The 57,671-nt window shown below is 65.4% G+C and carries 44 protein-coding genes (1 of these 44 cut by a window edge); 29 read left to right on the forward strand and 15 right to left on the reverse strand.

The window, feature by feature from the left end; translation table 11 throughout:
• Together AC0Z35_RS26140 and AC0Z35_RS26145 are read right to left on the reverse strand one after the other, a co-directional pair.
• Nucleotides 1-616, reverse strand: partial view of a magnesium and cobalt transport protein CorA gene (locus tag AC0Z35_RS26140; RefSeq protein WP_120156364.1) — the 5' portion only. Its footprint begins 473 nt before the window's first position; only the first 616 of its 1,089 coding nucleotides appear in the window; the start codon lies at nucleotides 614-616; the stop codon falls past the left edge of the window.
• 64 nt (nucleotides 617-680) lie between these two features.
• Nucleotides 681-2,816: an ATP-dependent helicase gene (locus AC0Z35_RS26145; RefSeq protein ID WP_485133206.1), complete on the reverse strand. Its 2,136-nt coding sequence runs from the start codon at nucleotides 2,814-2,816 to the stop codon at nucleotides 681-683.
• 91 nt (nucleotides 2,817-2,907) lie between these two features.
• Here AC0Z35_RS26145 and AC0Z35_RS26150 point away from each other — a divergent pair, with 91 nt between their 5' ends.
• Nucleotides 2,908-3,804, forward strand: a complete 897-nt coding sequence (locus AC0Z35_RS26150) for a DUF72 domain-containing protein (protein WP_485133205.1) — start codon at nucleotides 2,908-2,910, stop codon at nucleotides 3,802-3,804.
• Between the two features lie 10 nt (nucleotides 3,805-3,814).
• Here the strand turns inward: AC0Z35_RS26150 and pdxR are convergent, their stop codons facing one another.
• Nucleotides 3,815-5,308: a MocR-like pyridoxine biosynthesis transcription factor PdxR gene (gene pdxR / locus AC0Z35_RS26155; RefSeq protein WP_370512735.1), complete on the reverse strand. Its 1,494-nt coding sequence runs from the start codon at nucleotides 5,306-5,308 to the stop codon at nucleotides 3,815-3,817.
• Between the two features lie 96 nt (nucleotides 5,309-5,404).
• Between pdxR and AC0Z35_RS26160 the strand changes: the two genes are divergently transcribed.
• From AC0Z35_RS26160 to AC0Z35_RS26170, 3 genes are all read left to right on the forward strand, one after another.
• Nucleotides 5,405-6,667, forward strand: coding sequence for a 4-aminobutyrate--2-oxoglutarate transaminase (locus AC0Z35_RS26160; protein WP_046804103.1), 1,263 nt, complete (start codon nucleotides 5,405-5,407; stop codon nucleotides 6,665-6,667).
• A gap of 171 nt (nucleotides 6,668-6,838) precedes the next feature.
• Nucleotides 6,839-8,308 (forward strand): NAD-dependent succinate-semialdehyde dehydrogenase, encoded by a 1,470-nt coding sequence (locus AC0Z35_RS26165; RefSeq protein WP_219990574.1) that lies wholly within the window; start codon nucleotides 6,839-6,841, stop codon nucleotides 8,306-8,308.
• A 197-nt stretch (nucleotides 8,309-8,505) separates the two neighbouring features.
• The gene (locus tag AC0Z35_RS26170; RefSeq protein ID WP_120156367.1) at nucleotides 8,506-9,363 is read left to right on the forward strand and encodes an inositol monophosphatase family protein; all 858 of its coding nucleotides are present in this window, start codon (nucleotides 8,506-8,508) and stop codon (nucleotides 9,361-9,363) included.
• A gap of 142 nt (nucleotides 9,364-9,505) precedes the next feature.
• Here AC0Z35_RS26170 and AC0Z35_RS26175 read toward each other — a convergent pair whose 3' ends face one another.
• The 7 genes from AC0Z35_RS26175 to AC0Z35_RS26205 all read right to left on the reverse strand — a co-directional run bounded on the left by AC0Z35_RS26175 (nucleotide 9,506) and on the right by AC0Z35_RS26205 (nucleotide 19,109).
• Nucleotides 9,506-10,324 (reverse strand): NAD-dependent protein deacetylase, encoded by an 819-nt coding sequence (locus AC0Z35_RS26175; RefSeq protein ID WP_046804106.1) that lies wholly within the window; start codon nucleotides 10,322-10,324, stop codon nucleotides 9,506-9,508.
• 19 nt (nucleotides 10,325-10,343) lie between these two features.
• Nucleotides 10,344-11,291 (reverse strand): serine O-acetyltransferase EpsC, encoded by a 948-nt coding sequence (epsC, locus tag AC0Z35_RS26180; protein WP_046804107.1) that lies wholly within the window; start codon nucleotides 11,289-11,291, stop codon nucleotides 10,344-10,346.
• Between the two features lie 148 nt (nucleotides 11,292-11,439).
• A complete protein-coding gene (gene galE / locus AC0Z35_RS26185) occupies nucleotides 11,440-12,513 on the reverse strand; it encodes a UDP-glucose 4-epimerase GalE (RefSeq protein WP_120157558.1) in 1,074 nt (357 codons plus the stop codon).
• Between the two features lie 11 nt (nucleotides 12,514-12,524).
• Nucleotides 12,525-14,192 carry a glucose-6-phosphate isomerase gene (gene pgi / locus AC0Z35_RS26190; protein WP_046804108.1) on the reverse strand — a complete coding sequence of 556 codons (1,668 nt, stop codon included), beginning with the start codon at nucleotides 14,190-14,192 and terminating at the stop codon, nucleotides 12,525-12,527.
• Between the two features lie 13 nt (nucleotides 14,193-14,205).
• A complete protein-coding gene (locus AC0Z35_RS26195) occupies nucleotides 14,206-15,609 on the reverse strand; it encodes a phosphomannomutase/phosphoglucomutase (protein WP_046804109.1) in 1,404 nt (467 codons plus the stop codon).
• Between the two features lie 20 nt (nucleotides 15,610-15,629).
• The gene (locus AC0Z35_RS26200; RefSeq protein ID WP_120156369.1) at nucleotides 15,630-17,891 is read right to left on the reverse strand and encodes a GNVR domain-containing protein; all 2,262 of its coding nucleotides are present in this window, start codon (nucleotides 17,889-17,891) and stop codon (nucleotides 15,630-15,632) included.
• Between the two features lie 81 nt (nucleotides 17,892-17,972).
• Nucleotides 17,973-19,109, reverse strand: coding sequence for a polysaccharide biosynthesis/export family protein (locus AC0Z35_RS26205; protein WP_046804111.1), 1,137 nt, complete (start codon nucleotides 19,107-19,109; stop codon nucleotides 17,973-17,975).
• Between the two features lie 244 nt (nucleotides 19,110-19,353).
• On the opposite strand from AC0Z35_RS26205, the gene AC0Z35_RS26210 reads away from it, so the two are divergent.
• The 13 genes from AC0Z35_RS26210 to AC0Z35_RS26270 all read left to right on the forward strand — a co-directional run bounded on the left by AC0Z35_RS26210 (nucleotide 19,354) and on the right by AC0Z35_RS26270 (nucleotide 32,667).
• Nucleotides 19,354-20,763 carry an undecaprenyl-phosphate glucose phosphotransferase gene (locus tag AC0Z35_RS26210; RefSeq protein WP_485133204.1) on the forward strand — a complete coding sequence of 470 codons (1,410 nt, stop codon included), beginning with the start codon at nucleotides 19,354-19,356 and terminating at the stop codon, nucleotides 20,761-20,763.
• Between the two features lie 70 nt (nucleotides 20,764-20,833).
• Nucleotides 20,834-21,286, forward strand: coding sequence for a GDP-mannose mannosyl hydrolase (locus tag AC0Z35_RS26215; RefSeq protein WP_046804195.1), 453 nt, complete (start codon nucleotides 20,834-20,836; stop codon nucleotides 21,284-21,286).
• A 5-nt stretch (nucleotides 21,287-21,291) separates the two neighbouring features.
• A complete protein-coding gene (locus AC0Z35_RS26220; RefSeq protein WP_485133203.1) occupies nucleotides 21,292-22,722 on the forward strand; it encodes a mannose-1-phosphate guanylyltransferase/mannose-6-phosphate isomerase in 1,431 nt (476 codons plus the stop codon).
• Nucleotides 22,709-23,119 carry a VanZ family protein gene (locus AC0Z35_RS26225; RefSeq protein ID WP_314361655.1) on the forward strand — a complete coding sequence of 137 codons (411 nt, stop codon included), beginning with the start codon at nucleotides 22,709-22,711 and terminating at the stop codon, nucleotides 23,117-23,119. Before AC0Z35_RS26220 ends, AC0Z35_RS26225 begins: the two co-directional genes overlap by 14 nt.
• 10 nt (nucleotides 23,120-23,129) lie before the next feature.
• Nucleotides 23,130-24,239 carry a GDP-mannose 4,6-dehydratase gene (gene gmd, locus AC0Z35_RS26230; protein WP_046804114.1) on the forward strand — a complete coding sequence of 370 codons (1,110 nt, stop codon included), beginning with the start codon at nucleotides 23,130-23,132 and terminating at the stop codon, nucleotides 24,237-24,239.
• Between the two features lie 6 nt (nucleotides 24,240-24,245).
• On the forward strand, nucleotides 24,246-25,208 hold the full coding sequence (locus AC0Z35_RS26235; protein ID WP_104144265.1) for a GDP-L-fucose synthase family protein: 963 nt from the start codon (nucleotides 24,246-24,248) through the stop codon (nucleotides 25,206-25,208).
• Between the two features lie 33 nt (nucleotides 25,209-25,241).
• Complete coding sequence (locus tag AC0Z35_RS26240; RefSeq protein ID WP_046804116.1) at nucleotides 25,242-26,558, forward strand: oligosaccharide flippase family protein; 1,317 nt, start codon at nucleotides 25,242-25,244, stop codon at nucleotides 26,556-26,558.
• 22 nt (nucleotides 26,559-26,580) lie between these two features.
• Entirely contained in the window at nucleotides 26,581-27,483 is a 903-nt protein-coding gene (locus AC0Z35_RS26245; RefSeq protein ID WP_046804117.1) for a glycosyltransferase family 2 protein, read from the forward strand.
• A 12-nt stretch (nucleotides 27,484-27,495) separates the two neighbouring features.
• Entirely contained in the window at nucleotides 27,496-28,800 is a 1,305-nt protein-coding gene (locus AC0Z35_RS26250; protein ID WP_046804118.1) for an O-antigen ligase family protein, read from the forward strand.
• Entirely contained in the window at nucleotides 28,793-29,920 is a 1,128-nt protein-coding gene (locus AC0Z35_RS26255) for a glycosyltransferase (protein ID WP_485133202.1), read from the forward strand. Before AC0Z35_RS26250 ends, AC0Z35_RS26255 begins: the two co-directional genes overlap by 8 nt.
• 13 nt (nucleotides 29,921-29,933) lie before the next feature.
• A complete protein-coding gene (locus AC0Z35_RS26260) occupies nucleotides 29,934-30,821 on the forward strand; it encodes a glycosyltransferase family 2 protein (RefSeq protein ID WP_104144263.1) in 888 nt (295 codons plus the stop codon).
• Complete coding sequence (locus AC0Z35_RS26265) at nucleotides 30,818-31,378, forward strand: putative colanic acid biosynthesis acetyltransferase (protein ID WP_046804121.1); 561 nt, start codon at nucleotides 30,818-30,820, stop codon at nucleotides 31,376-31,378. The genes AC0Z35_RS26260 and AC0Z35_RS26265 overlap by 4 nt, the downstream gene beginning before the upstream one ends.
• Nucleotides 31,375-32,667, forward strand: a complete 1,293-nt coding sequence (locus AC0Z35_RS26270) for a WcaI family glycosyltransferase (RefSeq protein WP_485133293.1) — start codon at nucleotides 31,375-31,377, stop codon at nucleotides 32,665-32,667. Before AC0Z35_RS26265 ends, AC0Z35_RS26270 begins: the two co-directional genes overlap by 4 nt.
• Nucleotides 32,668-32,903: 236 nt before the next feature.
• On the opposite strand, the gene AC0Z35_RS26275 is transcribed toward AC0Z35_RS26270, so the two are convergent.
• The 3 genes from AC0Z35_RS26275 to AC0Z35_RS26285 all read right to left on the reverse strand — a co-directional run bounded on the left by AC0Z35_RS26275 (nucleotide 32,904) and on the right by AC0Z35_RS26285 (nucleotide 36,843).
• Complete coding sequence (locus tag AC0Z35_RS26275; RefSeq protein WP_046804123.1) at nucleotides 32,904-33,569, reverse strand: response regulator transcription factor; 666 nt, start codon at nucleotides 33,567-33,569, stop codon at nucleotides 32,904-32,906.
• Between the two features lie 356 nt (nucleotides 33,570-33,925).
• Complete coding sequence (locus AC0Z35_RS26280; protein ID WP_219990579.1) at nucleotides 33,926-34,675, reverse strand: response regulator transcription factor; 750 nt, start codon at nucleotides 34,673-34,675, stop codon at nucleotides 33,926-33,928.
• Nucleotides 34,676-35,238: 563 nt separating this feature from the next.
• Entirely contained in the window at nucleotides 35,239-36,843 is a 1,605-nt protein-coding gene (locus AC0Z35_RS26285; RefSeq protein ID WP_046804125.1) for a glucosamine inositolphosphorylceramide transferase family protein, read from the reverse strand.
• A gap of 389 nt (nucleotides 36,844-37,232) precedes the next feature.
• On the opposite strand from AC0Z35_RS26285, the gene AC0Z35_RS26290 reads away from it, so the two are divergent.
• From AC0Z35_RS26290 to AC0Z35_RS26335, 10 genes are all read left to right on the forward strand, one after another.
• Nucleotides 37,233-37,904 carry a TetR/AcrR family transcriptional regulator gene (locus AC0Z35_RS26290; protein WP_046804126.1) on the forward strand — a complete coding sequence of 224 codons (672 nt, stop codon included), beginning with the start codon at nucleotides 37,233-37,235 and terminating at the stop codon, nucleotides 37,902-37,904.
• 76 nt (nucleotides 37,905-37,980) lie between these two features.
• Complete coding sequence (locus AC0Z35_RS26295) at nucleotides 37,981-40,329, forward strand: acyl-CoA dehydrogenase (RefSeq protein WP_485133201.1); 2,349 nt, start codon at nucleotides 37,981-37,983, stop codon at nucleotides 40,327-40,329.
• A 12-nt stretch (nucleotides 40,330-40,341) separates the two neighbouring features.
• Nucleotides 40,342-41,637 carry an acetyl-CoA C-acetyltransferase gene (locus AC0Z35_RS26300; RefSeq protein ID WP_104144258.1) on the forward strand — a complete coding sequence of 432 codons (1,296 nt, stop codon included), beginning with the start codon at nucleotides 40,342-40,344 and terminating at the stop codon, nucleotides 41,635-41,637.
• On the forward strand, nucleotides 41,634-43,685 hold the full coding sequence (locus AC0Z35_RS26305; RefSeq protein WP_485133200.1) for a 3-hydroxyacyl-CoA dehydrogenase NAD-binding domain-containing protein: 2,052 nt from the start codon (nucleotides 41,634-41,636) through the stop codon (nucleotides 43,683-43,685). Before AC0Z35_RS26300 ends, AC0Z35_RS26305 begins: the two co-directional genes overlap by 4 nt.
• 65 nt (nucleotides 43,686-43,750) lie before the next feature.
• Nucleotides 43,751-45,073, forward strand: coding sequence for an OmpP1/FadL family transporter (locus AC0Z35_RS26310; RefSeq protein WP_104144256.1), 1,323 nt, complete (start codon nucleotides 43,751-43,753; stop codon nucleotides 45,071-45,073).
• Nucleotides 45,074-45,129: 56 nt separating this feature from the next.
• Entirely contained in the window at nucleotides 45,130-47,520 is a 2,391-nt protein-coding gene (locus tag AC0Z35_RS26315; RefSeq protein ID WP_104144255.1) for a 3-hydroxyacyl-CoA dehydrogenase/enoyl-CoA hydratase family protein, read from the forward strand.
• Between the two features lie 10 nt (nucleotides 47,521-47,530).
• Nucleotides 47,531-48,730, forward strand: a complete 1,200-nt coding sequence (locus AC0Z35_RS26320) for an acetyl-CoA C-acyltransferase (RefSeq protein ID WP_485133199.1) — start codon at nucleotides 47,531-47,533, stop codon at nucleotides 48,728-48,730.
• 31 nt (nucleotides 48,731-48,761) lie between these two features.
• Nucleotides 48,762-49,307, forward strand: a complete 546-nt coding sequence (locus AC0Z35_RS26325) for a PaaI family thioesterase (protein WP_046804197.1) — start codon at nucleotides 48,762-48,764, stop codon at nucleotides 49,305-49,307.
• Nucleotides 49,271-49,885 carry a chalcone isomerase family protein gene (locus AC0Z35_RS26330; RefSeq protein WP_052945977.1) on the forward strand — a complete coding sequence of 205 codons (615 nt, stop codon included), beginning with the start codon at nucleotides 49,271-49,273 and terminating at the stop codon, nucleotides 49,883-49,885. Before AC0Z35_RS26325 ends, AC0Z35_RS26330 begins: the two co-directional genes overlap by 37 nt.
• Before the next feature lie 16 nt (nucleotides 49,886-49,901).
• A complete protein-coding gene (locus tag AC0Z35_RS26335; RefSeq protein WP_485133198.1) occupies nucleotides 49,902-51,599 on the forward strand; it encodes an AMP-binding protein in 1,698 nt (565 codons plus the stop codon).
• 249 nt (nucleotides 51,600-51,848) lie between these two features.
• On the opposite strand, the gene AC0Z35_RS26340 is transcribed toward AC0Z35_RS26335, so the two are convergent.
• A complete protein-coding gene (locus AC0Z35_RS26340; protein WP_104144251.1) occupies nucleotides 51,849-53,417 on the reverse strand; it encodes a sulfatase-like hydrolase/transferase in 1,569 nt (522 codons plus the stop codon).
• 9 nt (nucleotides 53,418-53,426) lie between these two features.
• Nucleotides 53,427-54,401 carry a Bug family tripartite tricarboxylate transporter substrate binding protein gene (locus tag AC0Z35_RS26345; protein ID WP_046804135.1) on the reverse strand — a complete coding sequence of 325 codons (975 nt, stop codon included), beginning with the start codon at nucleotides 54,399-54,401 and terminating at the stop codon, nucleotides 53,427-53,429.
• 180 nt (nucleotides 54,402-54,581) lie between these two features.
• Here AC0Z35_RS26345 and AC0Z35_RS26350 point away from each other — a divergent pair, with 180 nt between their 5' ends.
• A complete protein-coding gene (locus AC0Z35_RS26350) occupies nucleotides 54,582-55,106 on the forward strand; it encodes a MarR family winged helix-turn-helix transcriptional regulator (protein ID WP_485133197.1) in 525 nt (174 codons plus the stop codon).
• A 286-nt stretch (nucleotides 55,107-55,392) separates the two neighbouring features.
• Nucleotides 55,393-57,489: a TonB-dependent siderophore receptor gene (locus AC0Z35_RS26355; RefSeq protein ID WP_485133292.1), complete on the forward strand. Its 2,097-nt coding sequence runs from the start codon at nucleotides 55,393-55,395 to the stop codon at nucleotides 57,487-57,489.
• Nucleotides 57,490-57,671: the final 182 nt, after the last annotated feature.

Genomic DNA, 57,671 nt, shown 5'->3' on the forward strand with positions numbered 1-57,671 from the left:
CGGCGCCTTCGACCACGCTTTCGATCTTGCCCGCCGCCGCCACGTAGCGGTCGACCAGCCAGTCCAGCACTTCGGAGGCCACGTAGTCGCTGCCGCGCTTGAGCAGGTCGGGCGACGCTTCCAGGCGTTCGCGCAGCGGGCTGTGCGCCGCCGTGGCGCCGCGCCGCACGGTGACCAGAAAGCCGTCGCCGATCAAGAGCTGGGTTTCGCCGAAGACAGGCCGTTCGGCCTCGACCTCGACGGTGATGGTCACGATAAGAACCATGTTGCCGTAATCGATGATCTTGGGCCGCCGGTGCGGTTCAAGCATCTCTTCCTGGTTCTTGCCACAAGCGCCCAATTCACCGGTGACACGGGCCAGCAATTCGGGCGTGGGGTTGCGCAGGCCGATCCACAGCATGCCGGGCGGTTGGCCGGGGCTTAATCCGCCTGATTGCCCGCCTGATTTGCCGTCTGATGGGCCGCCCAGTTGGTCGCTGTTCTGGCTGCTATACCGGCCGATGTGCTGGCCGACTTCATCGATGGGCACTTCGCGGTCGCGGCGGCCGTTCACATAGGCGATGGACGCCACCACCTCGCCCTTGTGGACGTCGGCGAAATTCTCTTCAGCAGACATGGATACCCTTTGGCAATGCGAGCCCTGCGGCACAACTTATGGCATCGGCTGATGATAGCGCAGGCTATGAGAACAGGTTGCGCACCCGCCGGGTCACGTCGATGGCCGGCGCCTGCGCCTCTTTGGGCGGCGCGCCCGCAGGCAGGTCGCCCAGCGCGGGCGGCCGAGGCAGGTGTTCAAACAGCGGCAGCATGGCGTTGGTGATGTAGCGCGTGCGCGACCCGTATACGTGGCGGTCGCCCATGCCCGTCTGCTGGTGCACGTAAAAGCGCTGCGGCACGATCAGTTGCAGCCGTTCCTTGGCGCGCGTCATGGCCACATACAGCAGGCGCCGCTCTTCTTCGATCTCTTCGGCGGTGCCGGTGCTCATGTCGGACGGGATGCAGCCATCGACCACGTTCAGCACATAGACAGCCTTCCATTCCTGGCCCTTAGCCGAGTGGATGGTGGACAGGATCATGTAGTCCTCGTCGCGCGACGGCGCGCCGGATTCGTCACCGGTGGCGTCGGGCGGGTCCAGGGTCAGCTCGGTCAAAAAGCGTTCGCGCGACGGGTAGCCCGCCGCCAGCCGCACCAGCTGGTCCAGGTCGGTCTTGCGCACCCGCGCGTCGTCGTACAGGCGTTCAAGCTGGCCGGCGTACCAGCGCAGCGCCAGGTCCACGTCGGCGGGCCAACGCAGGCCCGGGTCGCACAGCGCCGCATAGGTGTCGGCGAACGCGCCCCATTCCTGTTGGGCCGCCGCGCCGGGCTTGAACTCGCGCAGCGCGCGCAGCGGTTCGGGGCTGGCCGCCATGGCGTCCATCAGCTTGCCGGCGGTGGCCGGGCCGATGCCGGGCATCAACTGCGCGACGCGAAAACCCGCCATGCGTCCGCGCGGGTTCTCGGCCCAGCGCAACAGCGACAGCAGATCCTTGACGTGCGCGGCTTCCAGAAAGCGCAGCCCGCCGAATTTGACGAAAGGAATGTTGCGCCGGGTCAGTTCCAGTTCCAACGCGGCGCTATGGCTGGCCGTGCGGAATAGCGCCGCTTGCGACTTGAGCGTGGCGCCGCCCTCGCGCTGCGCCAGCACCTGGTCGGCGACCCAGCGCGCCTGCCCGGCCTCGTCGCTGACGGTGACCAGTTCGGGCAGTTGCGACGAGACGCGATCGGTCCAGAGGTCTTTGGCGTAGCGTTCGGTGGCCAGGCCGATCACCGCGTTCGATGCGTTCAGGATGGGCTGGGTCGACCGGTAGTTGCGGTCCAGCGTGATGACGCGGGCGGGTTTGGGAAACTGCGAGGGAAAATCCAGGATGTTGCGCACGGTGGCGGCGCGGAACGAATAGATGGATTGCGCGTCATCGCCCACCACTGTCAGGCCGCGCCCGTCGGGCTTCATGGCCAGCAGAATGGCGGATTGCAGGCGGTTCGTGTCCTGGTATTCGTCGACCAGCACGTGGTCGAAGCGCGCGCCGACATCGGCGGCGATGCCGGGGTCCGTCATCATTTCTGACCAATACAGCAGCAGGTCGTCGTAGTCGAGCACCTGCTGGTCCTGCTTGGCGGCCACATAGCCGCGAAACAGCGTCTTCAATTCCTCTTCCCACTGTGCGCACCAGGGGAATGAGGTTTTCAGCACGTCGGCCACCGGCGTCTGGCTATTGACCACGCGCGAATAAATCGCCAGGCAGGTGCCCTTCAAGGGAAAACGCGATTTGGTGGATGACAAGCCTTGTTCATGCCGCACCATGCCCATCAGGTCTTCGGCGTCGCCGCGATCGTGGATGGTGAAGGCTTCAGACAGGCCGATGCGCAGTGCGCAGTCGCGCAGCAGCCGCGCGCCGATGGCATGGAACGTGCCTGCCCAAGGCAACGACGGCGCCTGTTGCGACCCGCGCAGGTTCATCACGCGTTGCAGCACCGAGCCCACGCGCCGGTCCATTTCCTGTGCCGCGCGGCGCGAGAACGTCAGCAGCAGCATGCGCTGGGGGTCGGCGCCGTTCAGGATCAGGTGGGCCACGCGGTGCGCCAGCGTGTTGGTCTTGCCCGATCCCGCCCCCGCAATCACGAGCAGGGGGCCGTCATCGAACGCCGCGTCTTCGGCCGAGCTTGAGCCCGAACTTGAGCCCGGCCGCACGCCGAATTCGGCGGCTTCGCGCTGGGCAGGGTTCAGATCGGCAAGGGGATCGGGGCGGGTGTTGGCAGTGGGATCGTGGTCGGGCATGGCGGCAAGTAGGCCAAATGACTGGCTATTTATCCAGCTATCATAGCAGCGTCGTCGCCCTGCCCCGCGCCCCATCCGCCACCCTTTTGCCATGCGTATCCTGACCGGCACCGCCTCCTGGACCGACCCCACCCTGCTCGCCTGCGGGCGGTTTTACCCGCCCGACGTGCGCGGCGCCGAAGCGCGGCTGCGCTTTTACGCGTCGCGCTTTTCGATGGCGGAAATCGATTCCAGCTACTACGCGCTGCCGTCGGCCAACAACGCCTATCTGTGGGCGCAGCGCACGCCGGACGACTTCGTCTTCAACATCAAGGCGTTCCGCTTGTTCACCGGCCACCAGACGCCGCTGGCCGCCCTGCCCGGGGACATCGCACGCGAACTGGAAGATTGGCCGGACCCGATCATCTACCACCGCCAGATGCCCGAAGACCTGCGCGATGAAATGTGGCGCCGCTATCAGCTGGCGCTGGAACCACTGCGGATGCCGGGCAAGCTGGGCGCGGTGCATTTTCAATTTCCCCCATGGATCCGGCGCGACGCGCGAGGACGCGCGCATGTGGCCGACTGCGCCGCGCGCATGCAAGAGCATTTGATTTCGGTGGAATTTCGCCATCGCAGCTGGTTCGACAGCCCGGGCGCCATCGCCGACACGCTGGCTTTCGAACGCGATCTGGGCGTGGTGCACACGGTGGTGGACGCGCCGCAGGGCTTTGAAAATACCGTGCCCGCCATCTGGGAAAGCACGCATCCCGATCTGACGCTGCTGCGGCTGCACGGCCGCAATGCCGATGCATGGAACGCCTCGGGCAGCGCGTCGTCGGGCCGCTTTCAATATGAATATAGCGAGCAGGAGCTTGCCGAACTGGTTGAACGCTTCACGCGGCTGGCCACGCAAAGCAGCCAGGCGCATGCCGTTTTCAACACCAACTTCGAAGACCAGGGCATGCGCAACGCGGCGGCATTCGGCGCGGCGCTGCCGCTTTTTTAGGCGGACCCGGTCAAGCCGCCGCGGGCTTGCGGGCGACGTCGGCCAGGCTTTCCAGCAGCACCTCGAACTTGCGCGCAATATCGTTTTCCGGCACGCAGGCATAGCCCAGCAGCAGGCCGGGCCGCCGCCCTTCGGCATTGACGTAATAGCGCGACAGCGCGCGGGTCAGCACGCCCTTGCTGCGCGCCACATCCACCACGCGCAGGTCGTCCATGTCCAGCGGCAAGGTCAGCACCAGATGCAACCCTGCCATGCTGGCGTCACGGTGCAGCCAGTCCGGGCCCAGCCGGCGTTCAATCAGGTTGACCAGCATCGCGCGGCGCCGCCCATACAGCATGCGCATGCGGCGGATGTGCGCGGCGTAATGGCCTTCGGAAATGAACGTGGCCAGCGCCGCGTGCGTCATCAGATGGCCTTCGCGGTAGAGCTCAGCGTGCGCGGCCTGGAACGCGGCGGTCAGCGGCTTGGGCAAGACCAGATAGCCCACGCGCAGGCCCGGGTACAGCGTCTTGCTGAACGTGCCCATATAGATGACGGGCGCATCGGGCTCCAAGCCCAGCAACGAGGCGATGGGGCGGCCCGAGAAGCGGAATTCGCTGTCGTAATCGTCTTCGATGATCCAGCTGCCGCTTTGCCGCGCCACGGCCAGCAATTGCCGGCGGCGCGCCAGCGACATCACTGGCCCCAAGGGATATTGGTGCGATGGCGTGACGAAGATAAAGCGCGGCGGCGTGCCGCCGGGTTCGGGCAGGCGCATGCCCTCTTCGTCCACCGGCAGGTGCACGGTGTGCAGGCCGTTGGCTTGCAAGATGGTGCGCGCGCCCCAGTAGCCGGGGTCTTCGACCCAGGCGGTTTCGCCGGCTTCGCCCAGGATGCGCGTCGTCAGGTCGATGGCCTGGTGCGAGCCTTCGGTGATGATGATCTGGTCGGGGTCGCAGTCAATGGACCGCGTCAGCGCCAGATGCTGGGCCAGCGCTTCGCGCAGCGCCGGCAGGCCGCCGCCGTAGGCATAGGTCAACAGATCGGGCGACGGGTTGCGCCACAAATTGCTGACGATGCGGCCAAATTTCTTGTGGGGGAATTCGGTCAGGTCGGGCACGCCGGGCATGAACGCGCCCCACTGGTAGGGCGAGGCCGACACGCCTTCGACAATGGCCGCGCCGCGTGGTGACAGCGCGGGCCCCGGTTGCGCTTGCGCGGGCTGGCGCAGGCGCCGGCCGCTGGCCAGGTAAGAGTCGGGCACCGACGCGTTGACGAACGTGCCGTTGCCCTGCCGGCTGCGCGTATAGCCTTCGGCTAGCAACTGGCTGTAGACGTGGACCACGGTATTGCGGGCAATGCCCAGCTCTGTTGCCAGGTCGCGCGACGCAGGCAAACGCGAGTCGGCGGCGATGGCGCCATCCAGGATCGCTTCGCGTATGCCACGATACAAGCGCTTGTTCATGGGCTCGCTGGATCCGTCCGCCAGACGCAGCAGCAGCAAGTCACCTACAATGGACCGCAATTGGTTCTACCTGTTTTATCAAAGTGGTTCCCACAAATGGGGCCATCGTAGCATTAAATAAGGTTTTTCCCGCCCACCCTGTTCATCGAGGCTGAGATGAAGAATCAAGACCTGAATACCCGCCGTTCTTTGGCCACGCCGCGCGGCGTTGGCGTCATGTGCGACTTCTACGCAGTGCGCGCCGAGAACGCCACGCTGTGGGACGCCAACGGCAAGGAATACATCGATTTCGCGGGCGGCATCGCGGTGCTCAACACCGGCCACCTGCACCCCAAGGTCAAGGCCGCCGTGGCCGCCCAGCTGGACAACTTCACGCACACGGCCTACCAGATCGTTCCGTACGAAAGCTACATCTCGCTGGCCGAACGCATCAACCGCCTGGCCCCCATCGACGGCCTGAAGAAAACCGCCTTCTTCACCACCGGCGTCGAAGCCGTTGAAAACGCCATCAAGATCGCGCGTTCGGCCACGGGCCGTTCGGGCGTCATCGCGTTCTCGGGTTCGTTCCATGGCCGCACCATGCTGGGCATGGCGCTGACCGGCAAGGTTGCGCCGTACAAGCTGTCGTTCGGCCCGATGCCCGGCGACATCTATCACGTGCCGTTCCCCAACGCCACGCAGTCGATCTCCGTTGCCGATTCGCTCAAGGCGCTGGACCTGCTGTTCAAGTGCGACATCGACCCCAAGCGCGTCGCCGCGATCATCATTGAACCGGTGCAAGGCGAAGGCGGCTTCAACATCACCCCGCCCGAACTGATGAGCGCGCTGCGCAAGCTCTGCGACGAGCACGGCATCCTGCTGATCGCCGACGAAGTGCAAACGGGCTTTGGCCGCACCGGCAAGCTCTACGCCATGGAACACCACTCGGTGCAAGCCGACCTGATCACCATGGCCAAGAGCCTGGGCGGCGGCTTCCCGATCTCGGGCGTGGTCGGCCGTGCCGACGTCATGGACGGCCCGGCAGCGGGCGGCCTGGGCGGCACCTACGCCGGCAACCCGCTGGCCGTGGCTGCGGCCCACGCCGTGCTGGACGTGATTGCCGAAGAAAAGCTGTGCGATCGCGCCAATGTACTGGGCGAAAAGCTGCGCGCCCACCTGGAAGGACTGCGCGCCAAGGTGCCGGCTATTGCCGACGTGCGTGGCCTGGGTTCGATGGTGGCGCTGGAACTGAACGACGCCAACGGCAAGCCGGACGCTGAAGCCGTCAAGCGCGTGCAGGCCCGCGCGCTGGAACAAGGGCTTATCCTGTTGAGCTGCGGCGTTTACGGCAACGTGCTGCGTTTCCTGTACCCGCTGACCATCCCCGACGCGCAGTTCGACCGCGCGCTGGCGATTTTGTCCGACGCACTGGCAGCGTAACGTTCACGGCCTGAACCCTGTTCTTGGGCCACAGGCACGGTGATTGCGGGCGTTGCGGATCTTTCCGCCGCGCCCGCTGCGCTTTACTGTTGCGCATTGCTGTTGCGCTTTACTGTTGCGCTTTTTTCGCTGCCTTGGCCCCGTTGAATCCCAATCAAGGAGACTTCAATAATGACCGCATTGACCCATCCCCTGTCGCGCCCCGATCTGCTGCGCGACGCCTGCTACATCGACGGCAAGTGGGTTGGCGCCGGCAACGGCGCATCGATCCCGGTTGACAACCCGTCCACCGGCAAGACCATCGTGTCCGTGCCCAAGCTGGGCCGCAAGGAAACCGAACAGGCCATCGCCAGCGCGCAGGCCGCCCTGCCCGCCTGGAGCGCCAAGACCGGCAAGGAACGCGCCGCGATCCTGCTGAAGTGGTCGCAGCTGATGATGCAGAACCAGCAGGACCTGGCTGCCATCATGACGTCCGAGCAAGGCAAGCCGGTGACCGAGGCCGCGGGCGAAATCGCCTACGCCGCATCGTTCCTGGAATGGTTTGCCGAAGAAGCCAAGCGCATCGACGGCGACGTGCTGCAAAGCCCGAAGGCCGGCCAACGCCTGTTGGCGCTGAAGCAACCCATTGGCGTCACCGCCGCCATCACGCCGTGGAACTTCCCGGCCGCCATGATCACGCGCAAGGTCGGTCCGGCACTGGCCGCCGGCTGCACGATGGTGGTCAAGCCCGCCCAGCAGACGCCGCTGACGGCGCTGGCGCTGGCCGTGCTGGCCGAAGAAGCGGGCGTTCCGGCGGGCGTGTTCCACGTCATCACCGGCAGCTCGCGCGATATCGGCGCAGCGCTGTGCGAAAGCGATGTGGTGCGCAAGCTGAGCTTCACCGGTTCCACCGAAGTGGGCCGCACGCTGATGGAGCAATGCGCGCCCACCATCAAGAAGCTGTCGCTGGAACTGGGCGGCAACGCGCCGTTCATCGTGTTCGACGACGCCGACCTGGACCGCGCGGTTGACGGCATCCTGGCCTCGAAGTACCGCAACGCCGGCCAGACCTGCGTGTGCGCCAACCGCATCTACGTGCAAGCCGGCGTGTACGAGGAAATCGCCACGCGCCTGGTCGCCAAGGTCAACGCCATGAAGGTCGGCGACGGCTTTGAAGACGGCGTGACGCAAGGCCCGCTGATTGACACGAACGCCATCGAAAAGGTGCAAGAGCACATCGCCGACGCCACCTCGCACGGCGCCAAGGTCATTGCCGGCGGCAAGCCGCATGCGCTGGGCGGCACGTTCTTCGAACCGACCGTGGTGCGCGACGTGACGCAATCGATGCGCTTTGCCACCGAAGAAACCTTCGGCCCGGTGGCCCCGCTGTTCCGCTTCGACACCGAAGAAGAAGTCATCGGCATGGCCAACGACACCATCTTCGGCTTGGCCGCGTACTTCTTCACGCGCGACTACGCCCGCATCTGGCGCGTGTCCGAAGCGCTGGAATACGGCATCGTCGGCATCAACACCGGCCTGATCTCCAACGAAGTCGGCCCGTTCGGCGGCGTCAAGCAGTCGGGTCTGGGACGCGAAGGTTCCAAGTACGGCATCGAGGAATACCTCGAAATCAAGTACCTGTGCGTGGACCTGGGCGCCTGAGGCCCCGGCCGGTGCGCGGCGCTCGCCGCGCACCGGGGATAAGCGGCTATCCCCGCCGCTTATCCCCAACAACTGTGGACAACCCGGCAGATAAGTCCTGCACAGCCCGGAAAAGTCCTTTCAATCCAGTCACTTGCGAAACGCGATCAAATGCCGCCCAGGCATGATAGATTTGCGCGTTCCCTGAATGGATCCGTATGAGCAGAACCTTTACCCTTGACGACACCCGCAAGCTTGCCGCCGTGCTGGCCGAAACGGCCCTGGTGGAAGTCATGCCGCGCTTTCGCAACCTGCCCGAAGGCGCCGTGCGGGGCAAGAGTTCGCCGCGCGACCTCGTCACGGATGCGGACGAGGCCGCCGAACGCATGATCGGCGCGCGCCTGTCCAAGCTGTACCCAGGCGCCGTGCTCATCGGCGAAGAGGCGTCCGCGCGCAACCCTTCGCTGCTGAACATGCTGGTCGACGCCGACCTGGCCTTTTTGATCGACCCCATCGACGGCACCCGCAACTACGTGGCGGGCCTGCCCCTGTTCGGCATGATGATCGCCGCCTGCCATCGCGGCGACGTGATCGCGGGCGTGATCTACGACCCGGTCAACCGCGACAGCGCGCTGGCCGTGCGGGGTGAAGGGGCGTGGATGGAATACGAAAATGGGCGCCGGGCGCCGTTGACCGTCGCCGGCCCCGCGCCGCTGGAAGACATGGACGGCCTGATCTCGACGGACGCCCTGCCCGAGCCGCTGCGCACCACCGTGAACAGCCACCTGTCGCGCCTGGGCAGTACCGCGTCGCTGCGCTGCGCTGCCCACGAATACCGCATGTTGGCGGCCGGCCATTGCCACGTTGCGCTGTACAACCAGCTGACGGCCTGGGACCACGCCGCGGGCTGGCTGCTGCACCGCGAGGCGGGCGGCTACGCCGCGCGCTTTGACGGATCGCCCTACAAGCCCACGCACCGCACCGGCGGCCTGCTGTATGCCCCGGATGCCGGCAGCTGGCACGCCGCCCGCCGCGCGTTGCTGGGCGAAGCGGTGGACATCGCGGACGCGGGATGATCGCAAAACCGGGGGTATTCCCTAGGAATTATCCACAGTTCCTGTGGACAACCCTATGGAAAGGTCTGTAACGGCGTCAAAAAACGCTTACAGGACAAGCACTTGCTTAAACCGGTCAAAAACCGGCCGCCGAAAACCCGCGTTACAAGGCTTCCAGCGCGACCGCGCAAGGTTGTTCCACCTTCAGGGTCAAGAGGCTGTCGGCACGCGTGCGGCCCAGGTTGATGGCGGCGATCGGCATGCCGTTGCGTGACGCGGCAGTCACGAAGCGGTAGCCCGAATACACCATCAAGGACGACCCCACCACCAGCACCGCATCGGCGCTCATCAGGCCGGCGTTGGCGCGGTCGACCCGGTCGCGCGGCACCGTTTCGCCAAAGAACACCACGTCGGGCTTGACGATGCCGCCGCAGCGCGGGCACGGCGGCACGATGAATTGCGAGAAGTCTTCGCCTTCCAGGTCCGCGTCGCCGTCCGGCGCGTCGGTGGCATCCAGCGACGTCCAGGCGGGGTTGCCGTTTTGCAGGCGGTCTTGCCAGTCGGCACGCCCGCCGCGCCAGTCGCAATTCATGCAGCGCACTTCGTCCAGACGGCCGTGCAGGTCCACCACGTCGCGGCTGCCGGCCGCTTCGTGCAGGCCGTCCACATTCTGCGTGACCAGCACCGTGATCAAGCCGCGCGCTTGCAGCCGCGCCAGGGCACGATGCGACTCGTTCGGCTGAACATGGCCAAAGCGACGCCAGCCCACCATGCTGCGCGCCCAGTAGCGGGCGCGCGCCAGGTCGTCGCCCATGAACGTTTGCAGCGTCATGGGCGGCTTGCGCTTCCATTCGCCTTCGGTATCGCGGTAGTCGGGGATGCCGGAATCGGTGCTGACGCCCGCCCCCGTCAGCACGAACAGCCGCGGGTGGCGGTCGACAAAGCCGCGCAACGCGGCCAGATCCGAGACTTGGGTGTCCATCCTGATTCCTACGCTGCGTTCAGCCGCCCAGCCCACAATCGGGCATGTCGCTGACCAGGCTGGCCTGCGTGACGTTGCTGCCCGGCGGCACGCTGCGCGTCAGCCAGACGTTGCCGCCGATGGTCGAGCCCTTGCCGATGGTGACGCGGCCCAGAATGGTTGCGCCCGCGTAGATGACGACGTCGTCCTCGATCAGCGGATGCCGCGGCAGGCCCTTTTTAAGCTCGCCGTTTTCGCCGGGCGGAAAGCGCTTGGCGCCCAGCGTCACCATCTGATAGAGCCGCACGCGGTCGCCGATGATGGCCGTTTCGCCGATGACCACCCCCGTGCCGTGATCGATGAAAAAGCTGCGGCCGATGGTGGCGCCCGGGTGGATGTCGATGCCGGTATCCGCGTGCGCGATTTCCGCCACGATGCGGGCCAGCATCGGCACGTTCAGCCGGTACAGCACGTTGGCCAGGCGGTGGTGGATCATTGCCGCCACGCCGGGATAGCACAGCAGCACTTCGTCCACGCTGTGCGCGGCCGGGTCTCCCTGGTAGGCGGCAGTCACGTCCAGATCCAGCGCGGCGCGCACGCGCGGCAGCTCGGCGCCGAACTGGCGCACGATTTCGATGGCGCGCCGCTGCGTCTCGGCCGGGTCGACGTGTTCGTGCCGACCGACGTATTGCAGTTCAAGACAGACCTGATGCAGCAGCGCGTCCAGCGCGGCGCCAATGGTGTGGCCCACGTAGAAGTCTTCGACTTCTTCACGCAGATCGATCGGGCCAAGCCGCATGGGGAACAAGGCGCCGCAGAGGTCCTTGATGATCTGGCGCAGGCTTTCCTGCGACGGGAATTCGCGCAGGCCGGAATCTTCGCGCAGGCGGCCGCGCGGGCCGCGCCAGGCGACGCGCGCTTCGCGCAAGCCGGACACGATGCTGTCCAGATTCCAGTGGGCGGGGGGAATGTAGGTGGGCCCGTTCATCGCGACTGCCCCTGGGCGGGGCGGGTGGACCCGGGCTGAGAATGGATGTCAAACATGGGAATGCCTCATTGACGGTGCTACGCAATAGTCCCGTCAACTGTAACCGCTGGCGCCCCTTTTTCAACAGGCCTCCGATATGGCATAGGGGTTATGCCACGGCGGCCTGCACGCCCTGGCTGGCGTCGTCCGCCTCGTAGCCTTGTGGATTGCCCTGCTGCCAGCGCCAGCCGTCGGCGCACATCGCCGCCACGTCGTACGTGCTGCGCCAGCCCAGCAGCGACTCGGCCAGCGACGGGTCCGCCCAGGTGCGCGCCACGTCGCCCGGCCGGCGCGGCATGATCTGCACGGGTATGCGCAGACCGCTGGCGGCTTCAAAGGCGCGCACCAATTCCAGCACGCTGGTGCCGTGCCCGGTTCCCAGGTTCACGGCGACAAAGCCGCTCTGGCCCGCGCCGTACGCCAGGGCCTGCACGTGCCCTTGCGCCAGGTCCATGACGTGCAGGTAGTCGCGCACGCCGGTACCATCGACGGTGTCGTAGTCGTTGCCGAAGACGCGCAGGAACGGCTGGCGGCCTACCGCTACCTGGGTCAGATACGGGAACAGGTTGTTGGGCAGGTCACGCGGGCTTTCGCCGATCTGCCCGCTGGGATGCGCGCCGATCGGGTTGAAGTAGCGCAGCGTGACCGCGCTGAACGACGGGTCGGCCGTGCAGACATCGCGCAGCATCTCCTCGACCATCAGCTTGGTGCGCCCATACGGATTGGCCGGGGCCAACGGATGCGCTTCGGTAAACGGCAGGAATTGCGGTTCACCGTAGACGGTGGCCGACGAGCTGAACACCAGGCGGGACACGCCCGCCTCGCGCATGGCCCGCAGCAACACCATCGAACCCGTGACGTTGTTGTCGTAGTACTTGAGCGGGTCGGCCACCGATTCGCCCACGGCCTTGCAACCGGCCAGGTGCAACACCGCCTGCACCGGTTGCCCGCGCGCGGCGGCGTCCGACAGCACGCGCTCGATCAGGCCGGGGGTGCGGATATCGCCTTCTATCAGCGCTATCGGCTGGCCGCAAAGCCGTTCGACGCGGCGCACGGCCTCGCGGCTGCCGTTGCTGAAGTTATCCAGCACCAGCGGCCGCTGGCCCGCCGCCAGCATCGCAATCAGCGTGTGCGTGCCGATGTAGCCGGCCCCGCCCGTCACCAGTACGTGCATGCCTGACATGGCGGCGCTCGTCACAGATGCGCCGCCACGCCCGGCACCCACGCATGGCGCGGACGCGGCGCCTGCGTGTGGCTGCGATAGCGATCGATCCAGTACGAGGTGGACGCGTCATGGCCCCAGTCGACCACCCCGGCCGACACCGGCACGGCCAGTTCGCGGTCGATGCCCGTGGCCAGGCGCTTGCCCAGTTCCACGCCGAATTGGTCGAACGGGTTGATGCCCCACACCACGCTTTGTACGAACACCTTGTGTTCGTACAAGGCCAGCAAGGCGCCCAGGCCACGCGGGTCCAGCTGGCGCAGCACGATCAGCGTGGACGGCCGTCCGCCCGGGTGCACCATGTGCTGGGCAAGGCTCAACGCCTTTTCCTGATCGTCGATGTGCGCGACGTCCTGCAACGCTTGCTCCAGGTTCTTGCCGCGCAGCAACGCCTGACGCTGCGCCAGGCAGTTGGCCAGCAGATGGCGATGGGCGTCGGGGCTGTCGGCGTGGCCTTGCAGGCTGGCAATGAAGTCCACCGGCGCACCGTCTTCGCTTTGATGCAACCACTGGAAGAACGTGTGCTGGCCGTCGGTGCCCGGCATGCCCCAGATGATCGGGGCCGTGGGCACGCCCACCGCCGTGCCATCACCCGCCACGCGCTTGCCCAGCGATTCCATTTCCAGCTGCTGCAAATAGGTCACCAGGTGCAGCAGACGCGCGCTGTACGCGGCAATGTTCAGCGAGTTGTAGCCCAGCACGCTGCAATTGACCAAGCCGGCCAAGGCCAGCTGGATCGGTGCGTTCGCGGCGAACGGGGCGTTCTGGAAATGCTGGTCCATCGCCTCGGCGCCCGCGCGCATGCCGATCAGCACGTCGGCGCCCACGGTCAGCGCAATCGACAGGCCGGCCACCGACCACACGGAATAACGGCCGCCTACCCAGTCGCACATTTTGAACGTGTGGCTGGCGGGCACGCCCAGCGCGCGCGCGGCCGACACGTTGGCGGTAACGGCCGCCAGGTGCTCGGACACGTCCGCCACCCCACCCTGCTTGAGCCACGCAATCGCGGCGCGCGCGTTGTGCATGGTTTCGGACGTGGTGAACGACTTGGACGAAATCACCACCAGGCAACGGCGCGGGTCCAGGCCCGCCACCGCGTCATGGAAGGCGTGGCCGTCGATGTTGGACACGAAGCGTATCTGGCGGCGTTGCGAGGGGCCGCCAAACGCCTGGACCGCCAGGCGCGGGCCCCAGTCGCTGCCGCCGATGCCAATATGGAGTACGGTTGAAAAATCTGCCGTCTGGTCCACCCGGCGCACGAAGTCGCTCATGCGCGAATATTCGCAGACGGAATCGGCGTCCAGCCCGTCCGGTTGCTCGGGCGTGCGCCCGGCGCGAACGGCCGTGTGCCAGGCGGGTCGGCCTTCGGTCCAGTTGACGGGTTCACCCGTGAACAGCGCATGGCGGGCGTCCGCCAGCCCGCGCGCTTGCAGCAGGTTCAGTGCGGCCGCTTCCAGCGCGGGCGATTGCCGTTGCATGGTCAGGTCCACGCACAAACCGGCAGCTTCAATGACTTTAAGCGTGTTGGCGTCAAGTTCGGCGGCCTCGGCAGCCTGCGCGAACGCCTGCCACTCAGGGCTCTGCGCCAGGCCGGAATCCGCCCTTAACGCCTCAATCGCAAAATTGGCCTTTCCCATCGCGTGATGCTCCTTAGAACGGTAAACGAACGAGAGGTGCAATGCGCCGGAACGCGTTGCGGAAATCCTCCTCGATCCGGGCCAGTGCGGCCACGGTGTCTCCTTCAAAACGCAAAACCACCGTCGGCGTGGTGTTCGATGGACGCGCCAGGCCAAAGCCATCGACGTAGTCCACCCGAACGCCGTCCAGATCGTTGATGGAGACCGCGCTGGGGAATTCCCCTTGCTCGCGCAGCAACTTCACCAGTTCGAACTGTTCGCCTTCGGCGGTGTCCAGCTTGATTTCGGGGGTCGCGCAGGACTGCGGCAAGCCTTCAAGAAGGGCAGACGGGTCCGGCGCAGCGGACAGGATCTCCAGCAGCCGGGCGGCGGCGTAGATCCCATCGTCAAAGCCGTACCAGCGCTCCTTGAAAAACATGTGACCGCTCATCTCTCCAGCAAGTAGCGCTCCCGACTCGCGCATCTTGGCTTTGATGAGGGAATGCCCGGTCTTGCACATGGTGGGTTTGCCCCCGGCCTCGAAGATGGCGCGGGCCACGTGGCGGCTGCATTTCACGTCGTAGAGGACCTCCGCGCCGGGGTTGCGAGACAGCACGTCGCGGGCGAACAAAATCAACTGCCGGTCCGGCCAGATGATCTGTCCCGATTTTGTCACCACGCCCAGCCGGTCGCCGTCGCCGTCGAATGCCAGCCCAACCTCGCAATCGGAATAGCGCAGGCAATAAATCAGGTCTTGCAGGTTTTGCGGGTCGGCCGGGTCCGGGTGGTGGCCGGGAAACGAGCCGTCTACCTCACAAAACAGTTCGGTGACCTCGCAACCCAGCGCGCGAAACAGCGCCGGCGCCACCGCGCCCGCCACGCCGCTGCCGCAGTCGATGGCGATTTTCATCGGACGCGCCATGCGGATGTCGCCCACCAGGCGCGCCGCGTAGCAGGGCTGGATCTGCATCTGCGTGCGTCCGCCGGACACGCTGGCCGATTCGATCGGCAGGCGCATCGCATCGCGCAAGGCGGTGATGCCGTCGCCGTACAGCGACGCGCCGTCCAGCACGATCTTGAAGCCGTTGTGGGCCGGCGGGTTGTGGCTGCCCGTGACGGCGATGCCCGCGCCCGTGTCCATCAGGCGCGTGGCGAAATACACCATCGGCGTGGTGGCCATGCCGATGTCAATGACGTGCATGCCGGCCGAACGCAGCCCGGCCTGCAACGCGGCCGCCAGCTCGACGCTGCTCAAGCGGCCATCGCGCCCCACCACCATCGACCGCGCCCCCAGCTCGCGCGCCTTGGTGCCGGCCGCCATGCCCAGGCTGTGCGCAAAGCGCGCGTCAATTTCGTCCGGCACCGTGCCGCGTATGTCGTAAGCCTTGAAAACCGCATCCAGAATTTGCGGGGTATCCCAGCCAAAAGTTCCGTGCATGCCAGTTTCTCCGGGTGGCGTTACTTGGGACCGTTCTGTTTGAAATCGCCGTAATACGCCGCACGGGAGTATCGATAATTCCCATACTTGGACCGGAAGCCAAAGCGCTCCGGCATCAGTTTCAAGCCGTTGAACAGCACGCCGTCCACCGGCGCGCCGGCCTGGATCAGGCGCTTGGCCGTTTCACGGATTTCGCCCACGGTGTTCATGCCCGAGCGCACCACCACCATCACCGCGGCGGCATGCGTGCCGACCACCGCCGCATCGGGCGAGGACAACACCGGCGCCGTGTCCAGGATCACCATGTCGTACTGCGAGGACAGCTCGCGCAAGGTGGCGCCGAACACGGGCGAGGCCAGCAGCTCGGACGGGTCGAAAGTGACCGCGCCGGTGGCGATGAAGTCCACGCCTTCGGACACGCTGTGCTTTCTGACGCGCGCCAGCGGAATCGTGCCGGACAGCACTTCGAACAAGCCGTCTTCCTTGGGCACGCCGAAATAGCGGTTCAGCTGGCCCTTGCGGAAGTCGGCGTCGATCAGCAGCACGCGCTTGCCCACGCCGCCCTGGATGAAGGCAAAGTTGGCCGACAGGAACGACTTGCCCACGCCCGCCACCGGGCCGGTGAACATGACCATGTTGTTGGCGGACTGGCGCAGCGAGGCTTGCAACACGTTGCGAAACGATCGCAGGCTTTCGATAGGTGGCGCGTTGCCCTGGCTTTGCGCCAGCAGCGCGGGCACCGTCGCGTTCTTGCGGCGGCTGCGGCGCCACAGCTTGTCCTGCATGTCGCTGTACGGAATGGCGGCCAACACCGGCAGGCCCGTGTAGCGTTCAACGTCGTCGGGTTCCGACAGGCCGCCGAACAGCGCGTTGCGCACAAAGGCGCACAGCATGCCGAAGATCAAACCGATGACCGTGGCCACGCCGATGATGATCGCGGCCTTGGGGCGCACGGGGCGGTCCGGTTGCACCGCCGCATCCAGGATGCGCACGTTGCCGACCTTGCCGGCGCGGATCAAGCGCAGTTGCTGCGCGTTGTTCAGCAGACCCGTGTACAGCTCGGTGTTGACGCGCACATCACGCACCAGGCGCACCACGTCCTGCTCCAGGTCGGGCAGCGCCTTGATGTTGTTGCCGATGCGGCTGACGTCACCCGACAGCGACGCGATCTGGCGATCGATGGCGACGATGCTGGGGTGCGTGGGGGCAAACCGCGTGATCAGTTCCTGGCGCTTGGAGCGCAGTTCCATCACCTTGGTCTGCGCGTCCACCGACTGCGCCAGGATCAGCTTGGCTTCTTCGGACAGGTCGATGGTGCCGCGCTTGTTGCGCAAGGCGTTGTACTTGGTTTCGGCCGCGTCCAGCTCGCCCTTCAGGATGGGCAGCTGCTGTTCCAGGAAGCCCAGCGATTTCTCGGCCTGCGCCGCTTTGCGGTTGACGTTCTGCTGCACATACTCCTGGCCAATCTGGTTCAGCACGGCCGTGGTCAGTGCCGGGTCGTTGCCTTCCAGCGTGACGCCGATCACGCCCGATGCGCGGCCTCGTTCAAAGATGCCCAGATGCGATTGCACGTTTTCGATCGCCGCCAGGCGCGAGCTGCGCGAGATCGTGAACTCGGTGCCGGGCCGGCCCGTCAACGCGTCGATATGCACGTCCATCGCGCCCCCGCCGGGCAACAGGAAGTGTTCCGGCTTGCCCACCGCGCCGCTGAACGTGGCGCCCGTGAACTTGTCCGTCAACGTGTAGCGGCCCTCGCCTTGCGTGGTCACGCGAAACGGCTTGCCCAGCCATTCGTTGGGCACGTCCAGCTGCGAGATCGCAATCTGTTCGCCGCCCCACGCATAGCCGCCGCGCGGCAGGCTGGACGGATACGGCAACGCTTCATAGCGCTGCGCAAGCCATTCGCCCACCACGGGGAAATAACGCGGCTTGGCATGGATATACAACAGGAACTTGTCGACGGCCGGCCCCACCACCATGCGCGAACGCAGCACTTCCATTTCGCCCGAGGTCTCTGCCTTGGTGTCGAACATGGCGGACACGTCGCCCAGCAGGCTGCGCGCCTGGCCGTTAGGCATTTCCTCTTCGACTTGCACGATGATGTCGGCCGAGTACACGGATGGGGTCACCATCACGTAGGCCAGCGCGCCCAGGAAGGCGAGCAACGTGATCCCAAGGATCATCCAACGATTCGAAATAATGGCGTCCACGTGCGAGGACAACGGGGTTTCCTGCTGGCGAGCCGGGACGTTCGGCTCGAATGCTTCGATGGGCAACGACATGCAGCTCTCCAGACGTGGGCGCCGCGGCGGATGCGGCGCCCCCAAAGGCGTTGTTTTGGGCCCGAAGGCCCGAAAGGCGGACTAGTTGATCGACTTGACGGTCTGTACCGTTTGCGCGCTCGGGAACAGATTGCTGATGAAGCGGTTCCACCGCACCAGCGCGGCCGTATCCACGAACACGACGTCTTTGGGTTCCAACTCAAACTTCGCACCAACAGCCAGGGCTTGCGGCGACTTGGCGTTCAGGTGGAACACCTGCGGCGTCGCTTGCTCGGTACTGCGCACCACAAACACTTGCGACGCGTCGGCCGTCAACTGGTTCGGGCCACCCGCCATGCCCAGCGCCTCGGTCAACGACATGCGTCCATCGCGCATCACGACCGTGGTGGGCAAGAACACTTCACCCATCACGAAAATCTTGCTGTCGTCGCGCGGCGTAACGCGCACGATGTCGCCCGACTTCAGCATGACCTGATTCAAGTCCTGGCCACGTTCGATCAGCGCGGGCAGGTTCACACGGGTACGGCGGCCATCGCGAATGACATAGACGGCGCTGCGGTCAGCGGTGGGCAGCAAGCCACCCGCGCGGTTGACCGCTTCGAGCAGAGTCATCGGAATGTCGTTGATGGCAACCGTGCCCGGCAACTTGACTTCGCCTTCGACGTAGACACGCTTGCTTCGATAGCCCAGCACGCGTACCGTGATCTGCGGATCCTGGATGTACTTGCCGGAACTATTGACTATGAGATTGCGCGCCTGAAGTTCCGTCAACCCCGCCACTTTCAGCAGTCCCGTATACGGAAATTGGATATATCCAGTGGATGAGACGGTATACCCCGGTATGCCCGAGGCGGTATCCCCCATGACTAGTTCGGTCACCCCAGTCCCGATGGCATAGGTTTGCGTCGGAAGGACGAGTTCGGGGTGGTCCCACACCACGATGGAAAGGATGTCGCCCGGCCCGATGCGGTAGGGCTCGACGCTGCCGACCAGCTTTTCGACGCCGTCGTTATCGATCAACGCCTGGCGGTTGCGCAGGTCGTCGACAACCAGGCTGGGGGTGATTTCCTTGATCGGCGCCACGGAGTTCGGGTCCATGGGATCAACAAGGTGGCCGGAATTAAAGGTCATACCGGGAGACAGGGCGCAAGCGCCCAGCGAGGACACGAGCGCGATAGCGGCGATGGCTCGGCTCAACGTTCCGAAAAATGTCGTCATGGCAAATCCACTGTGAATGACTTCGTTGCTTGGAATGGAGCCCGATGCGTAACGGGTTGCGACATTCCACTCTCTTTTCGAAGCCCCGCACATTCGACGGATGTCCTAAGCCTTCTCCTACATCGTTTGGAGGTTTCGGGTACGCCACGCACTCAATAAGATTTCGTCGGTAGCCACATGTTTTGCGGCAGTGCATCGTTTTTTTCTTCGCCGCAAGAAGACTCCCCACGAACAGGAGTGCGCGATGGACCCGTCCCACTCGGACACATCGGCAAGATTCAGCGGAGCAAGCTATCTGTACCGCCTGCTCGATGCCGCGATCGTAATCACCTGCGGCCTGACTGCCACCGGTTTGAAGTTCTCGGAAGATGCAATGGCGGACCCTCCGCAAATTCATCTATTCCTGATCTATCTGTGCGGCTTGGGCGTGATAGCCCTGTTCCCCGCATTCCGCCTGTATGTGTCATGGCGCGGCCGGCTATTGACCGATCTGGTCGTGCGCAGCCTGGCTGCGTGGGCCACGGTGTTTGCGCTGGGCATCCTTGTCAGTTTTCTCATGCATCAGACCGCCGCGATATCGCGCATGTGGGCGGCTACCTGGTTCGGCATGGCGGCGCTGACGCTGGCCGGCGTACGTATCGCGGTCTACGCCGCGCTGGGCGCCGCGCGCGATCGCGGGCTGAACAAGAAGAACGTGTTGCTGGTGGGCTTCGGCGCGCTGGGCCATGACCTGTGGCGCCGCGTTGAACGCTACCGGGGCGCGGGCTATGAAGTCGCGGGCATCTACGCCGAGCTGCACGAAAGCCTGCCGCCGCAAGTGCGCCGCTTGCACGATCTGGACAACCTGCATTCCTTCGTGCACGAAAACAATGTGCGCGAGATCTGGATCGTCCTTCCGATGGAGGCGGGCCAGGAATTGCGCGAAGTGCTGTACCACCTGCGCAACGACTTGGTGGATATCCGCTGGATTCCGGATGTGATGTCGATCCAGCTGCTGGGTCATCGCATCGGCGAATTCCTGGGCCTGCCCGCCATCCAGCTGAACAGCCTGCCCGCCGCCGGCGTGCGCGGTTGGGCGAAAGAAGTATTCGACCGCGGCTTTGCGTTCTTCGCGCTGATCGGCCTGGCGCCGCTGATGCTGTCGATTGCGCTGGCCATCAAGCTGACCTCGCGCGGGCCTGTGTTCTTTACGCAACCTCGCCTGGGCGTGGACGGCAAGGTGTTCCACGTCTACAAGTTCCGTACGATGACGGTGCACCAGGAACACGGCACCGTCACGCAGGCCACGCGCAACGATACGCGCATTACCCGCATCGGCGGCTTCCTGCGGCGTACCAGCCTGGACGAGCTGCCGCAGTTCCTGAATGTGCTGATGGGCGATATGTCGGTGGTCGGCCCGCGCCCGCACGCGCTGGAGCACAACGAAATGTACAAGGACCTGGTGCAGCGCTACATGATGCGCCACCGCGTCAAGCCCGGCATCACGGGGTGGGCGCAGGTCAATGGCTTTCGTGGGCAGACGGACACGCTGCGCAAGATGAGCGACCGCGTCGAGCACGACATCTATTACATCCAGCACTGGACGTTCCGGATGGACCTGCTGATCATCGCCCGCACGGCCGTGTCGGGATGGACGGGCCGAAATGTCTACTAGTCCATTGGGATGGCCCGGCGCGCCCGTGCCCGTGCCGACGGCCATGACGGCACATGCGGCATCCACCGGCGTGCTGCCGCGCGCCGACTTCCGCCAGGCGGTGGAGATGCTGCCGCTGGTGTCCATCGACCTGTTGTTGCGCGACGGCGCCGGACGCTACTTGACGGGGTTGCGCACCAACCCGCCGGCGCGTGGCGCCTGGTTCGTACCGGGCGGACGCATCCGCAAGAACGAACCGCTGCGCGCCGCGCTCGACCGTATCGCGCGTGAAGAACTGGGGCTGGCCATTGCCCCCGAATCGTGGACGCCGCGCGGCGTGTACGAACACTTCTATGGCACCAATTTCGCGGGTGAAGCGGGACGCTCCACCCACTATGTCGTCCTCGCGTATGAGGCCGAGCTTTCGTTGGATACCGCAACCCTTCCGCGCGGCCAGCACCATGGCTACCGCTGGCTGCAAGCGGAAGAGATCGCCGCCGATCCCGGCGTGCATCCGTACACCCAGGCCTACTTCAAGGAGTGAGCGCCATGACGAATCCCCCTCCCGCCTTCCGGGCTGTCATCCTTTGCGGCGGTTCCGGCTCGCGCCTGTGGCCGCTGTCGCGCGAACTGCTGCCCAAGCAGTTCATCCGTTTGACCGATTCGCGCAGCCTGTTGCAGAACACGCTGCTGCGGCTTGGGTCCGCCGGCGCGCAGGCCAAGCCGATGCTGGTCTGCAACGACGCGCACCAGTACATTGCCGCCGAGCAGGCGCAGGAGCTGGGCATCAAGGACGCGGAAGTGATCCTGGAGCCCTTTGCACGCAACACCGCGCCGGCGATTGCCGCCGCCACGCTGCGCGCCATGCGCGACGGCGAAGACCCGATCATGCTGATCATGCCGTCCGACCATGTGCTGGAAGACGGCGACGTGCTACGGCAAGCCTTTGCGCAGGCCTACGAGGCGGCACGCCAGGGCGCGCTGGTCACGTTCGGCATCACGCCCACCGCGCCGCTTAGCGGCTATGGCTACATCCAGTCGGACGAACCCGGCGTGATGGCGCCGGCGCGCCGCGTGCGCCGCTTTGTGGAAAAACCGTCGCCCGAAGTCGCGCAGCGGCTGATCGATGACGGGGGGTATTACTGGAACAGCGGCATGTTCGCGTTCCAGGCGTCGGTGTTCCTGTCCGAGATGGCGCGGCTGGCGCCCAAGATGCTGGAACAGGTGCAGGCGGCGGTGGCCACCGGCCATGGCGAGGCTGGCCTGTTTCATCTGGATGGGCCGTCGTTCGAAGCGTGCCCCAGCGATTCGATGGACTACGCCATCATGGAACGCACCGACAGCGCGGTGGTGATTCCGCTGGCGGCGTCCTGGAGCGACGTGGGCGCGTGGGACGCGGTCTGGGGCATCGCCCAGAAGACGGTGGAAGGCAATTCCACCACGGGCGACGTCATGGTGGAGGATTCGCGCAATTGCCTGATCCACTCGACCAGCCGGCTGGTGGCGTCCGTGGGGCTGGATGACATTGTGGTGATCGAAACCGCCGACGCGGTGCTGGTCGCGCACAAGTCGCGCTCGCAAGACGTCAAGCGCCTGGTCGAGATCTTCAAGACGCAGCACCGGTCGGAGCTGAACCATCACCGCGAGGTGCAGCGCCCGTGGGGGTCGTATGACTCGGTGGGCCACGGGCCGCGTTACCAGGTCAAGCGGATCACCGTGAAACCGGGCGCCAGGCTGTCGTCGCAAATGCATCACCACCGGGCGGAACACTGGATCGTGGTGTCGGGCACGGCGCGGATCTACAACGGCGACAAGCAGTACCTGCTGACGGAAAACCAGTCGACGTACATCCCGCTGGGCGAAACCCACAGCCTGGAAAACCCGGGAAAGATCCCCCTGGAAATCATCGAAGTGCAGTCAGGCGCGTATCTGGGCGAGGACGACATCGTGCGTTTCCAGGATATGTATGGCCGAGTCTGAACGGGGATCATCCGTCCCCTTCTGGCGACCCGGCGTAGCCCGGCTTTGCCTGCCGGTCGCGGGGCTGTTCTTCCTGGTGTTGATCACCGTGGGGAACCTGCCCGGGCTGGCCGCCGAGATGTCCGATGCCTTTGGGGACAAGCGGCTGCATCTTCTGGCTTACGCCGTATTGACGGGATTGATCTACCTGTCGGTCAACCGGCGCCCTGCCCTGGTGGCCATGCTTGCCGTCACCGCGCTGGGTGCGCTGGATGAATCAATCCAATCCTTTTTTCCCTACCGACAGGCTGAACTCTTAGACCTTTTGGCCGATATCTTGGCGGCGGGTGCAACAGTAATCTCATTGCACATTGGTTCCGCAGCCTTCGGCTCCTTTCGTGCAGTCACTAAGTCTTAAGGATACAACCATGCCAAAACGGGCACTCATTACCGGCGTTACCGGACAAGACGGGGCCTATCTGGCCGAGTTTCTGTTGGCCAAGGGCTATGAAGTCCATGGCATCAAGCGGCGCGCTTCGCTGTTCAACACCGCCCGCATCGACCATCTGTACCAAGATCCGCATGACAAGCCGCGCAACTTCGTGCTGCATCACGGCGACATGACCGACTCTTGCAGCCTGATCCGCATCGTGCAATCGGTGCAGCCGGACGAAATCTATAACCTGGCCGCACAAAGCCATGTGGGCGTCTCGTTCGAAGAGCCGGAGTACACCGCCAACGCCGACGGCCTGGGTACCCTGCGCCTTTTGGAAGCCATCCGCATCCTGAAGCTGGAGAACAAGGCGCGCTTCTACCAGGCGTCCACCTCCGAGCTGTATGGCCTGGTGCAGGAAACGCCGCAGAAGGAAACCACCCCCTTCTACCCGCGTAGCCCGTACGCCGCCGCCAAGCTCTACGCCTATTGGATCAGCGTGAACTACCGCGAAGCCTATGGGATGTACGCCTGCAACGGCATCCTGTTCAACCACGAATCGCCCAAGCGCGGCGAAACGTTCGTAACGCGCAAGATCACGCGCGGCCTGGCCCGCATCGTGCTGGGCTTGCAGGAATGCCTGTACCTGGGCAACCTGTCCGCGCTGCGCGACTGGGGCCATGCGCGCGACTACGTCGAAATGCAATGGCTGATGCTGCAACAGGACACGCCCGAGGACTACGTCATCGCCACCGGCTTGCAATACAGCGTGCGCGAATTCATCAATACGGCGGCGCGCGAGCTGGGCATCCTCTTGGCATGGGAAGGCGAAGGCCTGGAAGAAACGGCCACCGTGCTGTTCTCGCCGGTGCACGACGTCAAGCCCGGCCAGGTCATCGTGCGGGTCGACCCGCGCTACTTCCGCCCGACCGAAGTGGAAACCCTGCTGGGCGACCCCACCAAGGCGCGCGAAAAGCTGGGCTGGTCACCGCGCACCACGTTCGCGGAGCTGGTCAAGGAAATGGTGGAAGCCGACCTGAAGGACGCGCGCCGCGATGCGCTGGTCGAGCAGAACGGCTACGAAATCTACGCCTACAAGGAGTAGCGCGCCATGACGAACCTGGACCAACGCGTGTTCGTGGCGGGCCATCGCGGCATGGTGGGCGCGGCGATCACCCGCGAACTGCAACGCCGCGGCTACCCCAACGTGCTGACCCGCAGCCGGGCCGAGCTGGACCTGGAAAACCAGAACCAGGTGCACCGCTTTTTCTCGACCACGCCGGTCGATGTGGTGTACCTGGCCGCTGCCAAGGTCGGCGGCATCCTGGCCAACCAGAATCATCCGGTCGACTTTCTGTACAAGAACCTGATGATCCAGTGCAACGTCATCCGCGCCGCGTATGCGGCCGGCGTGCGCAAGTTGCTGTTCCTGGGTTCGTCCTGCATCTACCCGCGCGAGGCGCCCCAGCCGATCCGCGAAGACGCCTTGCTGACCGGCCCGCTGGAAGCCACCAACGAGCCCTACGCCATCGCCAAGATCGCGGGGCTTAAGTTGTGCGAAGCCTACCAACGGGAATATGGCGCGCGCTTTATCTGCGCCATGCCAACCAACCTGTATGGCCCGCACGACAACTACGACCTGCACAGCAGCCACGTGCTGCCCGCGCTGATCCGCAAGTTCCATGAAGGCCGCGAAGCCGGTCAGGACAGCGTGACGATCTGGGGCACGGGCACGCCGCTGCGCGAGTTCCTGTACGTGGACGATCTGGCCAAAGCCAGCGTGATGCTGATGGAACACCCCGACGCCGAGGGCATCTACAACATCGGCGCGGGCAAGGACATCAGCATCGCGGACCTGGCAGCGCTGGTGGCGCGTGTGGTCGGCTACCAAGGCCGCATCGTCTACGACACCGGCAAGCCCGACGGCACGCCACGCAAGCTGATGGATTCGTCGCGCGTGACGGCGCTGGGCTGGCAACCCGCCGTGTCATTGACCGAAGGCATCGCGCTGGCCTACCAGCACTTCCTGCGTGAACGCGCGGATCAATCCCAATCGGCGCTGCCCGTGGCCTGACGGCCACGCCAGCACTCATCACAGGCTTCCCCGATGTTTGGATTCGTCAGGAAACACATCGCCGGCAACGCCTCCTTCTGGGGGCTGGTGGAATACGGCATCGGCCCGGTCGCGGCGCTGATCGCCCTGCCCCTCCTGTTTCGGCAGTTGGGCACGGTGGGCTTCGGCCAGTACTCGATGATCATCGCGCTGGCCGGCTTCGGCAACGCCGCCAACCTGGGCGCGGCCGTGACCGCCACCAAGCTGGTGTCCGAGCGGATGCACGAGCCCGGCGGCGCGTATCGCGCGGCGGGGGTCAGCATGTCGCTGATCGGCTGCGCGCTGGGCGTGGTGACGCTGGCGGCCGTGTTGCTCTGGGCCGTGGTGGGGCTGGCCTGGCCCGCCGCCACGTTCGGCGGCGTGGCGGTCACGCTGCTGGCCTTGCCGGCGCTGGCCATCTACCTGACGCAGCAATACGACCAATTGTTTTCGGGCTGCCTGAAAGGCCGAGAGGACTTTCGCGCCACCGCGCTGTGCGAGGTTTTCAGCCGCAGCGGCACCATGGCGCTGGCCTGCGCCACCGCCTGGATGACCGCGTCGCCCACCTACACCGGCCTGGCGCAGGCGCTGGGGCTGCTGGTGGCGGGCAGCGTGAAAATGCGCGTGTTTTCGCGGACCTACGGCCATGTGCTGGTGCGGCCGGTGCGCGATCGGGGCGCCATGATGGACGCCTTCAAGTTTTCACGCTGGTCATGGCTGAACAGCCTTAGCGCGCTGGCCTTCGGCTCGGTCGACCGCGTGCTGGTGGGCAGCATGATGGGGCCGGCCGCGCTGGCCATCTACACGGTGGGCGTGCAGGTTGGCCAGATCATCCATACCGCTTCGGTGGCCATCTTCCAGAAGGCCATGCCGCGCGTGACGCGCTTGTCGGTGTCGCCGCCCTACGCGGGCGCCGTCGAACGCGAGATTCGCCGCATGATGGGATGGAACCTGGTGCTGTCCGCCACCGCCACGCTGGCCGTGCTGGCCGTGAGCCATCCCTTGTTGAACCTGTTGCTAGGCGACAACGTGGCGGCCGGTCATCTGGGGACTTTCCAATTGCTGATCGTGGCCTCCGGGCTGCTGTCGTTGAACGCCGCGGCCCACTTTTCTTTGCTGGGGCTGGGCAATTCCCGCGCCGTCGCCATCCTGAACGGGTTGGGCGGACTGGCGATGCTGTGTGTCATGGCGGGCCTGGTGCACGCGGCGGGCGAACACGCCGCGGCGTGGGGCCGCATGGCGTATGCGGCGATCACGCTGGCCGGCGTGGCCCTCGCCATCCGTCAATCCCGCCCCGAATTTCCGGGCGCGTTGCCAGCGGCCACCCGATAACACCTACATGCTGAGGTCTTACATGCGCAAGCGTCATAACGAGTATTCACGTCAGCTCATCGACTTCGTCCGCGAGCTGCGCCCGCCCGCGCCGATCGCCGGCGGCCTGTTGCCCAAGGTGACCATCGTGACCCCCTCGTACAACCAGGCCAAGTTCCTGGAGCGCACCATCCTGTCGGTGCTGAACCAGGGCTATCCGCGTCTGGAATACATCATCATCGACGGTGGCTCGACCGACGGCAGCGTGGACATCATCCGCAAGTACGAGCGCTACCTGACGTACTGGGAAAGCACCCCGGACCGCGGCCAGTCTCATGCCATCAACAAGGGCTTTGAACGCGCCACGGGCGACTATGTCGGCTGGCAGAATTCCGATGACCTGTATTTCCCCGGCGCCTTGCGCAAGCTGGGTGCGGCGGCCGCGCGGGGCCGCGCGCCGATCGTCAGCGGCAACCTGTTCGTGGCCGACGCCAATAACCACATCTTCCGCAAGATCCACTACACGCCCGTCAATCGCGGCACGCTGACGGTGGTCAAGGCGTCCATACCCAACCAGTCGGCCATCTTCCGCCGCGACCTGCTGCGCAAGTACGGGCTGTTGCAAGAAAGCATGCGCTACTGCATGGACCTGGAGCTGTGGAGCCGGCTGCTGCGCGAAGGCAAGAACCTGATCGTGCCCGATGCGCTGGGCGTCTACACCGCGCATGACGAAACCAAGACCGCGCTGATGCAGGACGTGCTGCTGGAGGAACGCGAACAGATCGTCACGCGCATCCGGCGCACCGAACCGGGCCTGGGCAAGCTGTTCGAACTGTCGTGCCGCGCCTCCAAGGTGGCCGCGCACGCGCGCCAGGGCGACCTGTCGTACCTGTTCGAAAAGCTGACCACCAAGATCTTCGGACGCGACGACTGGGCCGCGCACTAGGACGACGCCGACATGAGCCCGCACCGCCGCTTATCCACTTTGCACCTGCTGGGCCTGTTCGCCTTCACCGCGCTGGCCCTGAACGACGACCGCTTCATCCTGGGCGTGGGCAGCTTCAAGCTGTCGCCCTTCGATGTGCTGTTCGTGGCCATGCTGGCCGTCAAGGCGCTGCGGCTGGCCGAGCCCAGCGCCTACGCCCTGCCGCGCGGCCTGCTTGGCGCGCTGCTGGGCTTGCAGGCCATGTCGGTGATCTATCTGCTGCTGGTGTCGATGCACCACCCCGGCATTGAAACCGGCGACGTGGCGCGCGACCTGCGCATCGTCTTCTACTTCTTGTGCACGCCGTTCCTTTGCTACAAGGACATCGACAGCCCGGCCGCCTACGCGGTGTTGCAGAAGTACATCGTGGCGGCCTGCCTGGCGGTGGCCACGCTGATGCTGCTGGAACAGTTGCAGGGGTTCAGCGTGTCGAACCCGCTGCGCAACGTGCGGCTGGGCGTCTGGGCCATTCCGTTTGGCGTGGTGTCGCTGCTGACGTTCCGGCGCACGTTGAACGTGTCCGGACCCAAGGCCTACGCGTTGACGCTGTACATGCTGCTGGCGCTGGTGTTTTCGCTGAACCGCAGCCAGTACCTGCAACTGGCGATATCGGTGGTGATTGCCGTGCTGCTGGGCACCGGCCCCGAACTGCGCCGGCGTGCCGTGCTGATCTTCGCGCCCGCCGCCGTCGCGGGCGTGTTGGTGTTTGCCAGCATCGGCTACCTGGACGTGCTGAGCAACCGCATTTTCAGCGTGGAAAAGCTGGACGAAGATTCCAGCTACGGCGCGCGCATCCAGGAAATGCAGGGGCAGATGGACTACTTTGCCGAAAGCCCCGTGTTTGGCAAGGGCGCGGGCTTTCGCAGCTGGGTCATGGGCGAAAACGGCTTCGAACTGAGCACGTTCGCGCACAACTCCTGGGCCTTTTACCTGATGAAGTTCGGCGTGGTCGGCACCATCATGATCATGCTGCCGCCGCTGTTGATATTGCTGCTGACGCTGTTGCGGCGATACGCGCACCCCGGCCTGGAAATGCACCGGCGCTACCTGCTGGCCACGGCGCCCATCTACATCTTCATCGATTCACTGTCCGGTGGGCTGGCCTACGCGCCCAAGACCGCGTTCACCGGCTTCCTGTTGTGCTATTGCCTGTCGTTGATGCGCAATGCGCAGATCATGCCCGTGCCCCGCGCGGACGCGCCCCGTGCGCCGCTATCCCCCAGCCACCGTCCGGATGCCGTGCGCCGGACGCCACCTCGAGTGATTCCTCATGCCTGATGTCTTGTTTGTCGCGCCAGACTTGCACGGCGGCGTCGGTAGATGCGTTGCCTTCATCGTGGATGCCCTGCCGGAACAGGGCGTTGATTCGGGCCTGTTCCTGCTGCGTTCGCGCAACCGCGAATACCCCGTCGCCAACCCGAAGGTGACGCGCGCCCTGCCCATCATTGAATCGCCCACCAAGCTGCGGCTGATGCTGCCCGTAGCCTTTATGCGCCTGCTGGCGCAGATCCGCCGCGACAAGCCGGCCATCGTGTGTTCGCACGGGCTGCTGTGCAACATGCTGGTGGTGCTGGCCCGCAAGATACTGGGCGGCACGTTTCGCACCGTGGCATTCGAGCACAGCAGCCCGGCCATCCACTACGGCGCCTCGCGCATGCGTCGGCTGAAATGCTGGCTGGTCAGCCAGACGTATCGGCGCCACGACGCGGTGGTGGGCGTGTCGCGCGGCGTCAAGGAAGATTTGGTCAGCATGTTTCCGCCGCTGCGCGGCAAGGTCCACACCATCTACAACGGCGTGCCGCTGGACAACGTGCGCCGCCAAGGCGCGCAGCGCACGCAAGGCGATGCTGCCGCGCCCTATCACGTGGTGGCGGTGGGCCGGCTGGAAGCCGTGAAGGACTACGCCACGCTGGTGGATGCGGCCGCCTTGCTGGACGACCCGGGCATCGCCTTCACCATCCTGGGCGAAGGGTCCGAACACGACGCGCTGCAAAAGCGCATCGACGAGCGCCCGTCCCGCAGCCCGGTCACGCTGGCCGGCCACATCGACAATCCGTTTCCCGTCATCGCCAGCGCCGGCGCGTTTGTGCTGACGTCCATCCGCGAGAGCTTCGGCAACGTGCTGGTGGAAGCCTTGTGCCTGGGCGTACCGGTGATTTCCACCGACTGTCCGCACGGACCCGCCGAGATTCTGGACGCCGGGCGCTACGGGCTGCTGGTGCCGGTGGGCGACGCGGCAGCCTTGGCCGAGGCCGTGCGCCGGCTGGCCTACGACGCCAAGATGCGCGAACAGCTGGCCGCGCAAGGCCCCGAACGCGCCGACGCCTTTTCCCTAGAGCGGCACTGCCGCAACGTCATCGCGCTATTCCAGCCGCTGATGCAACGCGGCACGCCCTGAACAGGACAGCATCATGCAGAAAATACCGGTATCCGTGGTTGTCATGACGAAGAACGAAGAGCGCAACATCGCCAAGTGCCTGAAGGCGCTGGTGGAGTTCGATGAAGTGTTCGTGGTGGACTCAAACAGCACCGACGCCACCTGCGCGATGGCCACCGCCCTGGGCGCCCGCGTGTCCAATTTCCAGTGGAACGGCAAGTACCCGAAGAAAAAGCAGTGGTGCCTGGAGCAACTGCCCTTCTCGCATCCGGTGGTGTTGTACGTGGACGCGGACGAAGAAATGACGCCGCAGCTTGCCGCCGAAATTCGCGAGGTGCTGCCGCGCTTCGCGGCGGGCGCGGGCGGCGCGTTCGTGCCTTTTGATTACGTGTTCTGCGGCAAGAAACTGGTGCACGGCCACCGCGTCTACAAGCTGGCGCTGCTGGCGCGCGACCAATCGCGCTTTCTGGATTACGACGACCTGGACGTGGCGCATATGTGGGAAGTGGAAGGCCACTACCAACCGCAGGTCAAGGGCGAGACCTTTGCGCTGCGCCAGCGCATGGTGCATAACGACCACGATTCCCTGTTCCACTATTTCGACAAGCACAACCGCTATTCGGATTGGGAAGCCAACCTGCGCACCAAGGGGCTGATGAACGATCCGCGTGAGGCCAACGTGGGCGCGCGCGCGTTGCTCAAGCGCATTTTCCAGGCCATGCCGTTCAAGGCGCCCATCTCGTTCCTGCATTCGTACGTGTTCCGCCTGGGATTCCTGGACGGCAAGGCGGGCTACGACTACGCGGTGGCGCGTGCCATGTACTACTGGCAGATCCGCATCAAGACCGAAGAGTTGCAAAAGGCCCGTCTGGCGCGCGCCAACGGAACCCAGGCGGACGCCGTGCCGGGGGCCGCCAAATGAGCGCGCTTCAGCAATTGGACCGCTTTGCGCTGGCTCCCGGCCAGCGCGGCCGCTCGGCGCTGACGGTGCAACTGTGGTGGACGGTGCAGGCCACGCTGTTTCGATGGTCGCCCCAGGTGGCGTATGGCTTTCGGCGCTGGCTGCTGCGCTGCTTTGGCGCGCAGGTGGGCAAGAAGGTTTTGATTCGCCCGTCCGCCACGGTGACCTACCCGTGGAAGGTGCAGATTGGCGATTACGCCTGGATCGGCGATGACGCGGTGCTGTACAGCCTGGGCCCCATCCACATCGGCGCCCACGCCGTGGTGTCCCAGCGCAGCTACCTGTGCGCCGCCGACCACGACGCCGGCCAGCCCGACTTTCCCTTGCGCGAACGCGCGGTGCGCGTGGAAGACGGCGCCTGGGTCGCCACCGATGTTTTCGTGGGACCGGGCGTGACCATTGGCCGTGAAGCGGTGGTGGGCGCGCGCAGTTCCGTGTTTCGCAATATGCCGGCGGCGATGGTGTGCCACGGCAACCCCTGCCGCCCGGTGCGCCCACGCATGGCGACGGCGCCATGAAGATCCTGATCTACGGGATCAACTACGCGCCCGAACTGACCGGCATCGGCAAGTACAGCGCCGAGCTGGCCGAGTGGCTGGCCGCGCACGGGCACCAGGTCAGCGTGGTGACCGCCCCGCCCTACTATCCGCAATGGCAGGTGCACGACGGCTACCACGCCGGCCGCTATCGCAAAGAAGAGCGGCGCGGCGTGACCGTGCGGCGCGCGCCGCTGTGGGTGCCCGCGCGCCCCGGTGGCCTGAAGCGGTTGATCCATCTGGCCAGCTTCGCGGTGTCCAGCCTGCCCTCGCTGCTACGCGCGGCAGCCGGCCGGCCGGACCTGATCCTGGTGGTGGAACCGGCGCTGTTCTGCGCGCCCGCGGCATGGATCACGGCGCGGCTGTGCGGCGCGCGCGCGTGGCTGCATATTCAGGACTACGAGGTCGACGCAGCCTTTGAACTGGGCCTGCTCAAGGGAGCGGGCCTGCGCGCGTTGGTCAAGCGGGGCGAGCGCTGGCTGATGCGGCGCTTTGACCGCGTATCGACCATTTCGAATCGCATGCTGGACCTGGCCATCGCCAAGGGTGTCGAGCCGGACCGCGCCGTGCTGCTGCCCAACTGGATCGACGTCAACGCCATCACGCCGCGCACGGAGGGTGGCGATTACCGTGCCCAGCTGGGCATACCCGCCAATGCGATCGTGGCGCTGTATTCCGGCAACATGGGCGGCAAGCAAGGCTTGCAGACGCTGGCCGACGTGGCGCGGCGCCTGGGCCGCGAAAGCCGCCTGTGGTTCATCTTTTGCGGTCAGGGACCCGAGCGCGCGCCATTGGAAGCAGCGTGCCAGGGTTTGCCCCGCGTACGCTTCCTGGACTTGCAGCCGGCCGATCGGCTGGGCGCGTTGCTGAATACGGCCGACATCCACCTGCTGCCGCAACGCGCGGGCGCGGCCGACCTGGTGATGCCGTCCAAGCTGACCGGCATGCTGGCCAGCGGCCGCCCGGTGGTGTGCGGCGCGGCGCCGGGCACCGAGCTTGCCGGCGTGGTGGCGCGCTGCGGGCTGCTGACGCCGCCCGAAGACGCCGAGGCCATGGCCGAGGCGGTGCGCAAGCTGAGCTACAACGCGCAGATCCGCGAAACGCTGGGCGCCGCCGCGCGCCAGTATGCGTTGAACCACCTGCACGTGGATGCCGTGCTGGCGGCGGCGGAACGCGAATTCGCCAAGGTGGTGGGCAAGCGTGCAACGAAGGGGGCAGCGGCAACGGCAGCGGCAGCGGTGGATGCCGTCCCGCGCGAGGGCGAACGGTAGCGGCTGGCTGGGCGGGAGATTCAAGCGTTTAAGGAACGGTAGAGATCGACGGATCTCTACCGTTTTTTTTATGGTTTCGGTTCTGGCCTTTTGGTTTTGCCCTTTTGGTTTTGGCCTTTTGGTTTTTCCTTCGGGCTCCTGGCTTGCTTTGCGCTTGCCGGCCGCAGTCAAAAGCAATCGGCAGGGCGCAACCCCGGCCGACAGGCGTGGTGAGCAAGAGACCGCCCCCCTTCCCCTTAGCCCAGCACATCCTTCTTCGGTGTGGGCGGCGGGCCGCCGCTACGCACCAGGCCCATCTGCACCGCGATGTAGGCGGCCTCGGCCTGGTTGCGCGCGTTCAACTTCCAGTACAACGTGCGCGCGTGGCTCTTGACCGTCGCCACGGATATGCCGACATGCTGGCCGATCTCGCGCATGGTCTTGCCTTGCACCAACAGCTGAAGAATCTCTTCCTGGCGTTGTGTCAGTTCACGCAGTTCCTGCATGGGCGCCTGGGCGACGCCTTGGGGCCGCCCGGCCGGTTGCGGATAGCATTCGCCGCCCGCCACGACCAGGCTTACGGCAGCGGCCAGCGCGTCGGGGCTGGAAGCCTTGGGCAGATAGCCCGCCACGCCTGCCCGCGCACACGCCCCCATCACGGCGGGGTCCAGCACGGAATACAGCACCAGCACCAGCCTGGGCATGAAGAAGGCCATGGCCTGCGAGATAAGCCCCATGTCCTGTTCGGCAATGCCGCTGCAACCGATCACCAGCAACTCGACCGGGCGGTTGATCGAACTGGACATGTTAAGTAAATGAGCTGGCGATATAGCCAGGATGTCGTCGGCGTTCCGTACACGCTCCAGCACATGCTGGATCGCGACGCGAAGCAGAGCGTAGTCTTCGATCAGTACGGTTGTCATCCCGGGGAGAACCTTGTGACACATGGCCCATGCACGGTTCCCATGACGTCGGCGCATCACACTGCGATGGCAGGTTCTGTGCGGCGCCAACCCCAAGGGAATCTTGTCCGCGCTATTGGATCGCGATGGCGAGGCGTGGTGGTTCGCGCTCTCGACCCATGCTTGCGGACACAACCCATGCTATCAGCGGCACCGTTCGCTGAATCTCGTTCAGGAGGATGAATGGTGGGGGAAAGCCGCATCCGAAAGGGCCGCGGCAACTGCGATGTATGACTTAGGCGGGATGGTGGGGCGACCCCGGCAGCAACAGAACAGACCTGTTCCTGGCTGCCGGGCAGGCGGCGCGCCCGTTCTTGCTAGCCGAGCTTGCGCCCATAGATCTGCCCGGCGTCCGATTCCCTGCCATTGGGTTCATGCCATTCCAAGGTTGCGCCGCGTTGCAGCGCTGCGTATACGGCTTCGCCCTTGTTCTTGACATGCAGACGCTGATACAGCGTGCAAGCATGCGTCTTTGCGGTAGCGACCGAGATGTTCAGCATGCGGCTGACCGTCTTGATCGGATACCCCCGAGCCAGCAACACCAGCACTTCGTACTGACGCGGCGTGATCTGAAGCAGCTGCGCACCGGCGCTGACCGGCATGGAGCCCTTGCTGGAAGCGTCGTCACCATCACGGGCCGGCAACGCGCAGACCGCCGCGGCAGGCGCTTGCATTGCCTGTTCGCTGGGGAAGCACTGACCGCCGGCCATGACCAGGCGAATCGCGGCTTCCAGGATTTCGACCGAAGCCGTCTTCATCAAGCAGCCATACACGCTGGCGCCAGGCAAACCTTGCACCGGCATCGGCAACGGCATCACATCGGTCAGCAGCAGAATCCGCTTGGGCGTCAAAACGCGCTGAATTTCGTGCAGCGCGCTCCATGCTTCATCGGTATCCACCGGCAACCCATAGATCAAGAGATCGGCGCCAGCGTGCGCGCCATCGGCCTTGGACAAGTCCGCCAAGCCCATACCCTCGATTTCCCACACATCGTCCAACTTGCTAAGTATCTGCCACAACCCCAACCGCAGTAGCGGATGGGCTTCAATCAGGACCATCTTGGCCATGGTGTCCTCCCGGTTTTTCGACGGGCCTAGAAGGGATCTTCGCTGTGCTGAAGACTATTTTTTTTCCAGCCCCGCGGGGGTGGTCCGCAATATCCCGGAATATCTAATGAAGCTGGACCGGGGCATTTGGGCTGGGCAACTTTGGTAGCCAACATAACGGATGGCATGAACCCATCTTATGGTTCGAAACCTTCAAAATCAAGACGTTTCAGGGCGATATAATCCGATAAAAACAGAAATCATTCGTTAGCCTTAATCACTCTCGTAAATACGGATGAGAGCGCCCTCTCCGCCTTTTTACCGCTAGGGTTTTCACTGACTCCCCTGGGGCGATGACGGCTTTCCCCCTATGGGGACCCCGCGCCAAGAGGCTTGATTCGTAACGCTGTCGGCCAAATTGGGGCCATAAAAAAGCCGCGACCGGGCGCAAGCCCCTCACGGCCGATATGCCGAAATTTGGACCAAATAACTTTCGATATGTTTCCGCAGACACACCCCTGCCCGCTGCGGATCGCCGAATCGCAATATAGGTAACATTTTTATTTTGGAACGCTACGCTCCATTTACTCCATATAGGCGAAGTCAAATACGGTATGGCCCCCCTGATGGTGCCAATGGTGCATTGAAGCATGACGCTTGCGCAAAAAGCTGGCGTAGTGGATTTCGCCATCCGTTTCCACATACGTGGACGGCGTCAGCTCTTCGATGCGGTTCAGGGACACGCCCTTGCCGTAGTGGCAAAAGCCTTGGTACTGGGCGCAGCGGATCACCTCTCCGCTAGGCGACACAACGATTCCGGCGTTGCGGGCGCGCATGGGGTTGCGCACGATGGGGTTGCAGGCGTGCGGCGTCCACTCGGTCGAGCGCGGCGAATCCGAGAAAAACGCAAACAGCTCGTCGCAATGGCTTTGGCCGTCCGTTCGATCGATATTTGTTAATAGCCACCAATATTCTCCGTGTTTAAAAATAATGGTATCAACGGCGGATATATTGGTCATCAACGTGACATCAAGCTCCCATTTCAACGGAAATTCAGTGCATTTCCATAATTCAATACTGCGATTTCCACACGTTTCCGGAACCATATACGTCACACCCTCGTGTTCAAAAATATATGGAAACGACAGGTGATAAGGCAGGTTCAAGGCAGTGCCCAACAGCCGGAAAGCCCCGTCGGAGTACGTCGCGACCGAAATCGTACCCTTCCGGGAGGTGAAGTCGTAATCTTCAAAAAATATATATGGTTTTTTATCGTGCGTATAAACAAACGGATCTGCGAAGAACCTACCTTTGGGAGGTTGCAGCACCATGGCTTCCGATACCACCGCCTGTTGCCGGGATGACGGAAACATACCAATCCGCCAGCGCACATTGCGCTTCATGATGCGCCGCACAATCAAATCAGACATTAACCACGCCTGGCGCGCAATATACGCCGCGCTATCCCACTCCGCCGGGTCGGCCCGGCGCGGGCCGCTCATGATCTGCATGTCGGGCGCCGGCTCGCTCTGGCGCGCGCGCGCCAGGGCCTGCAAGGCGTCGTAGAGCATGAAGTTTCCCAGGCTGAACGCGCGCGCCTGGTTCTTCAACCAGAACACTTCAGTATTGAAACTGCGCTGGTCCAGCAGCTCGTCCTGTTCGGACTTGGCTCCCATGCGCCAGAGTTTTACGGTTGTGTGATCCTCGCGATGAAACACCTCCCAGAATCCGGCGTAGCGGCTGGTCGACACGGCGATATCGGAGTAGCTCAATTGCCATACCCCCATCCTCGCCCAGTCGGCCATTTGCGCGCGAGTGGCGCACGAGGCGCCCAGCGTGATGACCAGATCCAGGCCCAGGGCAGTGACCGCGTCCTGCGCGCCGGGCGTGGTCACGCCCGCTTCCAGCGGCAGCACCGGCACTGAGGGCGACGGCATGCTTTTGCGCAGGTCCGCGCAAGACAGCATCTGGCGTTGCTTGGCCGGCAGCATCCGGGCCTCGAAGCGCGACAACGTGCCGAACAGCGCCTTGACCGCCAGGCGCGGCGCCTTCTCGGCCCCCTCGCCGCTCATCACCAATAAGGCCGAGATGTCGAAATCCTGACTATGGACCAGCCAATCCACCATCTCATGCATCCAGCCGGGTTGCTCATACCCGTCAACCAACAGTCCCACTCGGTAGGTTTTCATATGTCCCGCTCCTGTGTCAGGGCGTCTAGGGCGAGCGCACCGGCCTGGTGCGCGGGCTAGCCCCTTGCATCGCCGGTACAACGCAATTGAGTCCTCGCGCTGATACTGCGGCGTTTTTCCCCCGCCTTCCAGACCACATTCATCCTAGGCCGGCCGTCCGAGGACGAACGGTTCAAGCTCGTGCCGGCGGCCGATCCGGGCTCATGCAAGCGCGCCTGCCGGCTCATCCTTCTGGTCTAGCTGACCCGGTATGAAAAGCCCCTTGCCTAGTGCACGAAGGATGCTGCGTCCGTACGTTAGGGGTAAACCCTATTGGGGATAGCCGAGGCTCGCTTCTCGTTCTTCCCTGCCGCATAATGATTTTTAAACGAACGTTTGAATTCAACCTTATGCAAGAAATCAGAACTCCCACTACCCGCGAATCCATCCTGGACACCGCCGAAGCGCTTTTTGCGCAGCAAGGCCACGAGGGCACCTCGATGCGCCAGATCACCGGCGCGGCCGGCGTCAATCTGGCTTCGGTGAACTATCACTTCGGCTCTAAAGAGTCACTCGTGCAAGCGGTGCTGAAACGGCGGCTGGAAGTGCTGAACCGCGAGCGCCTGCGCCTGTTGGACGAACTTGAGGCGCAATCCGAAGGCAAGCCGCTCAAGCCGTCGCAGATCGTCGACGCCTTTTTCGGCACGCTGCTGCGCCTGGCCGCCGACCCGGCCCAGGCCGGCAGCACCTTTCTGCCGCTGCTTGAACGCACCATGACCGAGCCGTCCGATTTCATTCGCGCGCTGTTCGCGGAGGAATACGCGGACGTGCTGGAGCGCTATCGCAATGCCCTGTTCGCCGCGCTGCCCGATGTGCCCAAGGCCGAAATCGTGTGGCGCTTCCAGTTCATGCTGGGCGCCACGTCGTACGCCATCATCGGCACCGACCTGCTGCGTTCCGTCACGGGCTGGCAGCTGGACGAAGCCGAACAACCCGACAACCCCGAACTGCTGCTGCCCCGCCTGATGAGCTTCCTGCTGGGCGGCTTGCGCGCCCCGCTGCCACCGGTGGCCGGCGCCTAGCCGACATCGGCATCAGCATCGGCATCCCCAGAACCAGAACCAGACCGACCAGAACACCCTTTACGGAGACAAAGACATGTCCGCAGTCATCCTCACGCTAGTCGTCATCGCGGTGCTAGCCGCCATCGTGCTGGGCGTGCGGCCACTGCGGCGGGCGCTGTTGTCGGCGCCCATCTTCAACCTGTATCGCAAGGTGCTGCCGCAGATGTCCGACACCGAGCGCGACGCGCTGGAAGCCGGCACCGTATGGTGGGAAGGCGAACTGTTTCGCGGCCGCCCGGACTGGAGCCGTCTGCTGGCCTACCCGCGCCCGCGTCTGACCGACGCCGAACAACAGTTCCTGGACAACCAGGCCGAGCAGGCCTGCCGCATGGTCAATGACTGGAGCGTCACGCAGGAACGCTACGACCTGCCGGCGGACGTGTGGACCTATCTGAAGACCCAGGGTTTCCTGGGCATGATCATCCCGAAGGAATACGGCGGCCTGGGATTTTCGGCCTACGCGCATTCCGAAATCGTGACCAAGCTGTCCACGCGCTCGTCCGCGCTGGCTGTGTCGGTGATGGTGCCGAACTCGCTGGGCCCGGCCGAACTGCTGCTGCACTACGGCACCGACGAACAGAAGAACCACTACCTGCCGCGCCTGGCGCGTGGCGACGAGGTGCCGGCCTTTGCGTTGACCAGCCCGTGGGCCGGTTCCGACGCCGCGGCCATTCCCGACAGCGGCATCGTCTGCAAGGGCGAATGGCAAGGCCGCGAAGTGATCGGCATGCGCGTCACCTGGGACAAGCGCTACATCACGCTGGCCCCGGTCTGCACGCTGCTGGGGCTGGCGTTCCGCCTGTACGACCCCGATGGCCTGCTGGGCGGCAAGAAAGACCTGGGCATCACCTGCGCGCTGGTGCCGCACGACCATCCCGGCGTGGACACCGGCCGCCGCCACTTCCCGCTGAACGCCATGTTCATGAACGGCCCGACGCGCGGCACCGACGTCTTCATGCCGCTGGACTTCATCATCGGCGGCCCGGCCATGGCGGGCCAAGGCTGGCGCATGCTGATGGAATGCCTGGCCGCCGGCCGGTCCATATCGCTGCCCTCGTCCAACACCGGCATGTCCAAGCTCACGGCGCGCGCCGTGGGCGGCTATGCCCGCGTGCGCAGCCAGTTCCGCATGCCCGTGGGCAAGTTTGAAGGCGTGGAAGAAGCGCTGGCGCGTATCGGCGGCCACACCTACATGATGGATGCCGCGCGCAGCATGACGGCGGGCGCCGTCGACCTGGGCGAGAAGCCGTCTGTCGTGTCCGCCATCGTCAAATACCATGTGACCGAACGCGCCCGCCAGGTCGTCAACGACGGCATGGACGTGATCGGCGGCAAGGGCATCTGCCTGGGCCCCAACAACTTCCTGGGCCGCGCGTATCAGCAGATTCCCATCGGCATCACTGTTGAAGGCGCCAACATCCTGACGCGCAGCCTGATCATCTTCGGACAAGGCGCGATTCGCTGCCATCCCTACGTGCTGGCGGAAATGCAGGCGGCGCAATCGCCCAACGCCAAACAAGGGCTGGACGATTTTGATCGCGCGTTCTGGGGTCACGTGGGCTTTGTGGCCAAGAACACGTTGCGGACCCTGGGCACTGCGCTGACCGGCGCGCGCTTTGTTGCCGTGAACGCCGACGTGGCGCCCGACATGAAGGGCTACTACCAGCTGCTTAGCCGGTATTCCGCCGCCTTCGCGCTGCTGGCCGACTCGATGATGCTTGTGCTGGGCGGCAGCCTGAAACGCCGCGAACGCCTGTCGGCGCGCTTGGGCGACGTGCTGTCGCAGATGTACCTGATCAGCGCCACGCTCAAGCGCTTTGAAGACGAAGGCCGCCAGGCCGCCGATGCGCCGCTGGCGCACTGGTCGATCCAGGACGCGCTCTTCAAGTTGCAGGAAGCCTTTGACGGCGTGCTGGCAAACACGCCCAACCGTTTCGTGGCCTGGACCTTGGCGCGTCTGATCTTCCCGTGGGGCCGCACGCAGACGCCACCGTCCGACGCGCTGGGCCAGGACGTGGCGCGGCTGTTGATCAACCCCAGCGCCACGCGCGACCGCCTGACCTCGGGCTGCCACCTGCCCGCCACCGCCGATGAGCCCGTGGGCGCCATCGAACTGGCGCTGGCCGCCACGCTTGCCGCCGAGCCCATCGAAGCCAAGATCCGCGAACTTGAAAAGCGCGGCGCCCTGCAAGGCAACCCGCAAGCCAACGTGCGCGATATCGCCGACGCCGCCTACGCGGCAGGCGGCATCACCGCCGAAGAGTACGCCGTGGTCAAGCAACGCAACAGCTTGCGCGATACCGTGGTGCACGTGGATGATTTCCCCTTTGACCTGGGCAAGGCGCAGGCCGACCGGCCCGCCGCCGAACGCAAGGTCGCCTGACGGAGGAAACCGATGGCATTCAAACCGGTTTACGTCATTGACGGGACTCGCACGCCCTTCCTGAAAGCGCGCACCGGCCCCGGCCCATTCTCGGCCGGGGACCTGGCCGTACAAGCCGGCCGCGCCCTGCTGCTGCGCCAACCCTATGCCCCCACGGATCTGGACGAAGTCATCATCGGCTGCGCCGCGCCGTCGCCGGATGAAGTCAACATCGGCCGCGTGATTGCGCTGCGCCTGGGTTGCGGCAACCACGTGCCCGGATGGACCGTGATGCGCAATTGCGCGTCCGGCATGCAGGCCCTGGATTCCGGCATCGCCAATATTCAAACCGGCCGGTCGCAGCTGGTGCTGGCGGGCGGCACCGACGCCTTGTCCCGCGCCCCGCTGCTGTTTTCCGACGACATGGTGCGCTGGCTGTCCGGCTGGTATGCGGCGCGCGGCATCGGCGCCAAGCTGGCGGCGCTGCGCGGCTTCAGGCTGAAGAACCTGGCGCCCGTCATTGGCTTGCTCAAGGGGTTGACCGACCCGGTGGTGGGCCTGTCGATGGGCCAGACGGCGGAAAACGTAGCCACCCGTTTCGGCATCGACCGCGCCGCCATGGACGCCTATGCGGCCGGCAGCCACCAGCGCGTCCTGGCCGCGCGCGCGGCCGGTGCGCTCAATGAAATCACGCCGCTGATCGATAACAAAGGCAAGCTCTACCCCGACGATGACGGCGTGCGCGAGGATTCCACGCCCGAGAAACTGGCCAAGCTGCGGCCGGTGTTCGACAAACCCTGGGGCAACATCACGGCGGGCAATAGTTCGCAGGTGACCGACGGCGCCGCCATGCTGGTGTTGGCGTCCGAAGAAGCGGTGGCCAAGTGGAACCTGCGCCCCCTTGGCCGCATTGTGGACAGCCAGTGGGCCGGCCTGGACCCCGCGCAAATGGGCCTGGGGCCGGTACATGCGGCCACGCCCATCCTGCAACGCCATGGCCTGGGCTTGAATGACCTGGACTTGTGGGAGATCAACGAAGCCTTCGCCGCGCAGGTGCTAGGGTGCCTGGCGGCATGGCGCGACGATGCCTATTGCCAAGCGCATTTCGGTACGCCAGCATGGGGGCCGCTGGACCCGGCCAAGCTGAATGTGGACGGCGGCGCCATCGCCATCGGCCACCCGGTGGGTGCGTCCGGCGCGCGCATCGTGCTGCATCTGCTTGAAGCGTTGAAGCGCCGTGGCGCCAAGCGCGGCATGGCCGCCATCTGCATCGGCGGCGGCCAAGGCGGCGCGATGCTGGTTGAAACCCTGGACGAGGACCGCCCATGACGACCATGGACACGCTTTCCCACTGGCGCCTGGACCGCGACCCCGACGGCCTGGCCCGCCTGACGTTCGACCGCGCAGGCAGCGCCGTGAACGCGCTGTCGGCCGACACGATGGCCGAACTGGCCGTGGTGCTGGACGCGTTGGACGCCGCGCCGCCGGCCGGCCTGATCATTCAGTCGGGCAAGGCCACCGGTTTCATCGTGGGCGCCGACGTCAACGAATTCGCCACCCTGGACACGCCCGAACAGGCGCGCGGCCTGATCGCACGTGGTTGGAACCTGTTCAACCGCCTGGCCGCCGTGCGCTACCCCACCCTTGCCCTGATCCAGGGCCACTGCCTGGGCGGCGGGCTTGAATTGGCGCTGGCGTGCCGCTACCGCCTGGTCGCCGATCAGCCCGGCACGTCGTTGGCGCTGCCCGAAGTCATGCTGGGCATCTTCCCGGGCTGGGGCGGCATGCTGCGCTTGCCGCAGGTGATCGGCGCGCCCGCCGCGCTGGACATGATGCTGACCGGCCGGGGCGCGGATGCGCGACGCGCCGCCGCGCTGGGCCTGGCCGACGCGCGCGTGCCACCGCGTTTGCTACAGGCTGCGGCGCGCCAGTTGGTGCTGTCGAAAAAGCCGCCGCGCCGCGCGCGTGGTATCGGCGCCTGGGCCAACCGCTGGCCCTTCAAGGCCCTGGTCGCCAACCGCGCACGCAAGCAGATTGCCGCCAAGGACCCACTGGGCCACTACCCCGCCGCCCCCGCCATCGTCACGCTATGGGAAAAGCATGGCGGCAACGCCTTGCAGGCGCCTGACCTGATCGACGCGATCATTTCGTCAGACACCGCGCGCAACCTGTTGCGCGTGTTCCGCCTGCAAGAGCGCCTGAAGGCCAACGGCAAGCAGACCGGCGTCACGCCGGCCCGCCATGTGCACGTGGTGGGCGCCGGCACCATGGGCGGCGACATCGCGGCCTGGTGCGCGTACAAGGGCTTGACGGTGACGCTGCAAGACCAGGACATGGCGCGCATCGCACCGGCCATCGAACGTGCCGCCACGCTGTATGCGCGCCGCCTGAAAGACCCGCGCCTGGTTCGCGCCGCGCTGGACCGCCTGATACCCGATCCCACCGGCGGCGGCGTGCCGCGCGCCGACATCATCATCGAAGCCATCAGCGAACAGCCCGAGGCCAAGCGCGCGTTGTACGCGTCGCTGGAACCGCGCATGCGGGCCGACGCGCTGCTGGCCACCAACACGTCCAGCCTGTCGCTGGAAACGCTGCGCAGCGGGCTGGCTCGCCCCGAGCGTCTGGTGGGCATCCACTTCTTCAACCCCGTGGCCAAGATGCCGCTGGTGGAAGTGGTGCATGCCGAGGGCGATTCGGGCGAGGCCACGGCGCGCGCCTGCGCATTCGTGGGCCAGATCGACAAACTGGCGCTTCCCGTCAAGAGCGCGCCGGGATTCCTCGTCAACGCCGTGCTGGCGCCCTATATGCTGCAAGCCATGCGCAGCGTGGACGACGGCATGGCGCCGGAAACGGTGGATGCCGCCATGGTCGAATTCGGCATGCCGATGGGGCCGCTGGAACTGGCCGACACCGTCGGCCTGGACATTGCGCGCGCGGCAGGCGAGCAACTGGCCGGTGGCGCCGAGCCGCCGCGCTGCCTGGCCGAACGCCTGGCGCGCGGCGACCTGGGCAAGAAAAGCGGCAAGGGCTTCTATACGTGGCGCGACGGCAAACCGGTCAAGCAAGGCAAAGGCGCCGCCGGACACGGCAGCAGCAGCAGCAGCAGCAGCAGCAGCAGCAGCAGCAGCAGCAGCAGCAGCAGCAGCACCACCACCACCACCACCACCACGGCCGCCCCCGCCGGGCTGGCACAGCGCCTGATCCAGCCCTTGGTGGACGCCACCCTGGAACGCGTGCAGTCCGGCGTGGTCGCCGATGCCGACTCGGCCGATGCCGGGGTAATTTTTGGAACGGGGTTCGCGCCTTTCACGGGCGGACCCCTGCATTACCAGGCCAGCCATGCCTGGCGCAGCAGCAAACCGGCTAACGCCGAATAGACCGGGGTCACAAACAGACCGGCAGTGCAAGTAGAGACATACATCCAACTCGAGGAGGCAGTACCATGCGCAGACGTTCATTGTCCCTGAGCACCTTGTCGGCCCTGGTGGTCGGCCTGGGCGCGTCCGCAACGTCCTACGCCGCCGGCTTTCAGCTTTTAGAGCAGAACGCCAGTGGCCTGGGCAACGCTTACGCAGGCTCGGCGGCAAATCCGGAAAACGCCAGCATCATTTACTTCAACCCGGCCGGCATGACGTACTTGCCCGGCGTGAACTTTTCGGGCGGGGTCAATCTGATCAAGCCCTCGTTCAAGTTCAAGGACAACGGCAACAGCCGTAATCCCAGCGTTCCCGGCCTGCCCGGCTCGGGCCTGAACGGGTCGGCCCCCACCGGCGGCAACGGCGGCGATGCGGGCAACCTGGGCGTGGTGCCCAACCTCTACGCCTCCTGGCAATTGAACGAGCAGTGGTACATCGGCCTGGGCGTCGGCGCGCCGTTCGGCCTGATGACCGAATACGACGACGGCTGGGTCGGCCAATACCATTCGAACAAATTCGAGATCAAGACAATCAACGTGAACCCGTCGATTGCCTACAAGGTCAACGAAAAGTTCTCGATGGGCTTCGGGCTGAACTGGCAACACATCGACGCCAACTACAAGAAGAAAACGGTGGTGCCGATTGCGGGCCTGCCGGTCGCCACCAACGGCGACGCCGACCTGAACCTGAAGGGCGACGCGTGGGGCTGGAACGTGGGCTTCATGCTGCAACCCACCGAAGACACGCGCATCGGCCTGTCGTACCGCTCGAAGATCAAGCACACCGCCAAGGGCGACACCGACATCACCAGCATCGGCCCCACCAAGCAATCGGTGTCGTTTGACGCCAAGGCCTCGGTGGACCTGCCCGACACGTTGATCCTGAGCGCCGCGCATCAGTTGAACGAGCGCTGGGAACTGCTGGGCGACGTGTCCTGGACGGGCTGGAGCAGCATCCCCGAACTGAAGATCCGCAACTCCGGCCCCGGCGCGCGCGATGACGAACTGCCGCTGAACTTCCGCGACACCTGGCGCGTCGCACTGGGCGCGAACTACAAGTTCGCCCCCGACTGGAAGTGGAAGTTCGGCCTGGCGTACGACCAGTCGCCGGTGCATGACAAGGCCGACCGCCCCACCTCCCTGCCCGATAACGACCGCTACTGGTTCTCGACCGGCGTGCAGTGGGCGGCCACCAAGAACACCACGCTGGATCTGGGCTACACCTATCTGTACCTGCGCAAGACGGACATCGACACGACGTCCGGCAGCCAGGCGACCAAGGGCCGCGTGGCGGGCACCTATGACAGCAGCGGCCACATCGTCGGCCTGCAACTGTCGTCCCGCTTCTAGCCTTGCGCGGGTGGGCGGCCGCGCGCCGCCCGCCCGCTTTACACAGGAGAATCCCCTTGAGCAAGTTCGTCGTCAAACACGTTGCCGTCCTGGGCGCCGGCGTCATGGGCGCGCAGATCGCCGCCCACCTGGCCAATGCCGGCGTGCCCGTCACGCTGTTCGATCTGGCCGCCCGTGAAGGCGATCGCAACGGCATCGTCAACAAGGCGCTGGCCGGACTGAAAAAACTGGAACCCGCACCGCTGGCCGGCGCGGCCCGCCTTGCCCTGATCACCCCCGCGAACTACGACGACCACCTGGATGCGCTGCGCGGCTGCGACCTGGTGATCGAGGCCATCGCCGAACGCATGGACTGGAAGACGGCGCTCTACGAGCGGATCGCTCCGCATGTGTCGCCCGACGCCATCATCGCGTCCAACACGTCCGGCCTGTCGATCGACGCGCTGGCCAACGCCCTGCCCGCAAGCCTGCGCGAGCGCTTCTGCGGCATCCACTTCTTCAACCCGCCCCGCTACATGCGGCTGGTGGAGATCATTGCCACGTCGCATACACAGCCGGCCGTGCTGGACCAGTTGGAAACCTGGCTGACGTCGACGCTGGGCAAGGGCGTGATCCGCGCACTGGACACGCCCAACTTCGTGGCGAACCGCATCGGCGTGTTTTCCATCCTGGCCGCCATGCACCACACCGCGCGGCTGGGCCTGGGCTTTGACGAAGTCGACGCGTTGACCGGCCCGAAGATCGGCCGGCCCAAAAGCGCCACCTACCGCACGGCGGACGTGGTGGGCCTGGATACGCTGGCCCACGTGGTCGGCACCATGGAAAAGAACCTGCCCGATGACCCCTGGCACCGCTACTTCGCGTTGCCCGACTGGCTGTCGGCGCTGATCCAAAAGGGCGCGCTGGGCCAGAAAACCGGCGCTGGCGTCTACCGCAAACAGGGCCGCGACATCCTGGTGCTGGACCTGAAGGCGCAAGACTATGTGCCCAGCGCCGGCAAGCTGGCCGACGAAGTGGCCGCGCTGTTGAAAGAACGCGACCCGGCCAAGCGCTTTGCCGCCCTTCGCGGCAGCACCCACCCGCAGGCGCAGTTCCTGTGGAGCCTGTTCCGCGACATCTTCCACTACAGCGCCGTGCAGCTTGAACACGTGGCCGACAACGCGCGCGACCTGGACCTGGCCATGCGCTGGGGGTTCGGCTGGTCGCAAGGCCCGTTTGAAACCTGGCAGGCCGCCGGCTGGCAGGCCATTGCCGCCGCCGTGGCGGACGACATCGCCGCCGGCCGCGCCATGAGCAACGCGCCCCTGCCCGCCTGGGTGCGGGAAGCCGACCGCCAGGGCGTGCACGCGCCGCAGGGTTCGTATTCCGCGCGCACGGGCAAGCTGCATCCGCGTTCGTCCCTGCCGGTGTATCGCCGCCAGCTGTTCCCCGAACGCGTGTTTGGCGAAGGCCCCGACGACCGTGGCGTTACCGTCTGGGACAACGAAGGCGTGCGCCTGTGGAACCTGCCGGACGTGGACCCCGGCATCGCCATCCTGTCCGTCACGTCCAAGAACCACACGCTGGGCGGTGAAGTGCTGGAAGGCGTGCTGCAAGCCGTCGCCCGCGCCGAACGCGATTTCGACGGCCTGGTGATCTGGCACGAACCGCCCTTTGCCGTGGGCGCCAACTTGCAGCAGGTGGTGCAGGCTTGCGCCGAGGGCAAGTTCGACATGCTGGAAGCGATGGTTGAGAAATTCCAACGCGCCTCGCAATCGTTCAAGTACGCCCGCATTCCCACAGTGGCCGCCGTGCAGGGCATGGCGCTGGGCGGGGGCTGCGAATTCCTGATGCATGCCTCGCACCGCGTGTTGGCGCTGGAAAGCTATATCGGCCTGGTGGAAGCCGGTGTCGGGCTGATTCCGGCTGGCGGCGGCAGCAAGGAATTCGCCGGCCGTGCGGCGGCGCTTGCCGCCAAGACCGCCACGCCCGGTGAAGTCTTCCCGTACCTGCAACCCGTCTTCCAGACCATCGCCATGGCGCAGGTGGCCAAGAGCGCGCTGGAAGCCATCGACGCCGGGTTCGCCCGCGAGCACGACGTGGTGCTGTTCCATCCCGACGAGCTGCTGTTCGTGGCCATCGGCCAGGCCCGCGCCGCCGCCGAAGCGGGCTACACGCCGCCGCCACGCCTGTCGAACATCCCCGTCGCGGGACGCAATGGCATCGCCAACTTCGAGATGGTGCTGGTCAACATGCGCGAAGGCGGCATGATCAGCGCGCACGATTACCGCGTGGCGCGCAGCGCCGCCGTGGCCCTGTGCGGAGGCGAGGTCGAGACCGGCACGAAGGTGGACGAAGAATGGCTGCTGGCGGTCGAGCGCCGCGAGTTCGTGGCTCTGTTGCGCACGCCTGAAACCCAGGCCCGCATCCGCCACACACTCGAAACCGGCAAGCCGTTGCGCAACTGAGGAAACGATCATGACCAAGCAGATTCAAGACGCTTACATCGTCGCCGCCACGCGCCTGCCGGTAGGCAAGCGCAACGGCGCCTACATCACCACGCGGCCCGATGACATGCTGGCCGCCGCGCTGAACGGCGCGCTGGCGAAGGTGCCGTCGCTGGACACCGCGCGCATCGAAGACGTCATTGCCGGCTGCGCCATGCCCGAGGCCGAACAAGGCATGAACGTGGCGCGCATCGGCTTGCTGCTGGCGGGCCTGCCGCAAAGCGTCGCGGGCGTCACCGTGAACCGCTTCTGCGCGTCCGGCTTGCAGGCGGTGGCCGACGCCGCCGCGCGCATCCGCATGGGCGAAGCCGACATCATGATTGGCGCGGGCACCGAATCCATGAGCGCAATGCCGCAGATCATGGGCAACAAGGTTTCGATGAACCCCGAGATCTTTGCCCATGACGAGAACATCGGCATGGCGTTCGGCATGGGGCTGACGGGCGAAAAGGTGGCGGAACGCTGGAAGGTGTCGCGCGAAGACCAGGACGCCTTCGCGCTGGCCTCGCACCAGAAGGCCTGCGCGGCGATTGCGGCCGGCCATTTCCGCGCCGAGACCACGCCTTATGAAGTGGTATCGCATCTGCCCGACGGCGCCAGCGGCGCGGTGCGGGTGGTGCGCAGGCTGGTCGAGGTGGACGAAGGCCCGCGGCCGGACAGCAGCGCCGAAGCCTTGGCGCGGTTGCGCCCGGTGTTCTCGACGCGCGGCAGCGTCACGGCGGGCAATAGCTCGCAGATGTCCGACGGTGCGGCTGCCGTGGTGCTGGTGTCCGACCGCATCCTGCGCGAATTCAACCTGAGCCCGCTGGCGCGCTTCGTCAGCTTCTCGGTCGCCGGCGTGCCGCCCGAAGTGATGGGCATCGGCCCCGTTGCCGCCATCCCCAAGGTGCTGCAACGCGCCGGCATCACGCAGGACGCGCTGGACTGGATCGAGCTGAACGAGGCCTTCGCCGCACAATCGCTGGCCGTGATTCGCGAACTGAAGCTGGACCCGGCCAAGGTCAACCCGCTGGGCGGCGCCATCGCGCTGGGCCACCCGCTGGGCGCCACCGGCGCGATCCGCACGGCAACCATCACGCACGGGCTGCGCCGCACGGGCGGCAAGTACGGGTTGGTCACCATGTGCATCGGCACCGGCATGGGCGCGGCCGGGCTGTTTGAAGCGATGTAGGCCCATTGCGGAATCGACCGGCATGCCCAGCCTGAAGCCCTATTGGCTTAAAAGCCTGTCGCCGCAATGGCGCGCGCGCCTGATGCGGGTGGGCTTCAACCTGCATCCGGCGTTTCGCGCCACCGGCGGCCGCGTGATGTTTGTGTCGCCGGATTTCCTGCACATCCGCATCAAGCTGCCGCTGCTTCGCCGCACGCGCAACATCGTGGGGTCCATGTACGGCGGGTCGCTGTTTGCGGTAACGGACGGCGCCCACCCGACGATGTTGATGTCGGCATTGGGACCGGATCACATCGTGTGGGACAAGGCCGCCTCGATCCGCTTTCGCAAGCCCGCCTACACGACCCTGTATGTCGACTTCCGGCTGCCGCCCGGGGAAATCGCGGACATCCGCGCCGACCTCGCGCGCGACCACGAAACCACCCGCACGTACACGGTGGAATTGAAGGACAAGGACGGCGTGGTGTACGCCGTCGTGGAACGCACGATCTATATCGCCGACAAGAAGTTCTACAAGCGAAAGACCACAGGAGGAGACACATGCAACGTATCCCTGGAGGGCGATCCACCGCCCTGAGCCGACTTCAGGCAGGCGTTCTGGCCGGCACGCTGGCGGCTGGCCTGGTGGGTGCGCCGGCCTTTGCCGCCGACCTCGACGTGGCGGGCAGGCGCGTGCCGGAACAGCTGTCCGCGGGCAGCCATGCGCTGGTGCTCAACGGCGCCGGCGTGCGCACGAAAATCGTGGTGAAGGTGTACGTAGCGTCGCTGTACGTCACCACGAAAAGCCACGACGCGGCGGCGCTGATCAACAGCACCGAGCCGCGCCGCATCCGTCTTCAATTGCTGCGCGACGTAGACAGCAAAAGCCTGGACGAGGCCTTGCAGGAAGGCCTGCGCGACAATACGCCCAAGGCCGAGTTGGCCGCCATGAAAGCGCCGGCCGACCAGTTGGCCGGCATGATGGCCGACATCGGCGCCCTCAAGGAAGGCGATGTGGTCGACCTGGATTTCGATGCCCGTGGCGTGACCGGGTCACATAACGGCAAGCAACGCGGCCGCATCGACAGCCCCGACTTCGCGCGTGCGCTGCTGCGCGTGTGGCTGGGCGAGAAGCCGGCGCAGGCCTCCCTGAAAAAAGCCCTGTTGGGCAACTAGGCGGAAATCCTCAAAGATGGAACCTATCTGGCACAAGAGCTACCCCGCCGGCGTCCCCGCACGAATCGACATGGACGGCGTCACCACGCTGGTCTCGATCGTGCGAGACAGCTGCCGCCGCTACGCGGATAAGACCGCGTACATCAGCATGGGCAAATCCATCAGCTACGCCCAACTGGACGCACTGACGCGCGACTTCGCCGCGTGGCTGCACGCGCAAGGCCTGGGCCGTGGCGACCGTGTCGCGCTCATGATGCCCAACCTGCTGCAATACCCCGTGTGCCTGTTCGGCGCCTTGCGCGCGGGCTGCGTCGTGGTCAATTGCAACCCGCTCTACACCCCGCATGAGCTGGAACACCAGCTGGTGGATTCGGGCGCGCGCGCCATCGTGGTGGCCGACAACTTCGCGGCCACGGTGCAAAAGGCGTTACCCAACAGCGCGGTGGAGCACGTGCTGGTCACCTCCATCGGCCAGATGCTGGGGCCGGTCAAAGGGCGCTTGGTGGACCTCGCGATCCGCCACGTCAAGCGCATGGTGCCGGCGTGGTCCCTGCCCGGGCATGTGCGCCTGGCCGACGCGCTGCTTGCCGGCCGCGCCCAGCCGTTTACCGAAGTGCAGCTGGACCAGCGCGACCTGGCCTGCCTGCAATACACGGGCGGCACGACCGGCGTAGCCAAGGCGGCAATGCTGTCGCACGGCAATCTGGTCGCCAACGTCAGCCAGGCCCACGCCTGGATCAAGCCGCTGGTGAACGATGGCGAGGAATGCGTCGTGACGGCCTTGCCGCTGTATCACATCTTTGCGCTGACGGCGAACTGCCTGACGTTCATGAAAATCGGCGCCAGCAACCTGCTGATCATCAACCCGCGCGACATCCCCGGCCTGATCAAAGAGATGGGCAAGGTGCCGTTTTCGGCGTTTACCGGCGTCAATACCTTGTTCAACGCGCTGCTGAATCATCCCGATTTCGCCAAGCTGGATTTTTCTCGCCTGCGCCTGACGATGGGCGGCGGCATGGCGGTGCAACGCGCCGTGGCGGACCGCTGGCGCGCCGTCACAGGCAAGTCGCTGGCGCAGGCCTACGGGCTGACCGAGACGTCGCCCGCCGTCACGGTCAACCCGCTGGACGTCACGACGTTCACCGGGTCCATCGGCCTGCCCGTGCCGTCCACCGAGATTTCGATCCGCAACGACGAAGGCGAAGAACTGGGCGTAGGGGAACCCGGCGAAATCTGCGTGCGCGGGCCACAGGTCACGCAGGGCTATTGGAATCGCCCCGACGAAACGGCGCTGGTGATGTACCCGGACGGCTTTCTGCGCACGGGCGACATCGGCTACGTCGATGAGGACGGCTACGTGTTCCTGATCGACCGCAAGAAGGACATGATCCTGGTGTCGGGCTTTAACGTGTACCCGAACGAAGTCGAGGACGCCGCCGCGTTGCATCCGGGCGTGCGCGAGGTGGCGGCCGTGGGCGTGCCGGATGAACGGTCGGGAGAAGCGGTCAAGTTGTTCGTGATCCGCAAGGATCCCGGGCTGGACGCCGACACGCTGATTGCACATTGCCGGACGCAGCTGACCGGCTACAAGGTGCCGCGCTATGTGGAATTTCGCGATGACCTGCCGCGCTCGAATGTGGGCAAGATCCTGCGGCGGGAACTGAAACCCGAGACCGCCGCGCCGACGCAAACGCAAAGCGCGGGGCACGCCTGAGGGGGCACGCCCGATCGCGGCGACCGGGCGGCGCGCGACGGCGCCCCGCCCCTTGGTGCAAGACGCGCCCCGCCCCTTAGTGCGAGACGGCGCCCCGCCCCTTAGTGCAAGACGCGCCCCGCCCCTTAGTGCGAGACGGCGCCCCGCCCCTTAGTGCGAGACGGCGCCCCGCCCCTTAGTGCGCGACGCCACCACGCCCCTTAGTGCGCGACGCATTCCCGCCGCTTACCGCGCAACGGCGCCCGCCCCTTACCACTGCCCGAAAAACACGCCCGCCCGTTTGTGCGCGTTGGTGGCCTTTTCCACGGCCTCGTCGCTCAGGGTGGTGCGGCGCTTGCCGCGCAGCATCCAGTCCAACAGGCGCTGGCGCAGTTCCAGGCGGACGGCGGCGTGCTCGCTGCTTGTGCCCAGGTCCTGGAATTCGCCCGGGTCGGCATGCAGGTCGTACAGTTGCTCGGGCTCGTCCAGCCAGTACACATATCGCCAGCGGTCCGTGCGCACCGACCACGCGCGGGCGTTCTGCGGCGTCTTGCCACGCAGGATGCGCGCGTGGCGAAAGCTGTAGTCCAGCTCGGAAAACACGCAGTCGCGCCACGGCGTGGCGGCGTCGCGCCCATGCAGCAGCGTTTGCAGTTCGCGGCCTTCCAGCCGGTGCGCGGGGCCTGGCGTGCCCAGCGCGCGCAGCACGGTCGGCACAAGATCCACGCTTTCCACCATGTCATCCAGCGCCTGCCCGCGCGTGGCGTCGGCCGCCGCCGATGGGTCCATCACGATGAACGGCACGCGTTGCACGGTGTCGTAGAACAATTCCTTTTCGCCCAGCCAGTGGTCGCCCAGGAAGTCGCCATGATCGGCGGTGAACACGATCAGCGTGTTCTTCATCAGGCCCGCGCCTTCCATGTAGTCGAACAGTCGGCCCAGGTGGTCGTCCAGCTGCTGGATCAACCCCTGGTACGCGGGCCGCACCACGCGCACGCATTCGTCGGTGGAAAAACTGATGCTTTCTTCTTGCTGGCGATACGCCGCAACGACGGGGTGCGCGTCGCGCAGTTCTTCGCGGTTGCGCTGCACCGGCAGGCACTGGTCGGCGGTATAGCGCCGGTGGTACGGCGCGGGCGCCATGTAGGGCCAGTGCGGCTTGACGTAGCTTAAGTGCAGCACCCAGGGCTGGCTGCCGCGCCGCTGCATGAAGTCCAGCGCCTGGTCCGTCATGTAGGCGGTTTCGGAATGCGGTTCGGCCACGCGCGCCGGCAGATGCACGTTGCGCATGTGCCAACCGCTGGCGATCTGGCCGTTGGCATCCACGCCTGAAATGACGAAGTCCGTCCAGGGGTCGGCGCTGTCGTAGCCGTGGCGCCGCAGGTAGGCCGGGTAGCCGCTTTCGTCGCCGGGCGGATGGTGGCCGTCGTAGCGGTCCAGTTCGGTGAAGCCGCCGCGCGCCAGCAGCACCCCCAGCTCGGAGGCGCCATCGATGCTTAGCCGTTCCATGCCGGCCTTGTCGGGAATGATGTGCGTCTTGCCCGCCAGCGCCAGGTCGCGCCCCTGCCCGGCCAGGTATTCACCCAGCGTGATCTCGTTGACGGACAAGGGCACGCGGTTCCACGTCGCGCCATGCCGCGACGGATAGCGGCCCGTGTAGTAGCTCATGCGCGACGGGCCACACACGCCGGAATTGACGAAGGCGCGGTCAAAGCGCACGCCGCGCCTGGCCAGGGCGTCCAGGTTCGACGTTTGCAGATAGGGATGGCCGTAGCAGCCCAGGTGATCGGCGCGCAGCTGATCCGCCATGATGAACAACACGTTTTGCACGGTACGCATCGCCGCCCCTTATTGCGTGGCCGTGAAGCCGGAGTCGCGCACGACCGGCTCCCATTGCTGGCGGTAGGCGGCCAACGCTTTGGCGGTGTCGGATGCGTCCCGCGACACCGGTTCCAGGAACACGGCGCGCACCGCTTGCTGCATGGCGGGCTCGCGCAGGATGGCGGCGATGTCGGCGCCCAGCCGCTTGACCTTCGCCTCGGGCATCGCGGCCGGCGCGAAGAACGCGTTCCAGCCGTCGGCCGCCAGGTTCACACCGCCTTCGCGAAAGGTGGGCACCTCTTTCAGATCGGCGTCACGCGTTTCACCGGAGGTCGCCAGGATGCGGATCTTGCCGGCGCGATGCTGCGGCAACAAGGTATCGAGCGTGTCGATGCCTTGCGGCAGAATGCCGCCGATCAGTTCCGAGATCAGCGGCGCCGACCCCCGATAGCCAACCACCTCGGGCTCCTGGCCGATTTCACGGCCCAGCATCAATGCAAAGAAATGCGGCAAGCTCCCGGTGGCGGGCACGCCCACGGTGAATTGCTTGGGATTGGCGCGCAGCCACAGACGTAGCGCGGCCACGTCCTGGATGGGCGAGGACGCGGGCACGGCCAGCGCGAACTTATATTCGCTGACCAAGGACACGGGCTTGAAATCGCGCTGGGCGTCGTAGCCGGGCTGGGCGTAGACCAGCGGCGCCACCACCATCACGGCCGGGTTGGCCAGCATCAACACGTTCTGCGTGGCAGGCGCGGCATGCAGGCCTTGGGCCGCGATGCGCCCCCCGGCGCCCGTCTTGTTTTCCACGACGACGGGCACGCCCACGCGGTCTTTCAGGCGGTCGGCCACCAGGCGCGCAATGCGGTCGGAACTTCCGCCGGGCGGGTAGCCCACTACGATGGTCAACGCGCCATCCAGCGGCGCCTGCTGCGCACCGGCCAGCGACGCGGCCCCCGCCAACGCGGCAGCCAAGGCCGCGCCCGTCATCCATTTACGCATGGTGTTCTCCTGTCGACAGTGGCCCGCCGTCGGTTATGTTTCTTTCTGCCTGGCCGTATACCGAAATAAGCAGATTGACTGTAGCAACGGGTCCATTGCTTGATCTAATCCAGGACTTTCCATAACGATATGCAGCGCAACGCGCCGACGCGGCACGCGCTGCGGCAAGGAGGAGACGCCATGCCAACCCGCCCCATCCCCGCACCGCCGCAATTGGCCGACATGCTGATGTACCGGCTGTATCAAGCATGGTCGCAATCGAACCCCGTCTTCGTGCGCCTGTGCGAAGGGCGCTTTGGCATCACGCGACGCGAGTGGCGCATCCTGGCCTGCGCCATTGAAGGCGGCATCATGAATTCCGCCGAGCTTGCCGCCGCCGCCAAGCTGGACCTGGCGCGCACGTCGCGCACCTTGGGCGCGCTGTGTGAAAAAGGTTGGTTGCGGCGTTTGCACGACAGCGCCGACCGCCGTGTCGTGCGGGTCGAGGCCACGGCCGAGGGGCTGGCGCGATACCAGGCGCTGCTGCCCGAAGTGTCGCGGCTGAATGCACTGCTGGTGCAAGACCTGAGCGATAGCGAGGTAGCGCTGCTGCGCGACTTTCTGGGCCGCATCGAACAGCGCGGCCGGCAGATGGGCCAAGACAATATCGTGGCCGACAAGGCCAGCCGCCGCGAAGGTGGCACGCGGCGCGCGCAGTACGCATGAGGCGTCCGGTGTCGCTTGGGGCCAACAGGACGGCACCTTCCCTTCTTTAAAGGCGGGGCCTGCCTGGCGTCCCGCCAAGCCTCTGAAACGCAAGGTGTTTATTGCCGGCCGCCAACCGCCGCCGCGCACCCTTGCAGGTTTTTTTTACATCTGGATCCCCCGTGCGTCTTGGCGCGTGGCCGCAACGCAATTAATAATAGTTATCGTTGCTATTCCTGTATGTAATCAGCGGCCGCAGCGCCGTAGGGGACGACTCTTGAAACGCCATACACCTCGTGCCGCCCGCCTGGCGCGGCCGCAGACGCTATTGCCCGCCGCCGCGCTGGCCGCCTGCCTGGGCGCCACCGCGCAGGCGCAAACCACCAATCCGGCCACCGAAGCCACCACCGTCCTGCCTGCCGTGCAGGTCACCGGCATGGGCGAAACCGCGACCGGTCCCGTGGACGGCTACGTCGCCACGCGCAGCGCCACGGGCACCAAGACCGACACGCCGCTGTCCGAAACGCCGCAAGCCATCACCGTGATTCCGCGCGACCAGATCGTGGACCAGGGCGCGCTGAACGTGCAGGACACCATGAACTACGCCGCGGGCGTGCGGCCCAACGCGTACGGCGTGGACAACCGCGGCGACTATGTGCGCATTCGCGGCACCGAGCCCGCGCAATACCTGGACGGGCTGCGCCAGTTCTTCAACTCCAACAACCCGCGCACCGAGGTCTACGGCCTGGAGCGCGTGGAAGTGCTGCGCGGCCCGTCGTCCATGCTGTACGGACAAGGCAGCACCGGGGGCCTGGTCAACCTGGTCAGCAAGCGCCCGCAAGCCGATGCCCAGCGCGAAATCGGCGTGGTGGTGGGCAATCACGGCCGCCGCGAAATCCAGGCCGACCTGACCGGCCCGGTCACGGAAGACGGCCAATGGCTGTATCGCGTGGTGGGCGTGGGGCGCGACAGCGACACCCAGGTGCAACATGCGCCCGATGACCGCCTGATGCTGGCGCCGTCGCTGACCTGGCGGCCCAGCGCCGCCACGTCGTTGACCTTGCAGGCGTTGTGGCAGAAGGACAAGGCGGGCACGACGCAATCGTTCCTGCCCTGGAGCGGGTCGGTGCAAGAAAACCCCAACGGCCGCATCCCGACGCGCCGCTTCGTCAGCGAGCCGGGCTTTGACGCTTACGACACCGAGCAATTCAGCGTGGGCTGGCTGTTTGAACACCAGTTCAACGACACGTGGAAATTCCGCCAGAATTTCCGCAACACCGTCAGCCGCGTTGATTACCAATCGCTGTACCCGAACGTGTACGGCGCGCGCCGTGGCGATTCCTATATCGACGCGGAACAGACCACCACCGACCGTTACTTCTACGTCAACAAGCCGCGCATGCGCACGCTGCTGGCCGACCAGAATATCGAGGGCAAGCTGAACTGGGGCCGCACCGAGCACACCGTTATCTTCGGCATGGACTATTCGCACTACCGCGAGACCAGCCAGACGGCCTCCGGCCTGGGCGCGCCGCTGAACCTGTATCACCCCGTCTACGGCAACCGGCCGGAATATGAACTGTCCGACACGCCCAAGCAAAAGCAGCAGCAGCTGGGCTTTTACGCGCAGGACCAGATCAAGTTCGACCAGAACTGGATCTTCCTGGCGGGCATCCGCCGCGACCGCGCCGACAATCGCATCGAAGGCCAAGACAAGGAAACCGACTACGCCACCACCAAGCGCTTCGGCCTGATGTACGCGGCCGACAACGGCTGGTCGCCCTACCTGAGCTACAGCGAATCGTTCACGCCCATTGCCGGGTCCAACTTCTACAACGAACGCTACAAGCCGCTGCGCGGCAAGCAGGTCGAGGCCGGCATCAAATACATGCCCAAGGACGCCGACATCGAGTTCACCGCCGCGGCCTACGACCTGCGCGAAAAGAACCGTCAAACCAATGACCCCGACAACCCCAACAACCAGCTCCAGGCCGGCAAGACGCGCACGCGCGGCGTGGAATTGGAATTGCGCGGCCGCGTCACCAAGAACGTCGACGTGATCGCCAACTACCTCTACACCGATGTCGACCCGCAACTGGAAGCCCTGCCCAAGCACATGGCGTCCTTGTGGGGCAAGTACCGCTTTGCGCTGGCCGGCCAGCCCGGCTTCGCGGTGGGCGCGGGCGTGCGCTACCTGACGGCTTTCCGCGATGGCGGCGCGCCCGAAACGCCCGCCGTCACCTTGTTCGACGCGATGGTCAGCTACGACAACGGCCCGTGGCGCTATGCCTTGAATGTCAACAACATTGCCGACCGCACCTATGAAGTGGTTTGCCTGGACCGTGGCGACTGCTTCTACGGCGCCCGCCGCACGGTAATGTTGAGCGGTGCGTACCGCTTCTGATGCAAGGCTCGTCGCAACGCCGGCATTTGCGCTAAACCCTCCAGGACGGGAATCCTGAAAAACCCGAGCCAGCTGCGAAACCTGTACGTACAGGCAGTACGTACAGGTGTACACTAGCGGTTTTTCAACCCCCACTGACAGACGCGTCAACGAACGTCTGCAATCCACCAGAACCGTCCTGG

The sequence above is a fragment of the Achromobacter sp. 1L-A-4-B-C2 genome (assembly GCF_057291955.1).

What these genes read in the sequence shown, in the direction of transcription:
- AC0Z35_RS26145 (WP_485133206.1), bottom strand. Translation starts at nt 2,816, where the DNA reads ATGCCCGACCACGATCCCACTGCCAACACCCGCCCCGATCCCCTTGCC.
- AC0Z35_RS26150 (WP_485133205.1), top strand. Translation starts at nt 2,908, where the DNA reads ATGCGTATCCTGACCGGCACCGCCTCCTGGACCGACCCCACCCTGCTC.
- AC0Z35_RS26160 (WP_046804103.1), top strand. Translation starts at nt 5,405, where the DNA reads ATGAAGAATCAAGACCTGAATACCCGCCGTTCTTTGGCCACGCCGCGC.
- AC0Z35_RS26165 (WP_219990574.1), top strand. Translation starts at nt 6,839, where the DNA reads ATGACCGCATTGACCCATCCCCTGTCGCGCCCCGATCTGCTGCGCGAC.
- AC0Z35_RS26170 (WP_120156367.1), top strand. Translation starts at nt 8,506, where the DNA reads ATGAGCAGAACCTTTACCCTTGACGACACCCGCAAGCTTGCCGCCGTG.
- AC0Z35_RS26175 (WP_046804106.1), bottom strand. Translation starts at nt 10,324, where the DNA reads ATGGACACCCAAGTCTCGGATCTGGCCGCGTTGCGCGGCTTTGTCGAC.
- epsC (WP_046804107.1), bottom strand. Translation starts at nt 11,291, where the DNA reads ATGAACGGGCCCACCTACATTCCCCCCGCCCACTGGAATCTGGACAGC.
- galE (WP_120157558.1), bottom strand. Translation starts at nt 12,513, where the DNA reads ATGTCAGGCATGCACGTACTGGTGACGGGCGGGGCCGGCTACATCGGC.
- pgi (WP_046804108.1), bottom strand. Translation starts at nt 14,192, where the DNA reads ATGGGAAAGGCCAATTTTGCGATTGAGGCGTTAAGGGCGGATTCCGGC.
- AC0Z35_RS26195 (WP_046804109.1), bottom strand. Translation starts at nt 15,609, where the DNA reads ATGCACGGAACTTTTGGCTGGGATACCCCGCAAATTCTGGATGCGGTT.
- AC0Z35_RS26200 (WP_120156369.1), bottom strand. Translation starts at nt 17,891, where the DNA reads ATGTCGTTGCCCATCGAAGCATTCGAGCCGAACGTCCCGGCTCGCCAG.
- AC0Z35_RS26205 (WP_046804111.1), bottom strand. Translation starts at nt 19,109, where the DNA reads ATGACGACATTTTTCGGAACGTTGAGCCGAGCCATCGCCGCTATCGCG.
- AC0Z35_RS26210 (WP_485133204.1), top strand. Translation starts at nt 19,354, where the DNA reads ATGGACCCGTCCCACTCGGACACATCGGCAAGATTCAGCGGAGCAAGC.
- AC0Z35_RS26220 (WP_485133203.1), top strand. Translation starts at nt 21,292, where the DNA reads ATGACGAATCCCCCTCCCGCCTTCCGGGCTGTCATCCTTTGCGGCGGT.
- AC0Z35_RS26225 (WP_314361655.1), top strand. Translation starts at nt 22,709, where the DNA reads ATGGCCGAGTCTGAACGGGGATCATCCGTCCCCTTCTGGCGACCCGGC.
- gmd (WP_046804114.1), top strand. Translation starts at nt 23,130, where the DNA reads ATGCCAAAACGGGCACTCATTACCGGCGTTACCGGACAAGACGGGGCC.
- AC0Z35_RS26235 (WP_104144265.1), top strand. Translation starts at nt 24,246, where the DNA reads ATGACGAACCTGGACCAACGCGTGTTCGTGGCGGGCCATCGCGGCATG.
- AC0Z35_RS26240 (WP_046804116.1), top strand. Translation starts at nt 25,242, where the DNA reads ATGTTTGGATTCGTCAGGAAACACATCGCCGGCAACGCCTCCTTCTGG.
- AC0Z35_RS26245 (WP_046804117.1), top strand. Translation starts at nt 26,581, where the DNA reads ATGCGCAAGCGTCATAACGAGTATTCACGTCAGCTCATCGACTTCGTC.
- AC0Z35_RS26250 (WP_046804118.1), top strand. Translation starts at nt 27,496, where the DNA reads ATGAGCCCGCACCGCCGCTTATCCACTTTGCACCTGCTGGGCCTGTTC.
- AC0Z35_RS26255 (WP_485133202.1), top strand. Translation starts at nt 28,793, where the DNA reads ATGCCTGATGTCTTGTTTGTCGCGCCAGACTTGCACGGCGGCGTCGGT.
- AC0Z35_RS26260 (WP_104144263.1), top strand. Translation starts at nt 29,934, where the DNA reads ATGCAGAAAATACCGGTATCCGTGGTTGTCATGACGAAGAACGAAGAG.
- AC0Z35_RS26265 (WP_046804121.1), top strand. Translation starts at nt 30,818, where the DNA reads ATGAGCGCGCTTCAGCAATTGGACCGCTTTGCGCTGGCTCCCGGCCAG.
- AC0Z35_RS26270 (WP_485133293.1), top strand. Translation starts at nt 31,375, where the DNA reads ATGAAGATCCTGATCTACGGGATCAACTACGCGCCCGAACTGACCGGC.
- AC0Z35_RS26275 (WP_046804123.1), bottom strand. Translation starts at nt 33,569, where the DNA reads ATGACAACCGTACTGATCGAAGACTACGCTCTGCTTCGCGTCGCGATC.
- AC0Z35_RS26280 (WP_219990579.1), bottom strand. Translation starts at nt 34,675, where the DNA reads ATGGCCAAGATGGTCCTGATTGAAGCCCATCCGCTACTGCGGTTGGGG.
- AC0Z35_RS26285 (WP_046804125.1), bottom strand. Translation starts at nt 36,843, where the DNA reads ATGAAAACCTACCGAGTGGGACTGTTGGTTGACGGGTATGAGCAACCC.
- AC0Z35_RS26290 (WP_046804126.1), top strand. Translation starts at nt 37,233, where the DNA reads ATGCAAGAAATCAGAACTCCCACTACCCGCGAATCCATCCTGGACACC.
- AC0Z35_RS26295 (WP_485133201.1), top strand. Translation starts at nt 37,981, where the DNA reads ATGTCCGCAGTCATCCTCACGCTAGTCGTCATCGCGGTGCTAGCCGCC.
- AC0Z35_RS26300 (WP_104144258.1), top strand. Translation starts at nt 40,342, where the DNA reads ATGGCATTCAAACCGGTTTACGTCATTGACGGGACTCGCACGCCCTTC.
- AC0Z35_RS26305 (WP_485133200.1), top strand. Translation starts at nt 41,634, where the DNA reads ATGACGACCATGGACACGCTTTCCCACTGGCGCCTGGACCGCGACCCC.
- AC0Z35_RS26310 (WP_104144256.1), top strand. Translation starts at nt 43,751, where the DNA reads ATGCGCAGACGTTCATTGTCCCTGAGCACCTTGTCGGCCCTGGTGGTC.
- AC0Z35_RS26320 (WP_485133199.1), top strand. Translation starts at nt 47,531, where the DNA reads ATGACCAAGCAGATTCAAGACGCTTACATCGTCGCCGCCACGCGCCTG.
- AC0Z35_RS26330 (WP_052945977.1), top strand. Translation starts at nt 49,271, where the DNA reads ATGCAACGTATCCCTGGAGGGCGATCCACCGCCCTGAGCCGACTTCAG.
- AC0Z35_RS26335 (WP_485133198.1), top strand. Translation starts at nt 49,902, where the DNA reads ATGGAACCTATCTGGCACAAGAGCTACCCCGCCGGCGTCCCCGCACGA.
- AC0Z35_RS26340 (WP_104144251.1), bottom strand. Translation starts at nt 53,417, where the DNA reads ATGCGTACCGTGCAAAACGTGTTGTTCATCATGGCGGATCAGCTGCGC.
- AC0Z35_RS26345 (WP_046804135.1), bottom strand. Translation starts at nt 54,401, where the DNA reads ATGCGTAAATGGATGACGGGCGCGGCCTTGGCTGCCGCGTTGGCGGGG.
- AC0Z35_RS26350 (WP_485133197.1), top strand. Translation starts at nt 54,582, where the DNA reads ATGCCAACCCGCCCCATCCCCGCACCGCCGCAATTGGCCGACATGCTG.